This is a genomic window from Larkinella ripae (assembly GCF_054780775.1).
In genome coordinates this window covers 1,036,770-1,094,440 of record NZ_BAAGVR010000022.1, presented here as the reverse complement: position 1 = coordinate 1,094,440, position 57,671 = coordinate 1,036,770, and the positions used below count along the sequence as shown (strand labels likewise).

Annotated in this window: 35 protein-coding genes, 1 tRNA gene and 1 pseudogene (2 of these 37 cut by a window edge); 17 read left to right on the top strand and 20 right to left on the bottom strand. The window is 50.2% G+C overall.

Features of this window, described 5'->3' with window-relative positions; genetic code table 11:
• From ACYVHX_RS17450 to ACYVHX_RS17440, 3 genes are all read left to right on the top strand, one after another.
• Positions 1-1,591, top strand: the 3' portion of a protein-coding gene (locus ACYVHX_RS17450) for a hypothetical protein (RefSeq protein ID WP_460672943.1). 1,115 nt of this gene lie to the left of the window's left edge; the window shows 1,591 of its 2,706 coding nt (coding positions 1,116-2,706); its start codon lies beyond the left edge, outside the window; its stop codon occupies positions 1,589-1,591.
• 12 nt (positions 1,592-1,603) lie between these two features.
• Entirely contained in the window at positions 1,604-3,277 is a 1,674-nt protein-coding gene (locus ACYVHX_RS17445; protein ID WP_460672942.1) for a metallophosphoesterase family protein, read from the top strand.
• 216 nt (positions 3,278-3,493) lie between these two features.
• The gene (locus ACYVHX_RS17440) at positions 3,494-3,922 is read left to right on the top strand and encodes a hypothetical protein (protein WP_460672941.1); all 429 of its coding nucleotides are present in this window, start codon (positions 3,494-3,496) and stop codon (positions 3,920-3,922) included.
• A 934-nt stretch (positions 3,923-4,856) separates the two neighbouring features.
• Here the strand turns inward: ACYVHX_RS17440 and ACYVHX_RS17435 are convergent.
• From ACYVHX_RS17435 to ACYVHX_RS17415, 5 genes are all read right to left on the bottom strand, one after another.
• Positions 4,857-6,182: a tyrosine-type recombinase/integrase gene (locus ACYVHX_RS17435; protein WP_460672940.1), complete on the bottom strand. Its 1,326-nt coding sequence runs from the start codon at positions 6,180-6,182 to the stop codon at positions 4,857-4,859.
• A 327-nt stretch (positions 6,183-6,509) separates the two neighbouring features.
• Entirely contained in the window at positions 6,510-7,514 is a 1,005-nt protein-coding gene (locus tag ACYVHX_RS17430) for a c-type cytochrome (protein ID WP_460672939.1), read from the bottom strand.
• 190 nt (positions 7,515-7,704) lie between these two features.
• Entirely contained in the window at positions 7,705-11,709 is a 4,005-nt protein-coding gene (locus ACYVHX_RS17425) for an ATP-binding protein (RefSeq protein ID WP_460672938.1), read from the bottom strand.
• Positions 11,710-12,006: 297 nt separating this feature from the next.
• Positions 12,007-12,258, bottom strand: coding sequence for a hypothetical protein (locus ACYVHX_RS17420; RefSeq protein WP_460672937.1), 252 nt, complete (start codon positions 12,256-12,258; stop codon positions 12,007-12,009).
• A gap of 997 nt (positions 12,259-13,255) precedes the next feature.
• A complete protein-coding gene (locus tag ACYVHX_RS17415) occupies positions 13,256-15,958 on the bottom strand; it encodes a glucosidase family protein (RefSeq protein ID WP_460672936.1) in 2,703 nt (900 codons plus the stop codon).
• A gap of 547 nt (positions 15,959-16,505) precedes the next feature.
• On the opposite strand from ACYVHX_RS17415, the gene ACYVHX_RS17410 reads away from it, so the two are divergent.
• From ACYVHX_RS17410 to ACYVHX_RS17385, 6 genes are read left to right on the top strand one after another with little or no spacing between them, the layout of a single operon-like run.
• A complete protein-coding gene (locus ACYVHX_RS17410; protein WP_460672935.1) occupies positions 16,506-19,790 on the top strand; it encodes a family 78 glycoside hydrolase catalytic domain in 3,285 nt (1,094 codons plus the stop codon).
• Positions 19,787-22,516, top strand: coding sequence for a family 78 glycoside hydrolase catalytic domain (locus ACYVHX_RS17405; RefSeq protein ID WP_460672934.1), 2,730 nt, complete (start codon positions 19,787-19,789; stop codon positions 22,514-22,516). Before ACYVHX_RS17410 ends, ACYVHX_RS17405 begins: the two co-directional genes overlap by 4 nt.
• A 30-nt stretch (positions 22,517-22,546) precedes the next feature.
• On the top strand, positions 22,547-23,293 hold the full coding sequence (locus tag ACYVHX_RS17400; protein ID WP_460672933.1) for an SDR family NAD(P)-dependent oxidoreductase: 747 nt from the start codon (positions 22,547-22,549) through the stop codon (positions 23,291-23,293).
• A gap of 3 nt (positions 23,294-23,296) precedes the next feature.
• On the top strand, positions 23,297-23,920 hold the full coding sequence (locus tag ACYVHX_RS17395; protein WP_460672932.1) for a cyclase family protein: 624 nt from the start codon (positions 23,297-23,299) through the stop codon (positions 23,918-23,920).
• A 13-nt stretch (positions 23,921-23,933) separates the two neighbouring features.
• Positions 23,934-24,950: a zinc-dependent alcohol dehydrogenase gene (locus tag ACYVHX_RS17390; RefSeq protein ID WP_460672931.1), complete on the top strand. Its 1,017-nt coding sequence runs from the start codon at positions 23,934-23,936 to the stop codon at positions 24,948-24,950.
• A 53-nt stretch (positions 24,951-25,003) separates the two neighbouring features.
• Positions 25,004-25,966 carry a C-terminal binding protein gene (locus tag ACYVHX_RS17385; RefSeq protein ID WP_460672930.1) on the top strand — a complete coding sequence of 321 codons (963 nt, stop codon included), beginning with the start codon at positions 25,004-25,006 and terminating at the stop codon, positions 25,964-25,966.
• Positions 25,967-25,969: 3 nt separating this feature from the next.
• Here ACYVHX_RS17385 and ACYVHX_RS17380 read toward each other — a convergent pair whose 3' ends face one another.
• From ACYVHX_RS17380 to ACYVHX_RS17360, 5 genes are all read right to left on the bottom strand, one after another.
• Positions 25,970-26,881 carry an AraC family transcriptional regulator gene (locus ACYVHX_RS17380; protein WP_460672929.1) on the bottom strand — a complete coding sequence of 304 codons (912 nt, stop codon included), beginning with the start codon at positions 26,879-26,881 and terminating at the stop codon, positions 25,970-25,972.
• Positions 26,882-27,592: 711 nt separating this feature from the next.
• Positions 27,593-28,165: a nicotinate (nicotinamide) nucleotide adenylyltransferase gene (gene nadD / locus ACYVHX_RS17375; RefSeq protein ID WP_460672928.1), complete on the bottom strand. Its 573-nt coding sequence runs from the start codon at positions 28,163-28,165 to the stop codon at positions 27,593-27,595.
• A gap of 20 nt (positions 28,166-28,185) precedes the next feature.
• A complete protein-coding gene (gene gmk, locus ACYVHX_RS17370; protein WP_460672927.1) occupies positions 28,186-28,785 on the bottom strand; it encodes a guanylate kinase in 600 nt (199 codons plus the stop codon).
• A gap of 6 nt (positions 28,786-28,791) precedes the next feature.
• Positions 28,792-29,028 carry a hypothetical protein gene (locus ACYVHX_RS17365; protein WP_460672926.1) on the bottom strand — a complete coding sequence of 79 codons (237 nt, stop codon included), beginning with the start codon at positions 29,026-29,028 and terminating at the stop codon, positions 28,792-28,794.
• Positions 29,029-29,178: 150 nt separating this feature from the next.
• Positions 29,179-29,793, bottom strand: a complete 615-nt coding sequence (locus ACYVHX_RS17360; protein ID WP_134024909.1) for a sigma-70 family RNA polymerase sigma factor — start codon at positions 29,791-29,793, stop codon at positions 29,179-29,181.
• Positions 29,794-30,194: 401 nt separating this feature from the next.
• On the opposite strand from ACYVHX_RS17360, the gene ACYVHX_RS17355 reads away from it, so the two are divergent.
• Positions 30,195-31,454, top strand: a complete 1,260-nt coding sequence (locus ACYVHX_RS17355) for a putative DNA modification/repair radical SAM protein (protein ID WP_460672960.1) — start codon at positions 30,195-30,197, stop codon at positions 31,452-31,454.
• Between the two features lie 4 nt (positions 31,455-31,458).
• Positions 31,459-32,232, top strand: a complete 774-nt coding sequence (locus ACYVHX_RS17350) for a TIGR03915 family putative DNA repair protein (protein WP_460672925.1) — start codon at positions 31,459-31,461, stop codon at positions 32,230-32,232.
• Positions 32,233-32,294: 62 nt separating this feature from the next.
• Here ACYVHX_RS17350 and ACYVHX_RS17345 read toward each other — a convergent pair whose 3' ends face one another.
• Complete coding sequence (locus ACYVHX_RS17345; RefSeq protein ID WP_460672924.1) at positions 32,295-33,344, bottom strand: dihydrodipicolinate synthase family protein; 1,050 nt, start codon at positions 33,342-33,344, stop codon at positions 32,295-32,297.
• Positions 33,345-33,691: 347 nt separating this feature from the next.
• Here ACYVHX_RS17345 and ACYVHX_RS17340 point away from each other — a divergent pair, with 347 nt between their 5' ends.
• From ACYVHX_RS17340 to ACYVHX_RS17330, 3 genes are all read left to right on the top strand, one after another.
• Positions 33,692-36,868 carry a SusC/RagA family TonB-linked outer membrane protein gene (locus tag ACYVHX_RS17340; protein WP_460672923.1) on the top strand — a complete coding sequence of 1,059 codons (3,177 nt, stop codon included), beginning with the start codon at positions 33,692-33,694 and terminating at the stop codon, positions 36,866-36,868.
• Positions 36,869-36,889: 21 nt separating this feature from the next.
• Positions 36,890-38,467 carry a SusD/RagB family nutrient-binding outer membrane lipoprotein gene (locus ACYVHX_RS17335; RefSeq protein ID WP_460672922.1) on the top strand — a complete coding sequence of 526 codons (1,578 nt, stop codon included), beginning with the start codon at positions 36,890-36,892 and terminating at the stop codon, positions 38,465-38,467.
• A 146-nt stretch (positions 38,468-38,613) separates the two neighbouring features.
• Entirely contained in the window at positions 38,614-40,263 is a 1,650-nt protein-coding gene (locus ACYVHX_RS17330; RefSeq protein ID WP_460672921.1) for a hypothetical protein, read from the top strand.
• A 61-nt stretch (positions 40,264-40,324) separates the two neighbouring features.
• On the opposite strand, the gene ACYVHX_RS17325 is transcribed toward ACYVHX_RS17330, so the two are convergent.
• The 4 genes from ACYVHX_RS17325 to ACYVHX_RS17310 form a co-directional block, all read right to left on the bottom strand.
• The gene (locus ACYVHX_RS17325) at positions 40,325-41,230 is read right to left on the bottom strand and encodes a PIG-L deacetylase family protein (protein WP_460672920.1); all 906 of its coding nucleotides are present in this window, start codon (positions 41,228-41,230) and stop codon (positions 40,325-40,327) included.
• 239 nt (positions 41,231-41,469) lie between these two features.
• Positions 41,470-41,877 (bottom strand): nucleoside deaminase, encoded by a 408-nt coding sequence (locus ACYVHX_RS17320; protein WP_460672919.1) that lies wholly within the window; start codon positions 41,875-41,877, stop codon positions 41,470-41,472.
• Between the two features lie 22 nt (positions 41,878-41,899).
• Positions 41,900-43,378, bottom strand: a complete 1,479-nt coding sequence (locus ACYVHX_RS17315) for a serine hydrolase domain-containing protein (RefSeq protein ID WP_460672918.1) — start codon at positions 43,376-43,378, stop codon at positions 41,900-41,902.
• An 85-nt stretch (positions 43,379-43,463) separates the two neighbouring features.
• On the bottom strand, positions 43,464-44,027 hold the full coding sequence (locus tag ACYVHX_RS17310; RefSeq protein WP_460672917.1) for a Crp/Fnr family transcriptional regulator: 564 nt from the start codon (positions 44,025-44,027) through the stop codon (positions 43,464-43,466).
• A gap of 152 nt (positions 44,028-44,179) precedes the next feature.
• Between ACYVHX_RS17310 and ACYVHX_RS17305 the strand changes: the two genes are divergently transcribed.
• Both ACYVHX_RS17305 and ACYVHX_RS17300 read left to right on the top strand, forming a co-directional pair.
• Positions 44,180-44,491: a hypothetical protein gene (locus ACYVHX_RS17305; protein ID WP_460672916.1), complete on the top strand. Its 312-nt coding sequence runs from the start codon at positions 44,180-44,182 to the stop codon at positions 44,489-44,491.
• A gap of 1,232 nt (positions 44,492-45,723) precedes the next feature.
• The gene (locus ACYVHX_RS17300) at positions 45,724-49,014 is read left to right on the top strand and encodes a S41 family peptidase (RefSeq protein WP_460672915.1); all 3,291 of its coding nucleotides are present in this window, start codon (positions 45,724-45,726) and stop codon (positions 49,012-49,014) included.
• Positions 49,015-49,602: 588 nt separating this feature from the next.
• Here ACYVHX_RS17300 and ACYVHX_RS17295 read toward each other — a convergent pair.
• Together ACYVHX_RS17295 and ACYVHX_RS17290 are read right to left on the bottom strand one after the other, a co-directional pair.
• Positions 49,603-50,845: pseudogene (locus ACYVHX_RS17295) on the bottom strand (IS3 family transposase).
• A 159-nt stretch (positions 50,846-51,004) separates the two neighbouring features.
• A tRNA-Gly gene (locus tag ACYVHX_RS17290) sits at positions 51,005-51,077 on the bottom strand.
• Positions 51,078-51,257: 180 nt separating this feature from the next.
• On the opposite strand from ACYVHX_RS17290, the gene ACYVHX_RS17285 reads away from it, so the two are divergent.
• A complete protein-coding gene (locus ACYVHX_RS17285; protein ID WP_460672914.1) occupies positions 51,258-53,285 on the top strand; it encodes an OPT family oligopeptide transporter in 2,028 nt (675 codons plus the stop codon).
• Positions 53,286-53,354: 69 nt separating this feature from the next.
• On the opposite strand, the gene ACYVHX_RS17280 is transcribed toward ACYVHX_RS17285, so the two are convergent.
• From ACYVHX_RS17280 to ACYVHX_RS17270, 3 genes are all read right to left on the bottom strand, one after another.
• Positions 53,355-55,196 carry a M61 family metallopeptidase gene (locus ACYVHX_RS17280; RefSeq protein ID WP_460672913.1) on the bottom strand — a complete coding sequence of 614 codons (1,842 nt, stop codon included), beginning with the start codon at positions 55,194-55,196 and terminating at the stop codon, positions 53,355-53,357.
• Between the two features lie 65 nt (positions 55,197-55,261).
• On the bottom strand, positions 55,262-55,846 hold the full coding sequence (locus tag ACYVHX_RS17275) for a YdeI/OmpD-associated family protein (RefSeq protein WP_460672912.1): 585 nt from the start codon (positions 55,844-55,846) through the stop codon (positions 55,262-55,264).
• A 5-nt stretch (positions 55,847-55,851) separates the two neighbouring features.
• On the bottom strand, positions 55,852-57,671 hold the 3' portion of the coding sequence (locus ACYVHX_RS17270) for a heavy metal translocating P-type ATPase (RefSeq protein WP_460672911.1). The gene runs 175 nt beyond the window's last position; only the last 1,820 of its 1,995 coding nucleotides appear in the window; the start codon falls outside the window, past its right edge; the stop codon is at positions 55,852-55,854.

The following is a 57,671-nucleotide window of genomic DNA, read 5'->3' as shown; positions in this document are numbered from 1 at the left end:
AGGTATTTTACAATTGAATCCTGATGTTTGGAGCAAAAAAGTTATTATAAATACTGAAAAAATTGGTGAGATAAGAAAAAAGTTAAAAGCACTTAAAGTATCTCGCCAAATGAGAGAGCAAGTGCTGAAAGTGTTTCATAATTTTAATACTGGAATTCAAGATCCAGTTTTGTTTATATATTTTATAGATTTTTGTGTGTTCATTTCTCAGTTAGAAGACCAGATAAATAATAAATATAATGAGGTCCTCGATAATGATAAATTATACCCTGTTGGTGACTTCGAAAAAGTTTTACGTAAGTATGTTCATGTATTTGAGGAAGGCTATCAAATTAGGAGCTTAAATACGTATCAGTTTGAAGAAATAAATGATTTCGATGTTGATTTTAATAGCTCTATTCAACAGATTCTAACAACTTATAATACATTAATATATGAAATTACACAAATATTTTATGAGACGAATCAACTTGGGCCGGTTGTCCAATTGAATCTCCAGAATACCGTCGGTAATCTAATTGCTATTAATTATAACGTATATCATTTAACATCACCTGAATTTGTTTTCTCAACTTTAGTTAAGGAAATTTTTAACATTATACCTTATTTTGATAAGCCGGGGAAAAACGTATATCTTGATATTAAAGACAAATTTTATAAAGAAATCATTAATAATAATTACTTATCAGAATTATATAGAGATGGGAAAATTGATTTTGATTACATATATATAGATGTAATTAGACTAATTTATACGTTTAATATGGATATCCAATTGTTTGAATATTGGTTTTGGTCATATAATTTTCAAAATTCATCATTATATAATCAAAATGGTTCATTTAGTGTTCATCATTTTGTCAAGGAATTGTTTAGAGTGTTATTTGTGATAAAATTGTTTGACCCTGAATATGCTATACAAATAAAGTGTCCCTTAAGCGAACTTGAATCTTATTGGAATACATATTTTAAAAGAATAGGTGAGGAAATTGATAATATACTTTCCAACTCAAATAATCAGCTTAAAAAGATATTTATTAATGATGCGAACATTTGGATGAAGTTAATATATACAGAAGAGTTTGAAGAGACAGATGAGTATCCACTTTCAAATTTCAATAAAGAAGTAGTGCAGATTTTGCCTAAATTGTGTCCCATTACAACTGATTACAATCATCATTTCAATGTTATGAAGCGATTAAGTTTCATTTTAAACAATTATGAAGAAAATAAACGTCAGTTTGAAATAGATAAAACTTTTCACAAATTAAAATTTCCAGTGTCCAGCAAAAGTTATATCAGTGGATTGATGTATTCTTATTTGAGAATACTATATGAAAAAAATGGTAAAAAAATATATTTACTGAAACGAAATTGGGAGACGGGTAGCCCTTTCAAAAGGTTTTATAAGAATCAACCTATTCAACCTTTATTTAGTATTGACTCATTTGGAGGTATATTTTTCACAAGTAGAATAAACCAAAGGGTTTATTTTTCACTACGTAATACTGTACTGCAGTCATTATTACATTATTCACAAGTAATGAAGCGGCAACAAATTAACTCTATTATTAATAATCCTATTCCTTAATTCAGTCATTTTATGAGTATATACACAAATATATTATGGCTTAGTGATATCCATTTCCGGGTAAAATACTCTGAAATAGACAACTTAAAGGAGTATTTTGAATCATTTATTGATACAGTTGAGGAATACCATAAAATTAAACCGATTCATTGGATCATTGTTTCAGGGGATCTCGCATATTCTGGAAGCGTCGAGGAATACGAAGCTCTATTTAATATGCTCCTCCAGCCTTTATTAGTTAGGTTATCTTTTGATTTAAGTAGTCCTAATTTAATAACTATACCTGGTAACCATGATGTAAGGTGGGATGACATTAATCTTGACTTTTATTTATCGAAAGAAACTGATTTTTTTGAACGTTTCACAAAGAAAAATAACCAGCTAAGTTCTAGTAACGTTAATGCTAAAAAATTTAAAAATATTTTTAGAGATTATTCTAATTTTTTTAGAAAATTTAGTTTTGGTAGTGATTTTATTTTGTCATCTGATTACTCTTTAGAAAGGCTTTATGGTTATTTAATAGATAAATCGAGTAAGATTATATTTGTGTTAGTGAACTCTGCCTGGTTTTCATTTGGTTCAAAAGCAGAAGATATTTTAGAGGCAAATATTGTTGATAAAAGTGATGATTGGGTCAAAAAAGCAAGAGCTGTTTTGACTGAATTTGGAGGTCAAATTGTAGGAAGAAACATTTTTCCACAACAGGATCTATTTCGTTTTATAAATGAGAATCCAGATTACCTAGTCATCACCGTGATGCATCATCCTCTACATTGGCTAGAATGGGGTGAAATGTATAATTATAGTGGTTCGGGGGCTAGCAGCTTGTTTTTGCCACATTTATTGTCTGAAACAGATATATTTTTAACTGGACATGAGCATGTTCCTGATTATATTAAAGCTAATTTATTGAATGAGGGAAATACAACTCACTTTCAGGCCGGCATGTTTTTAGAAGACAATGTAAATCAAAAAGATGCAGATAGCCAATTTCCTCATAACCGATTCTCAATCTTACAAATCAGCAACAATGACTGTTGCGTTTCTGAGTATCGTTATAAGTATAACCATTCAGAGAAGTGGAAATGTAAGCCACCGGTTAAACACACTTTATCTTCAGAGTTGAACTCATATAAGAGAAAGTCCTCTCTTAATGAAGAAATAAAATTTGCTAAACTGCATATCTCAGATATTTATATCGTTACTAACTACCTAAATAGATTTCAATTTGCAGTTGGGGCTGCTAATGCCAATGAGCATTTTACAAATAGGGATGGTTATCAAATAATAATTCAATTTCCAGTAAATGAAAGCATGATAATTGGTATTATCATGAAAAGTTATGACCAATTTAGCCAATTTCTTAGCTCTACAAATTTTATTGACAATATTTGGAAAACTTGTAAGGGTCATTATGCAGAAGGGAACTTGAGTTTTAATATCATTTGCTTAGATTTGTATGCTAGTTCTAATTCTGAAGCACTTTACTTAGATGAAAGATTGGAAAGGGGTGAAATTTTAAATTCAATTGTAGAAGATGTTGATCTTAAGTTTAATAAGTTCAAGCATCTATTTTTTTCTAGGTATGATAGTGATGATGAAGATCCTAATTGGATCAAGTTTGATTTTGTCAAGGATGCAGCTCTGAATATGACTATAATTCCATACTGGACTTTAAGGTCATAAATTTATATATGTTCAATATTTCATGCATTTCATAATTCATTTCGACCGTTTAATAAATATTTCATCCAAATTTTTGGAAAATATGTTATCTTCGTATGTTTAAAGGAAATTAATGTATTCCAATGCATACCTTTCTAAACAATTTGATTTAATTCTGGATTATTACTTTTAAGTGGTAGCCATTTGTCAGCTGCCTTACTTATAAGGTTTTTAGCTATGGAACAAGAACTTGGATTTCTCGAAGGAAGGATTGTCCTAAAGAAAGGCGAATTGAATGATCTTTTTTGCACTTTCTGTGATGTGATAGAGGAGGTAGATGGCAAAACAGTGGATGAGATAGATAGTCTTTTTCATAGTAGAAACGTAAATCTAAGTCGAATAGCTAAGCATTCCATTGATAACGAGGACTTTAGATCTTTAGAATGCCATGGTATAAGAAAGGAAAATCTTCCTTCTTATTGGTTTAGATTTATCTCTTTTTTAGCTAAATATCAACGAAATTCTTTAAATTTTAAGGAATCACATAAGCCATTTAAGTTAAGAAGCTTTGGTGTATTTCCTTTGGAAGCATACAAGTTTAAAGGTCACAATAAGCTAGATGATGTAAATTCTAAAGTTAGATATTCTTCAATTTTTGAAAAATAAATATATATTTTACAAAAGGGAAGGCCCACCTTTAATCAAAGGTGGGCCTTCCCTTTTGTATAGTACTATAACATGCCATTAATAAGTTTGGTGTTATAACAGAACAGGGACTAAACTATAAATTAATTATTAAAACCTCCTGCCAATTCAATGTGGCTTTATTCTAGGCTATCGCAAACTCTTAAAGACATCATAAAGGTAGTAAGTAGGCAAAATCGTGTAGTAAAACTTGTAAAAATGTGAATGATCTATTTAGAGTGACAATACATGTTGAGTTGAAGTAAACCCATAGAAAAGATGAATATGGCATTGGCTGTAATCTTTATTTACGTGATTTGGAGTAAGTATGTCCCTTTAACACTTCAACGGATAAAGCCAAGATGTATCTCTGTGGCTGCACCATTTTATAGAGTTGTTAAAGTACTTTGGACATATCCTATATTTTGACAGATGGAGCAGAAATTGAAAATTGATTTATTGATATTGATAAAGGCAGATTTAGAAAAGCCAAAATTGAAGCATTGTAAGCATTTGCCTATTTCCCAATTATGAAAGATTGGCAACTGATATGTTAAATCGTACATTGCCTAGAGTCATATATATTATATGGATTGTAGCTATTACTCAGATTGAAGGGGTAGAATCAGAAATTTGTTAAGTAACTTCTTCTTGAGGAGTCTGGCAGGCACATATAATGACTCTGAAACTTTCAAACCTATAGTGAAAAGGTTAGGCAGTATTTTTTTATAAAATATAACTTGAGTTTGCTGAGTCGATTAAATGTTGTCACTAAATAGTGACACAGTCAGTCAGCGTTTTATGCGTCCTTGGAAAGGGTGTTTCTTATATGATACGTGATAAAACTGGTTAAAGAAACACTAGTTATATTTTTTGGTAAGTTTTTAAGGGTTGGATAGCTTTACCTATCCAAGGTTCAATTAAGATTTTGCCGCAAGTATAACCTCATTAATATATCTGTCTCCTCTGCTTCAATCTTGATATACTTTAAAAATTCTGATTCTTTTTTGTGCCCTGTTAACTTCATTATTAGAAGAGTCGGCATTCCTCTTTTGAACATATTTGTAGCAAAAGAACGTCGAGCTGTATGAGAAGTAACTAACTGCCATTTTTCTACTCCAGGAGAGATTGTTCCCCAACCATTTGAAGTTTTGACTACTTGTTTCCCTCCTTTGGTGACATGCTTTAAAATTTTTTCATTAATCTCAGCCAACTGGCAAATTTCCTTTAAATAGTCATTTGTTTTCTGATTTGAGATACCGCTAGGGAGATGGTTATTGTATTTCGTCAGCAATTGAGTTACCGCTTCGTTCTCTATAGGAATTCGTACTTTTCCAGCCGTTTTTCGCTGTTTAATATCAAGATACATATTACCTGCTTCGTTAGATTTGATATGTTCTGGCTGTAATGTAGAGAAATCCGAAAATCGTAAACCTGTCCAAGCAGCGAAAATAAATAAATCTCTCACTTTCTCAAGCCTCGTCATTTTCGTCAGGTCAAGATTATATATACGCTGTAATTCAGCTTCAGTCAAATAAATATTCTCTGCCTCTTCTCTCAAATTTGCAAATTTGCGAAATGCAAGGTTGGTTGTAAAGCCCTCGTCTACTGCAGCACTCATAAACCCCTTCAAGTTCTCAATGTATTTGCTGACATTGTTTGTGGCATAATTGCGAGCGGTGAGCCATTCTGTAAAAGCTTTATAGAAATGACTGTCAATATTATCAAAGTCTAATGGTCGGACATATTTGGAAGCGAAGGCTTCAAGGCCATTCAAAGTCGTTTTGTAACGTCGGATTGTGCTTGGGGAAATGACACGTCCAGCTCTATTTCCTTTACTACGTACCAAACGCGTAGGACAAGTATCAATATACCATCGAACGAATTCTAGCAACGTCTTAGGCTTGTTTTTAACGGGAATAGGATTCAAGTACTCATTGATTCGAGTTTTCAATAATTCTTTCGTAATAGAAAGCCTTTGAGTTTTTAAGTCTGTAACTATACTTCCTATTTTTTCTTCTAGTTCAGTTAAAAAGTCGTTGATTTTGTCTTTGTCAGTAGCACCAACCACATTCTTGACACGGTGTTTGGCATCATTCCAATTTTTAGGATGCACTTTGAAGCCAGTTGCCACTTTTAATCGGTCATTATTGAATCGAACAATTCCAATAAGCGGAGTAGCAACTTTTGAATTAGGGCTGCGTAGGACATAAGTTATGGGAGAATCTGCTTTTCTTGCCATAGGAGTGAGAGGTTGGAATACTATGCAAATATAGAAAATAAATATTGGGGACGGATTGGGGGACGGAATTGTTTAATTCGCTTTAAATTCCTTTATACGGCTTTAATCATTAGAGCTTTTTAAAGATGTCAAAATAATCAATTTTAACATCTTTTATTCATTATTTTAGATTTTTGATGGATAGTTAAATTAAATATGTTCGAGTCTCGCCTTCGGCACAGCATTAAACCCGTAATCATTGATTACGGGTTTTTTGTTTTGGTGGTATACGGAATGGTGTGGACAGGCACTATTTGGGCGTAAATCCACGTTTTCAGGGAATGCGGTTTAGCGGGCTGCTACTTCTTTTCCTTTGGGGATAAATTTTACAACCGCATTCTTCACGGGGCTGACGGTTTTCAAATACGTATAAATTGCTCCCAGGTCCTGTTCATTCATACCGGCGTACATAATCCAGGGCATGATGGTGTTGAATTCCGGATGTTCGAGGGTCAACGGATGCTTAAAATTCGGTTGGGCAGCTGCCTGAAACCGGGCAATAAAAGCCTGTTTTGTCCAGGAACCAATCCCGGATTCGGCATCCGGAGTAAGATTTGCCGCGCGCACGGTCCCGGCCGGCATCGGAAACGACCGTCCACCGGCAAAATCCATTCCCGGTACTTTCTGTCCCTTATCATCAACGGGTGTATGGCAGTCTCCGCAACTGGCCAGTGTGACCAGGTATTTTCCATACGCGAGCGAATCGGAGGGATCGGGTCGTTTGCCGCCTTCACCTTTCGTGGGAATGGTGTTAATGATCAGATTCATTGGAAAGTCAGATTCCGGTTCCGGAATCGAGTTGTTCTCAATGGGCTTGAGCGAGCGGACGTAGGCGATAATGGATTTGATGTCTTCCGGATCGGCCTGTCCGAAATTGCCGTACGGCATGACCGGAAACAAGGCGCGCCCATCTTTGGAAACCCCGGCCGTAATAGCGCGGTAAATTTCGCCGTCGGTCCAGTCCTGCAAATGAGCGGGCGTGATGTTCCGGGCGAAGTAGAGCCCCGGAAAACCCATTTCGCGGGTAAACGCTTCTCCGCCCCGGCCTTCCGTGCCGACTACAACCGGGCCGCTGGAAATTTTCCAATCCCGCTCGGAATGGCAATCAATGCAGACGGCAACGTGGTTGGCCAGGTATTTCCCCCGGGCCAGTTGGGCGGAGTCGCCCTGGATGGTTAATTCAGGAGCCGGGCCTACATTGGGCAGCGCAAATTTGACGTAACTTATGCCACCAATTACCAGGAGAACAAGGACTCCGACGACGATGGCCAGGATGCGTACTACTTTTTTCATGCTAGAGTGATGCGTAAAGCGTAGGAAATGGGTAGCGGCCATGCTGTCCATGCGATTGATACGGGACAGAAAACCGTGTTCACAAACCTAGGGGAAGAAACCCCGATCGTCGATAAGGTCTGTTCCAAATACGATCACCAGTGTTCCACATTCACCAAACTGCCAAAAAGCAGGCGAAAAAGAGAGTGAATCAGGACTGGGCCGCAAACTCGCGGGGGGTGAGCTGGTAAAGCTCCCGGAAGCACTTACTGAAATAAGCCGGACTGGTGAAACCCACCTGATAGGCGGTTTGGTTGACACTCTGGCCCGTCCGCAGCAGTTGGGCAGCTTGCTTAAGCCGGTAGTTTCGCAGCAGATCGTTGGCGGACAGATCGGTTAACGCCTTTACTTTCCGAAACAGATTGGTGCGGCTCATGCCCAACTCCACCATCATTTGCTCCACCCCAAACTGAGAATCCCCCAGATTAGCTTCCAGCAAGGCATACAGCCGGGTCAGAAAAGGGTCGGTGGGCTCGGGGGCCGGTTGCGGTGAAGCCGGTTCGGGATTGCTCAAACTGGCCCGCACCCACTCGCGCTGCCGTTGTTTGCTGATCAGTTGGTTGCGGACCCGGAGCTGGAGTTCGGACACCTGAAAGGGTTTGGTCAGGTAATCATCCGCCCCCAGCGAAAGCCCCGCCAGCCGGTTTTCAACGGAGGATTTGGCCGTCAGCAAAATAACGGGAATGTGGCTGGTGCGCAGGTCGGTTTTCAACTGGCCGCACATTGTAAAACCGTCCATTTCGGGCATCATCACGTCCGAAATAATCAGGTCCGGCAGGTAGGCCAGAGTCTGTTCCAGGCCATCGCGCCCATTGATAGCCCGCCGAATGCGGTAATGCTCCGGCAGGCTGTCGACAATAAACTGGGCCAGCTCATGATGATCTTCCACGATCAGTACGCGGGGTTCGGCGGTTTCGTCGGCTGTGTTCCAGGCACCGGCGTCGGTAGTTCGGTGTGCTGGCGTAATCTGGTCCGGGGTAGCGTCTGGCAAATCAGCCGGTCGGTAGGGCAACAGAACCACAAACGTTGTCCCCTGGCTGGGCTGGCTTTCGACGGAAACCTGTCCGCCCTGCAACTGCACCAGTTCCTGCACCAGCGCCAGGCCAATCCCCGTACCCGGTGTTGCGGCCGATTCACTGACCTGATAAAAACGGTCAAAAATATTGGGCAGATTCGCAGCCGGAATGCCAATTCCGGTATCCGCCACGGCCAGTCTGATCTGACCCGAAAAGGTTTCCAGCGTGACCAGAACCGTGCCGGTTTTGGTGAATTTCAGGGCGTTGGACGTCAGGTTATACACAATCCGTTCCAGTTTTTCGGCATCGAACCAGTAGTCGCCGGCGATTTGGGAGTGAAACGTCAGGCCGATTCCCTGCGCCGTGGCCTGCTCGCTAAAAGGTTGCAGCCAGCGCCGGATGGATGCGGTGAGGTCGCCCCGCGACTCGTGGATGGGCATGACGCTGGCTTCCAGCTTGGACAGATCCATCAACTGATTGATGAGCCGCAGCAGGTGTTGCGCCTGTTGCTCCACGACCGAAGCCCGTCGCTGATTATCGACGTCGAGCTGGCTTTGCAGCATCTGCTCGGTAGGCCCCAGAATCAGCGTCAAGGGCGTCCGGAATTCGTGGGTAATGTTGGTGAAGAAATTGGTTTTGATCCGGTCGACGGCCCGAAGCTGGTCGGTTTCCTTCTGCCGGAGCTGAATGTCCTGGTTTAACCGGAGCCGGTTCAGGTACAGCTGGAGCAGCCCCCAGGCAATGCCTAATCCCACCAGAACATAGAGAACAAAGGCCCACCAGGTCGCCCAGAACGGGGGCTGGATTGTAATCGCCAGTTTGCGCACGTGGTAACTCCAGTGACCGGAGGTATTGGACGCATTCAACAGCAATTCGTACGTACCCGAAGGGAGATTGGTGTAAATGGCCTCGGGCCGGTCAGACTGCTTCCAGTTGGTTTCCAATCCTGCCAGGCGGTACCGATATTGATTTTTGGTCGGCTGATTGAATTGCAGGGCCGTGAATCGAATGGTCAGGTAATTCTGATCATGCGCCAGGGTAAGCTGGTTGGTCGCCTGAATGGGTACCTGACCCAGGATGGACCGGTTTTTGGCCGGGATGGTATCGGAATCTCCGGCCGTTGGAAAATCCTGCTGAATGACCCGGTTGTTGATTTGCAGTTCGGTTAACTCAACGGGCGGAGCAAATGTATCCTGGCCGATCTGCTGGGGATAAAAAGCCGTAAATCCTTCCAGCCCGCCCATGAGCAGCCGGCCATCGGGAAACTGAAGGCAGTGGTAGCTGTTGAACTCATCGGCCATGATGCCGTCATCCCGCGTAAAGGTCTGGGTCGTAAACGACCGGCGATTCATCCGGCAGAGTCCTTTGTTGGTCCCCATCCATAAATACCCGTACCGGTCCGGTTTTACCGAGTACACCACATTGTTGGGCAGGCCGTCGGCTTTGGTAAACCGGCGGACCTGACCGGTTTTCTTGTCGAAGCGGCAAACTCCACTGCCGAAGGTCCCGATCCACAGAAGATTGGCGTCGGCCGGATCGGCCGACAGGCTGTAGAGCGAGTTACTGCTCAGGGAGCTCCGATCGCCCTTACGGTTGACATGGTGCTGTCGCCGGCCACTCCGGCGGTCGATTCGCCAGAGCCCCCCCGCCCGGCTGGCCAACCAAAGGAATTGATCATCCACGACCAGTTCCGTAACCGGGTTGGTAATTTGGCTCGGAATCCGATGCGGGAACGAATGCCAGCGGCTCGCTTGCTTATCGAACCAGAAGGCCGCTGAGTCATAAACCGCCCAGATGCCTCCCTGCGGGTCGGTCGTCATCGGGCAGGGAATGTAGCCGGGGGCGGTCCAGCGAAAGGAAACAGGCAGCGGAAACCGCTCCGTTTGTCCGGTTTTCCGATCCAGGCGGTAGAGATCCGACGTGCCCACGTTGAACCACAAACGACCCGTAGCGTCGAAGGTTGAGCGAAAATTATAGCTGCTCAAACCGCTCAGCTTAGCCTGGACGGTTGGCCAGATGGGGGGCAAACCGAGCGAGTCGACCGTTAGCAGGTCCTGGTAAAAGCTGCGCCTATACCGACGGGTCTGGAAAGGGTTTGGTTGCAGATCATAGGTCCGGATGCCGGCACCATCCGTGCCCACCCATAACACATTCGTGCGATCGATCCATAAACTGCTGCACCCGTCGTTATGCTCGTTCCAGCGCGTCATGATCCGGATGCCTTCCCGATCCGTGAACCGAAACAAGATGTTATTCTGAGAAAAATAAACGGCTCCCTCCCGATCAATGGCCACCCGCGGAAACGTCCATTCGTTCCCCAGGGCGGGCAGCCGATAGGAACGTAACTGGCCCGTTCGGGGCTGGAGCAGCGTCAGGTAGCGTCGGGAAAAGAGCATGAGCTCGCCCGTTGAACGATGACAGATCCGGTGCAAGGTATCTTCAGGCAGTGACTCAGGATTGTGCGGCTGGCGTTGTAGGTGAGAAAAGCTACGCGTAGCTTCGTCCAACCGATCCACTCCCTTGGCCGTTGTCAGCCACATACTGCCGTCGGGTCCTTCCGTTACATCCGTCACGTAATTACTACTGAGCGATCCGGGCTGACCCGGCTGGTGCCGGAACCATTGTCCCTTGTTTTTCGTAAGATCCCAGCAGATGATGCCTCGGCCCATTGGGATCAGCCACAGCCGATTCTTCCGCGCGGCTGTGAGCCGATACGGCACTTTTATTTTTGTAAACTGACGAAAAGCCGGTTGACGGGACAGGTTGACAAATGTTTCGGTGCGGGGGTCAAATCGCTCAATATCGCCCTGGTCGGAAACGATCCAGATTCGGCCGTCGGGGTCCAGTTCGATTTGATTCAGTCCGGCAAAGGAGAGCGACGGTCTTCCGTCGGGGTCCGGTTGAAACACTTTAAACCGGTGTCCATCGTAGCGACAGAGTCCATCGCGGGTTGCCGCCCAGATAAACCCCTGTTTATCCTGAAGAATAGCGGGAACAAACGCCTGCGGTAATCCCTGGCGATCGGTGATGTGGACCGGTTTGGGGAAGCGAAAAGGCTGCGCCCGGAGCCAGCCTGCGAGCGGCAGCAGGCTGAGCAAAAAGCTTACGATTCGAAAGGTTGACAGAAAAGGATTACGCAAAACGGATAATGGACTCTGGCTTGCATCGTAAAGCCTAAACATCCGTTTGTATACTGATTTGACACGGATAAAGTCCGTTCTGCACCCAGTTTGATCTTTTTTGAAACAATTCGCTGGTCATTTAAAAAACCGGCCTGATCAGCGTGGACGTATGGGGAGTTAACAAACACCGGGCGATTCGCCGGGATGGCCGGATTGCCATGTGTGGTTAAACTGACTGAATCCCTGAAGCGCCAGAACCGAGGATTCGTTTCAATTTAACAGACACGCCCTTTACGTCCAAGACACCCAGCGGTTTTATGCACTAAGTAATTGCTGGTATTCGCTGGTTAAAATTTTTACACAATTGGCTACTGGTAAACCATCAAAAGCTTCTACCGGCAAGTCGATGCGGAAGCCATCATCATCAATTACGTAAGCGGATAAAAGAACATTACCAAGCGCCACAAAGCTACTCAGTACTTCCATTTGTATTTCAAATTCCGCGCAACAAACGCAGGGGCCAGTTAGTGAGCCATCTGAAGCCGAAAGGGAAAAATACAGAAACATAGCGTTGAAAGGTTAGGGAAGACGATTCGTACAAACCTACCGGATGAGATCCGAACGGACGATAACGTCTGTTCCAAATACCAAAACGCCTGTTCCAAATACCCTGCAAAGTCAATAAAAAGCCGCTGGACTGTTGCTCACGGCGAATTTATTTCAGCGATTTGTAGACAGTTCTAAAAACAAAACCCGGCTTGTGCCGGGCCTGTAACGTTCTATACTCAAATAATTCCTGTCCTAATTCCCGCATTTTGGATGCCACAAGCACTAAAAAGTTAGTATGCGGATGTCAGGACGGTGAAAGGGAGTTGGAAAGGGAAGAACAAAATCAGTGAACCTCTGACATTTACAATATGAAAAAACTTACTGTCAATGACGGATTATAAAAATTCGGATAATTTTTAATTAAATTCTAATATAAAGTTAATGTCACCGGCAAGAAAATTACTTAATATTATGGTAAAATATGATTAAAGTTTTTAGTGAGTAATTAATACTAATGATAAAGGCCTCTCTAGCATGAAATCGTTTGTCCTCTTCTTGTTGTCAACCTTGATTTACGTGGCTTTAGCTATTGTTATTCTGGTTATCATGGCCATGTATTACGGCCTGACGACACTCTGGATTCTGCTATCTACAGGCCTTACCAGAACCTTCCTCTTTTCAACTTCAGCCAAAACACCCCAGTTAGTGCAGGCGGGTGCGGAGTCATAAGGTCTGGAGTGTCCGCAATTATTTATTTCAAAGTCAACGCTGACCATCGCCGAAAAACGAAACGGTTGCGGATTGATTGCCATTTGACGCATCGCATCATTGTCATCACCAATTGATTAAAACCGGTTGCTGCGAAAATTTCTCGGTACGAATAAAACTTCGTTTTCTCCTGCATCACTATTCCGTACGATTCGTCGAAGGTGCGGAAGGCCGCTTTGCCCGGCTGGAATTCCAGCCGGGCTTTGTTGGTAATATGTCTAGCGACAAAGCCCAACTGCCGCAGTGATCAGTAGTCGAGCCGGATTTCGGCCTGGCCCGAAAAGGATTTTATCGAGACGGTTTCCGTCTGATCATTATAGGTACCGCCGGTTACGTTCACGGGTTTTTTACCGGCGGGGTGCGGTATTCGGATCAACACTTCGCCCGGTTTCCGATTATCTGTGCAGCTCACGCTGGCCGTGATGTACCCTTTGTCTACTTCTGAAATCACGTTCGCCGTAATCGGACCGAAATAGCTCCTGACATTACTCAGTGCTATCTTCTTGCCCTGCTCCAGCCATTGGCGCGGTATCGTGTTGAACAATCGGAGGCTGGGTCCATCTTCGAGGTACAGCATCCAGCGAGTTTCCATCAAAAACCAGGCTTCCTCATGCGTCTTGTGCGGACTGACTTTAAACAAATGTTCCCAGAAGGTATAGGTTTCCCGGTCGGCGTGGGCCGCAAATGTATGGTAGTAGGTACTTAAAAAAGGTTTGGTCATACCCAACTTCGCCTGCATCCAATTATGGCGACTGTAATACGGTTGACTAAACGCGGAATTTTCCTGGTAGAAAAGCTCGCTGTGGTAGTTCAGAAGCGTTTTGGCCGCGGGCTCACGGGGGTCCAGTACTTCGCAAAAAACCAGGTACAGGGGACCAAGCATCGCATCCGGTGCCGTAAAGGTACCGTGCGACCAGAAGGTTTCGCGTTTCTGGTACAGACTTCTCAAACCGGCGCCTTCCGTCCAGGGCGGGGCCGTTGGACACCAGGTGCCATCGCCCAGCGGAACAACCGGCGACAAAGCCACCGCGTTAAAAAACGACTGGCGGATATCGTCTTTCCAGGCGTCGGCTTCCTTTCTGATTCGTTCGGATTGGGAAGGGTCAATACTGGCCAGCATTTCGGCGCTGCGGCTCATCCCGAGGTAGGCGTAGCCGTTGAGCATGAACTGATGAAAATGATCTTCGGGGTCCGCTACTTTTCCTTCGATCATCCCGTACCCCCGTCCGCGCAGTTCCGCCTTCTTGTTCCGGTTGCGCCAGCCGATCAGGTAATCACAGGATTTAAGGAGTTTTGCTTTATTTTTTTCGAGCCATTCCCGGTCGTTCGTATACCGGAAGTATTCGCCCATGCTCCATAAGGCGGCCCCGGTTTCCACCATATAGCCATTGAAATTCTGGATAAAACCGTCTTCGTGCTGCTTGTCAAGAAAGAAATCCAGCGACCTTTTTGCAGTATCACTCCAGCCCATGGAGGCATAAAACTGAATGATTGGCGAACTTTCCGTTCCGATGGGGGAGTAGACGCCAATGGTAGGGGCAAGCGTGGCGTTGGGTTCATTGCCGTACGTAATCAGGTCGAGGTGTAACAATCCGGCCCGGATCATTTCGTCGATCCGCTTCTCGGGGACCTGTATTTGCGCGGCTTTCCCTAATTTGGCGAGCCAGAAATCCTTGCTTTCGGCGTACCGCTGATCAAAGGTTTGCATCGCCAGTTGCGCAGCCCGTTCCTGGGAAACCGGACTGTGGGGAATAAAAAAATCAAACAGCGCTTTTTCACCGGGTTGCAGCAAAACAGAAATTTCTTCACCCGGCAGCGGTTTTCCGTTCAGTTTGGAAACACAAAAAACCCGGTTTTCCGAATAGGCTGAAAACCCGGTTTTTGCGTCGAAACGATACGGAAATTTCTGCCACCACATCGTGCCCGGACGCGGGGTCTTGAACCAGGCGTAGCGGGGCACGGAGCCGGTATTGACGACCTCCGATCTGAAAAATAAAACGGTTTCCTCGTCCGGATTTAGGGCTTTTTCCGATTTGGTTTTCACCTGTTCCTGCTGCTCTTTGGTGAACATGTGGCCGCCACTGAAACTGTCGGCCACCAGAAAATCCGTGCCTTTCTGCTCCGTCAGGGGTGATTTTTCCAGGGATACAAAGGTGGTGGACTGATAAACGACCTCATCGTCGGTCAGCGTTGAGTGTAAAATCGGTAACGTGCCCTGTTCCAACCGGCGCGTGACATTCTCCTGTACGCCAACGCCCCGGCCGTACGTGTACAGATAATGGGCCGGTTCATTTTTTGTCTCGGCCAGTCGCAACGCGGTCGACGACCGTTTGGGGGAAATAATGGAAGCTTCTCCCTGGGATGCGTCCGAGAGGTTTTCGACAATCTCGAAAATCCTAAAATCCCGGCTGGTTCCCAGCCAGGTGGGAACCGTCATGTTTCGGACCTTCTTCTCAACCGAGGAAAAAGAAACTTCCCGCTCGGTTTCAATGCGTTGCAGCTTGGTCATCGTTTTCCGCGAACGTACGGTGGTCTCCACCTCCTGGTACGACCGTTTATCCGTCGCATTCAACACCACGGCGCCATAATCCGGCAGATAGATGGGGGAAGTGGACGTAACATCCCGAAGGAAAAATGAAAAAGGATGTTTGGCCGTTTTGATGGACACGACGGTGGCCCCGGTTCCGTATTCGGTCCGGGCGCTGTCAATCGTTATCAGGATGCCGGGACGACTGCTTACCCCCAGCTGAAAGGCGTTGGCTTTTACCTTGCCTTTTCCCGCCGATCCTTCGATTTTACGCAAAAAACCGTGCTGCACCTGAACCGTACCGGATGGCGTCGTGCCTTCTTTCCATTCGACCCTGACCTGTATTACGTTCTGAGAAAAGGCCGTTGAACCCAAAACCGCCAGCAAAAAAATGAAGGTATTAGAAATCCATTTGTAATCCATAACTGAATGCATTGGCGACAATTTCTTGGTAAAAGAATCAAAAGCCGGGGGTATAAATCAACGGCGCGAAAAACAACACCGGGTAATCGCTGGCCTGGACACTCAGGCTGGCCCAGAGCGAACATAAGGCGGTTTTTAAGTAGATCATGGACTAGGAAGAAGGGTTAAGGCGGCAAACGTCAATTAGCAAAAGTACCCATAGAGCCCCATCAGCACTTCCAGAATTGGCTACTACATTTCATGCTGGGACAATCCATTCGAAGCGGTGGGTTGACAAGCACTACTTCGGGTGGGGCATTGCCTATAAAACTACTTGTCATTAGCTTAAATTGGTAATAAAGACCGAAAAAATGGCACAAAAGCATCGTTTTTTGCTAATAAACTGGAATTCTTGAGTTCTTCAAAGCGGTAAGTTTACAGTGCGGAATCTATAAGTTTTTATAGAAAAAATAATACATAGTAAATAGACAAGATACGCTGATTAGAAACATTGCGTTTTTCGGTTTATAACAATACCTGGCTATTCACCACTTTTCAACCTTTACCAATGAAGCTTGTCTGGTTTAACCTCCTGGCTCTGTTATCGACCTTTTTAGCTCACGGAGGCAATCAAACTACTGATTTGAAAATCAGTAATCTGCGAACAGAATATCTAGTGAATCCTATTGGAATTGACGTCAAGCAACCCCGCCTGAGCTGGGAATTGGTTTCTGATAAGAAAGCGCAGTCTCAATCGGCTTACCAGATCCTGATTGGTACGGATTCCCTGGCCCTGGCAAACGATGTCGCTAACGTATGGGATTCAAAGAGGGTGGAATCCGACCGAACCAGTCAGGTGAGGTATACCGGCGGCAAACTGGCTTCCAGAACCCACTATTTCTGGAAAGTCCGCGTCTGGGATGCCAGCAAGACCGTTAGTTCGTGGAGTCCCATAGCCAGCTGGTCGATGGGGCTGCTACAGAAAGAGGACTGGCAGGCACGCTGGATTGGAGCGCCGGCAGAAAATGTACCGGACAGCGCAAAATTCAACATCTGGCCTGGCTTTCAGTCGGGTTCTAGCGCTACGGAGAATGCAGTTAATCAATGGGCCGATGTTGATTTAGGCTCGGCGCAGGAAATTCGCCAAATCAAGTTGTACCCGGTCGATTATAAACTTCACGCCAACGGCTACTTATTTCCCCGGCGTTTCAAAATCTTGGTATCGGCTACCGCCGATTTTAAAAAGTCAACCGTAGTCGCGGACGAAAGCGCCCGGGATTACATTCAGAAAGGGCTGGAACCGTACAGCAAACCGATTACGCCCGTTACCGGCCGGTACATCCGGGTAGTCGTCAACAAACTCGGAAAAACGGACGAGGGGAAGTACGCCTACGCCATCGCCGAGCTGGAAGCCATCAATACCCGTTCCGAAAATGTTGCCTTGAAAAAACCGGTTGTCGCATCCGTTCCGTACGCGACGTTTCCTGCCTTTTCAGCGGAAAACTGGACCCCGGCCAAACTGACGGATGGGGCGCACACCGGCAGCTCGGCTAATCGGAAGCCGTTCAAAACGTCCATACCCGCATCGCCTTTGTTGCGGAAAACCTTCACGGTAACGAAAACCGTGAAACGGGCCACGCTCTACGCGAGCGCTTTGGGCCTGTATGAGATGACCCTAAACGGAAAAAAAACCGGGAATCAGGTTTTGGCACCCGAGTGGACCGATTACCACGAACGCGTTCAGTACCAAACCTATGACGTCACGAAATCCCTGAAAAAGGGCGTCAATGTGCTTGGTGCCATGCTGGCCGATGGTTGGTATGCCGGTGGCCTTTTTTCCCATCCGGACCGGGGGGCCTATGGATTCGACCGGCGGTTGATCGGGCAATTGGAGCTGCTGTTTGACGACGGTACCCGAACCCAGATTATAACCGATGCCAGCTGGAAGCTATTGGAAAACGGCCCCATCCAGACGGCATCCCTCTTCGACGGCGAAAATTTTAATGCGAAATTATTACCCGCGAACTGGCTAAACCCTGATTTTGACGATTCTGCGTGGAAACCGGCCATCGTTGACAAAACCGTCTCAAAAACGCTCAACGCCCAGCTCAACGAACCGATCAAAGTGATCCAGGAGATTACGCCGGTGAAGGTGGTCAAGGTGAAGGACGGTACGTACATCTTTGACCTGGGGCAAAACATTGCGGGCTGGGTGAACCTTAAAATTCCGTATAACCCAGCGCAACCCATTACGTTCAGGCATGGTGAAGTGCTGGACGAACAGGGACAGCTTTACGTCAGCAACCTGCGAGCCGCCAAGCAAATAGACGTATATACGCCCGGGTTAGAAAAAACCGTCGATTATGAACCTCGTTTTACGTATCATGGCTTCCGATACGTTGAGATTTCCGGCCTTACCCAGGAACCCAAACTGACCCACGTAACGGGGAAAGTGGTCGCGTCGGCTGCGCCTATGGCCGGTCAGTTTGAGAGTTCATCGCCCGATCTTAATAAATTGTGGACCAATATTGTATGGACCCAGCGGGGAAACATGCATTCGGTACCGACCGACTGTCCGCAACGGGATGAGCGGGCGGGCTGGATGGGCGATGCCCAGGTGTTTGCCCAGACGTCTATTTTCAATCTGGACATGAGTGCCTTTTTTACCAAGTGGGTGCGGGATATTGCCGATTGTCAACGGGCCGATGGACGCTACCCCGATTATACCCCGCAGGTCGATAAGTGGAATCGCTATTGCAATGCCCCCGGCTGGAGCGACGCGGGTGTGCTGGTCCCCTGGCGAATGTATGAAAACTACGGCGATACGGCCATTCTGGCCCGGCAGTATACGTCGATGAAAGCCTACATTCGGCACATTCTCCAAACCAATCCGGATTTGTTGTGGAAAAATGAGCGGGGGAACATGTACGGCGATTGGCTGAATGGCAATACCATCATTGCGGACGACTACCCAAAAGAGGGTGGTAAAGTGGATAACGACATCTATTCGACGGCCTTTTTTGGCCATTCAACCCGAACCGTCGCCAACGTGGCCAGGCTGCTTGGTCATCAGCGGGATTATGTGTTTTATGACTCGCTGGCAACGGCGATAAAGGCCCGGTTTATCAAAGAATACATTTCCGAAGACGGTACCATTGCCGGCAATACGCAGGCGGCTTACGCCCTCGCATTAGAGTTTGACCTGGTGCCCGAAAAGCTGCGAAAACAGGCCGCAGCTCACATGGTCGAGGCCATTAAAGCGTACGATTACCGGATCTCAACCGGCATTCAATCGACGATTCGGCTGATGAATCAGTTGTCCGAATACGGGTACGCCGATGTGGCTTACAAATTACTGGAAAGCCGCCGGTTTCCTTCCTGGATCTACTCGATTGACCAGGGAGCCACCACCATCTGGGAACGCTGGGACGGCTACGTCAAGGGCCGTGGTTTTCAGAACGTCGGCATGAATTCATTCAACCATTACGCCATCGGCGCCGTGGGCGAATGGATGTACCGGAGCATCCTGGGCATCAATGCCGATTCGGCCGGTTACAAGCATTTTACCATTAAACCGCGTTTAGGCGGCAGCCTGACCTGGGCCAAAGGGTCTTATCATTCCATTGCCGGCAAAATTGCCGTAGACTGGAAAGTCGCAAACGGCACCTTCCAGTTAGCCGTTCAGATTCCGGCGAATACAACGGCTACCGTGTTCCTGCCGACCGGGAAAAACATCAGCGAAAACGGGCAACGGATCGCTGGATCAAACGCTATCCGAATCGTTGAAACCACGGAGGCTGGTACGGCCTTACTCGTGCCCTCCGGTAGTTATACGTTCAGCGTAGCCTTATGAAGTATAGAAACATAACGGTGCTGGTCGTCTTATTGTTAAACGTAGGGATTCCTGTAAACGCGCAAATCCGGGTGGTTGCCGCCTTGTGCGACAATCGGGCTAATCCAGTCGGTATCAACCCCCGCGATCTGTTTTTCTCCTGGGAAATGCAATCCCCAAAACAGGCCGTTAGGCAGTCGGCGTATCAAGTGGTTATTGCCTCGTCGAAAGCGAAGCTGACGGCTGGCCAATTTGATGTAGCCAATACCGATGTGGTGAAAAGTGATCAGAGCATTCAGGTCCGGTATTCGGGGAAAGCACTTCAGTCGGCGCAGACGTATTTCTGGAAAGTTCGGGTGTGGGACACGGATAAAAAACCGTCTGCCTGGAGTGTCCCGCAACAGTTCACAACGGGACTGTTTACCCCGGCGGATTGGAAAAACGCCCGCTGGATCGGCTACGAAGAGATGCCCGACTCGGGGCGGATTGTGCCCTTCGTTCACCTGAAAATGAAGCCGGGTGATCCCCGGATTTTTAAAAACGCCCGGTCTCCGTTACTTCGCAAAGAATTTACAACGGCCAAGAGAGTAGCGAAAGCGCTCTTGTTTATCAGTGGTTTAGGTCACTATGAAGCCAGTATCAATGGCCGACGGATCGGAAACGCTTTTCTGTCGCCCGGCTGGACCAGTTACGATAAAACCATTCTGTACAATACCTACGACATTACCGGGCAACTACGTCCCGGAAGCAATGCGCTTGGGGTTATACTCGGCAACGGGTTCTATTCCATTTCGCAGGAGCGGTACGTGAAAGGAACGGGCACCTTTGGGAACCCCAAACTGATTGCCTTGCTGAAGATTACGTACACTGATGGCCGCACGGACTACGTGATTTCTGACCAAAGCTGGAAAGCAACACCGTCGCCCATTACGTTCAACACCATCTACGGCGGGGAGGATTATGACGCCCGTCTGGAGCAAACAGGATGGAACACAACCGCTTTTTCGGACAAGACCTGGAACGATGCGGTTTTAGTGACTACGCCAACCGGTAAACTTTTGCCCGAAATTGATTACCCCGTCCGGTTTCTGGATTCATTAACCGCCAAGAAAACGACGGTGGTCGGACCCAATAGCGTTGTGTATGATTTTGGCCAGAACTGTTCGGGAGTTCCCAGCATAAGCGTGCGAGGGAAAGCCGGTCAGACGCTGAAAATTACGCCGGCTGAGTTGCTTCATGCGGACGGTACCGTCAATCAGGCGGATGGCGTTACACCCCATTCGTATTCGTACACATTAAAAGGTGATGGCGAAGAAACCTGGCAACCCCGGTTTTCTTATTTTGCCGTACGATACGTTCAGGTCGAAGGGGTTCGGGCCAAAGGCGAAGGTGCCGATCTGCCGGTCGTTACGGAATTGGAAGTGCTTCACAACCGCAATGCCGCTCCGCAGAATGGTCTGTTCGCGTGTTCGAATGCGTTGTTTAACCGGATCTATACCCTGACGGATTGGGCGATCAAAAGCAATCTGCAAAGCTACATTACCGACAACCCCCAGCGGGAAAAGCTAAGCTGGCAGGGCGAGCAGAATTTCATGCGTACGGCGATCAATTATACATTCAACGTCTACAATCTGTACCGCAGCCTAATCCAGAACATGACCGACGCACAGCACGAAAGTGGCCTGGTCCCCGACATTGCCCCGGAGTATATACAATTCGACGGCCCGTTTGTCGATTCGCCCGAATGGGGCACCACAGCCATCCTGGATTCGTGGTTTCTGTACCGGTTTTACGGCGATACGTCGGTGGTCCGCAAAACCTACCCAATGATGACCCGGTACGCGGATTTTCTGGAAAGCCGCGCGGTTGACGACCTGCTGCTCTATGGCTTGGGCGACTGGCTGGATATTGGGAAAGTGACTCCGATTGGCATCACCGCTACGGCTTATTATTACCATTCCATCACCGCCTTAAGCACCATGGCGGAGCTGATCGGGAAACCGGACGATGCCGCGCGTTACCGGATGCTGGCGGCCCGCATCAAAACGGCGTTCAACAAGAAGTTTTTCAACCCGGACACGAAACTGTATGCAACCGGTAGCCAAACCGCGATGGCGATGCCGCTCAGCATGGGGTTGGTGGAGGAAACGTACCGAAACGACGTACTGAACAAACTGGTAACGAATATTCAGTCGATCGACGCCCACCGACTGACCGCGGGCGACGTTGGGAACCGGTATCTGATCAAAGCGCTCTCTGAAAATGGGCACCCGGAAACGCTGTTTACCATGACCAATCGCGACGACGTGCCGGGCTACGGGTACCTGCTGAAAAAAGGAGCAACGGCGCTGGTCGAAACCTGGGACGGAAACCAGTCCCAGAATCAACTGGCGATGGGCCATATTCTGGAGTGGTTCTACGAGGGCATTGCCGGTATTGCTCAGAAGGAAAATTCCGTCGCGTTTAAGCACCTGAAACTTCGCCCCCAGCCGGTCGGTGATCTGACCTGGGCCAAAGGTAGTTTTCACTCGCCATACGGCTGGATAAAAACCAGCTGGACCCAAACCGACAGCCGGTTTAGCTATCAGGTAGAAATTCCCGTAAACACCCGGGCAACGGTTTATCTGCCTGCGAAGGCCCGTTCAAAAATCCATAAAAATGGGAAACTCGTCCGGGCTTATAAAACCGAGGGCGATACGGTTTTGCTGGAACTGGGTTCGGGTACCTATGCGCTAACCGTCGAGTGATCAACAGAACAGACTGAATTTGACGAAACGATGAGAGGATTAAAAAACAAAATTATCGTTATTACCGGCGGCCTTGGCGATCTGGGATATGCCACCGCCGTCCGGATGGCCGAGGAGGGTTGTGTGGTTGTTCTGGTTGATCTTCAGCCCGATACAGATAACAAAGCGTCAGTCCTGGGGGCCCATTTCTGGCAACTGGATATCAGCGATGAAGCTGCGGTGGCGGAAACCTGCGCGGCCATTGAAAGCGAGATCGGCCCTGCTCACGTACTGATCAATACCGCAGCCCGGTTTATCTTCAAAGGGGTCGACGCGACGGCCGAGGAGTGGCAGCAGATCAATGCGGTCAATATTGGCGGTACGTCGCTGATGGCTAAATACATCGTTCCACAGATGAAAGAGAACGGCGGGGGCAGTATCATCAATTTTTCATCGGTGAGCGGTTTTGTCGGACAGGCCAATTTTGCTACGTACAACGCCACCAAATTCGCCATCCGGGGGCTGACCAAATGCTGGGCGCAGGATCTGGCGGTTTTTGGTATCCGGGTGAACACCCTTTGTCCCGGCTACATCTACACCAGCGCCTTTATTAATTCATGCGAAAAATTAGGCCTGAACATCGACGAAGAAGATCGTCGGGCGTCGGCGATGCACTTACTGAACCGGCAGGGACGTCCCGAAGAAGTAGCCGCAGCAGCCGCCTTTCTGGCCAGTGACGATTCTTCCTTCATGACCGGCAGCGACTTATTGGTTGATGGCGGCTACTTAGCGAAATAAACGATGAAACTTGTCGATCTTTCCCACCCCCTGGTCCACGGACAGCAAACGTTTCCGTCTGACCCCAAGCTGAGCATCGTTCCGCACGGAACGACCCGAACGCTGAAATACAACATTACGCAGATCGTCATGGGGTCGCATCAGGGAACGCACCTGGACGCCATGTACCACTTTCTGGACGATGGCAAAACACTGGACCAGATGCCTTTGGAGTGGTTTTACGGGAATGTGCACGTACTCCGTATCCCCAAAGAGGCCCGGCAGGAAATTACCGTTGCTGATTTTTTACCGTATGAACAGCTGCTGGTGCCCGAGGCTAAGATCATCTACGACACGGGCTGGTACAAACACTTCGGGGAGGATGATTTCTTTGAAAATTTCCCGTCGCTGACGCAGGAAGCCAGTGCGTATCTGGCCGACCGGAATATCCGGATGCTGGGTATGGACACCCCAACGCCCAGCCGCGACTGGTACGAAGTGCATCACATCCTGCTGAAAAAGGAGATCGTCATTGTGGAAAGCCTGACGAATCTGGATCAGGTTCCGGATGAATTTACCTTCATGGGGTTTCCGCTCAACCTGCAGGGCCGCGACGGCTCCCCAATCCGAGCCGTGGCCCAATTCTGAACGTCAACTTCCTATGAAAGCACTGTTTTACCCGGAGTTTAAAAAACTTACGATTGCCGAACGGCCACTGCCTGCTTTTTCCGAAGATGAGGTTTTGCTGAAAGTACTGGCTTGTGGCATTTGCGGGAGTGAGCTGGAAACCTTTAAAAACCAAAGTCCGCGCCGGATTCCGCCCTTAATTATGGGCCATGAGTTTTGCGGAGTTATCGAGGAAATCGGTTCCGACGTAACGGGCTATATGAAAGGCGATCAGGTAGCCAGCAACAGCGTCGTGTCCTGCGGAACGTGCGATCCCTGCCAACGGGGGTTGACGAACTTATGCAAAAACCGGCAGATTTTCGGGATGCATCGGGGGGGCGCCTTTGGAGAGTACGTGAACGTGCCGGCCCATTGCCTGGTGCCGATGCCGGCGAATAGTACGCCACAAGCCGCCTGCATGACCGAACCGCTGGCCAATGGTATTCATATGGTTAATCTTACCCGACACTTGAAGCCTAAAAAAGTTTTGGTGATCGGGGCCGGACCCATCGGACTGGTTACGCAGCAGGCCTTTCAGTCCCTACTTGGCGTATCGGTGTACGTAGCCGATCTGCGGAACGAACGACTTTCCATTGCGCGGAAATTAGGCGCTGCGGCTACCATCAATTCCTTGGAGGAAGACCTGGTTTCCGCTATTGATCAGTTGACGGACCGCGAAGGTATTGATCTGGTCGTCGATGCTGTGGGTAATTCTCAAACGAACCAGCAGGCCTTAAAAGCCGTTCGGCCGGGCGGGGCGGTTGTGCTCATCGGTCTCTATGAAAACTCCCAACCGTTTTTTACCTACGACATTATTTTGTCTGAGAAGCAAATCATTGGTACCTACGCGGCCACGCAGCAGGAAATCAGCGAATCACTGGCTTTAATCGCTTCCGGACAAGTAGACGTGACATCGTGGGTTCACTATTACCCGCTGGATGACGGGGTGGCGGCCTTTACCGATATGCTGATGGCCAAGGCGGATCACGTCAAATCGGTTATCCTTTTTTAACTCTCTTTTTCGCCAGGTCTTTCCTATTCCCTACCATTTGGCTTTGACTTTTTATGGGTACCAGCACGAAGAAAATTGTCATTACGGATCACGGTTTTTCCAACATCAACCCGGAACGAGCGGTGTTGGAACAATCGGGTTACGAGCTTATCGACGCTCAATGTAAAAACGAAGCCGATTTATTGGCGGCCACCAAAGATGCGTTTGCCCTGATCGTCCAGTGGGCACCCATCACGGAAACCGTCATCCGAAACCTGGATCATTGTCAGCTCATTGTCCGCTACGGTATTGGTATTGATAACCTCGATCTGGCGGCCGCCCGGGAACGGCAAATACCGGTTTGTAACGTGCCGGATTACTGCATCGATGAAGTGTCGGATCACTCGATGGCCCTGGCGCTGGCGCTGCACCGGCAACTACTCTCGACGGATCAGCGGGTTCGGGAGGGCGTCTGGAAAATCATTCCGCCCGGTACGGTTCCGGCCTGTCAAGATGCTTTATTTACGACGCTGGGATTCGGACGGATCGCGCGGGTGGTCCACCAGAAAGCCGCTGCGTTCAACTTCAAACTGGCCGCCTTCGATCCCTTTGTGAGCGAAGAAGCCATGCAGGCGCTGGGGGTTCAAAAAATAACCTTTGAGGAGGCCCTGGCGAATTCGGATATTCTCTCCCTGCATTTGCCGCTCAACGACAAAACCCATCACCTCATGAACCGGGAGTCGTTATCGAAAATGAAGTCGAATGCGGTTTTAATCAATACGTCCCGGGGCAGCTTAATCAATACCGTTGACTTAGCGCAGGCCTTGACCGAAAACAAAATCGGTGGCGCCGGTATTGATGTCTTTGAGCAGGAACCGCTTCCGGATGATCACCCGATTCGCCAGACCCCCAATACGATAATTACCTCGCATACGGCCTGGTATAGCCAGCGGAGCATTCCGATTCTTCAGCAGTTTGCTGCCGAAGAAGTGTTGAGAATGATAAACGGGGAGCCCCTGAAAAACCGGGTGGTTTAGTAATTATTCAGCCGGATTGTTTACCTGAAGCTGATAGAGTGACGCCTGAAGGTACAGAGACCGATGCTTTAGCTGGAATTGTTTGGGGGACAGTTTGGTGTAGCTTTTAAACTGTTTGTTGAAGTTTGATACATTTTGAAATCCGCATTCAAAACAAATCTGCTGGATACTAAACTTGTGCAACATCAGCAGCTTGCAGGCATAGCCCACTTTCAGTTCATTAACAAATTGTGAGAATGGCTTTTGCATGCGTTGTTTAAAATACCGCGAGAAAGCCGTTGGACTCATATTGGCAATATCGGCGGCATCGGTCAATCGAATGGATGATTTAAAATTATTCATGATGTAGGCATGAACTTTGTTTAATCGATCATTCGTGTTTTCATTGATATATTGGTTGTACCCCTCGCTGGACAATAGAATTAACTCCTCAGAATGGGCCAGTAAGCTAAGAATCTGCAATAATTTGATCAATTTATGAACACCGCTTAACCCCTGGATCTGGTACATGTGATCGATGATCGCGGCCTGGGTTTTTCCCATTATTTTGATTCCTAGCCGGGAGAGTTGCAGAAAATTTTCTACCGCGTACAGTTCGGGCGTTGTAAAAAATGGTTGACCCAAAAAATCTTCTTTGAAATGGATGACGAGCGCTTCCGCTGACTGATTTTTATCTCTCGTAGGATCGGTTTTCCAGGTGTGTGCTAAATTCTTTCCAATAAAAATTAGATCGTTTTCGGTATATCGATCGATATGATCACCGACAAACCGGGTTCCGGAGCTCTTAACGATTAGCGTTAATTCGTATTCGGAATGGTAATGCCACAAGCCCGGAAAGGAACCGCTATACGTAAAGTAATTGACACTGAACGAATCAGTTTCTGTTTTTTTTACCTTTAAAAGGAGAGGATCCATAGGTTGTATTTCGAACAGCTACTCATTTTGCGGCAAAGTAAACCTTTTTCAAATACTGGATCGCTCACCGATTGGGGCGTATCCGGCCAGGCATCGGTTTAGCAGCAGGTGGGGAGTGCTCAAACTCTTTACCCGGTAGCGCATCAAATCCATGCATAATTGAACTCCTGACGTTGATGACAAGCCCGTCATCGTCCGTTCTTGAATCAGGCTCCGCCCGAAATCGGTAAACGACTAATGTCCCGGTTGATATTGAGGGACCAATCGACTCAGGCGGCTTTTTTATGTCGGTGGTGCAGATCGCTACTTTTTTCGCCGGGCTGCGGTACGGTTACCCTCTTTTCGCAACCCGCTGCCCGCCGAAAACCCTCTTTGGTATCCAGCCATTGCTCCTGAGCCGAAATCCGGACCCATCTGACCAGCCTGATCGTAAAAAGCGCACTAATGCTTTAAGTTACTTTACGTGGGTTGCTTAACCAAGTTTTTTGCCTGACTTGAGACTACGCTTCAATGATCTATTTGTTAGTCTGAAGGGGCAAGGAGCCCCAACTTTGCTACTGAGCAGACTCGTTTGGACGTGCTGGGTAAAGTGGTCCGGCAGGACCAGGCAGCCGAAGCGGTTTGAGGATTTCCCATAGTTTGGGGCAGGAACGTCAATTTTCTTCGAGATACCGGTCAGGCTACCGACAAGGATGGATCTGGTAACTGGCGTCAGCTATAAAACTTCTTCCGCTCAATAATTTCTTCGACTACATCGGGGACCAGGTAACGGATCGAACGGTTTTGCCGGAGGCAATCCCGAATGAAGGTGGCCGAAATATCCAGCAAAGGCGCTTGGATGAACTGAACGTTCGGATGCTGTTCCAACGGGCTGGGACCGCTGTTCGGCCGTGGGTAAACGTAAAGCCCGTAGAACTCCAGGATTTTTTCGTAGTTTTTCCAGTTGGGAAACTGCGCCAGATTGTCACCACCAATAATCAGCTTGAACTGGTGCTGGGGGTATTTTTCCTGCAACCGGGCGATGGTGTCGATCGTAAAACTGGGGCGCGGCATTGAAAACTCAATGTCCGTCGCCTTCAGTTTTGCATTATCGGCAATAGCCCGCTCCACCAGATCGATGCGGTCGAACTCGTGCAGCAGGCTCTTGTTTTTTTTGAATGGATTCTGGGGCGAAACCACAAACCAGACCTGTTCGAGGTCGGTTGCCGTAGCCATGGTATTGGCAATAATCAGGTGACCCAGATGAACCGGGTTGAAAGAACCGAAAAACAGGCCGATTTTCATAAGCGGATTGAAGCCCGGTTTTAGATGACGGTGCCCTGCTGCGGAATACGGTTTCCGTTCAGAAAGTCATCCGTCAGTTGCTGGGCTTTTTGCAACGCTTCTTCCAGGTCGTCGTTCACCAGAATGACATCGAACTGATCCTGAAAACTCATCTCGAAGTGTACTTTGAACAGGCGTTTCGAGAGGCTGTCTTCGGTTTCGGTACCGCGGGCCAGCAAGCGTTTTTTGAGCGTTTCCTCATCCGGAACTTTCACAAAAATGGCCAGTGCCTTGTCACCGTAGTATTTCTTGAGCTTCAAACCGCCCTGCACATCCACATCGAACAAGACGTGTTTGCCACTCGCCCAGACGCGCTCAATTTCTGATTTTAACGTTCCGTAGAAGGCTCCGACATATACTTCTTCCCACTCGACGAATTCGTCGTTGTCAATTTTTTCCTTGAAATCTTCGGGAGTCAGAAAGTAATAGTCTTTGCCGTTTTGCTCGGAGCGGCCCCGGCGGTCGCGGGTACAGGCGGAGATTGAAAAACCCAGATTTGAATTAGCGGCCAGCAGATGCCGGACAATGGTGGTTTTTCCTGAACCGGAGGGAGCCGAAAAAATAATTAATTTGCCTTCCAAAGCTGCTTATTTAGTGATTTCGGCCTGAATAGCGGCTGCAATCTTCTCGGGACAGCACTTTTTTTCGACTTTGCCCTGCAAGGCTTCCTTGATACACTTTTCAAGGTTATACATATCGATGCAGGGTTGACAGACTTCGATGTGATCCTTGAAATACTGTTTTTCTTCATCGGTTGCTCCCCCGTCTAGAATCGACTGAATTCGTTTCAGGCATTTAGCCTGTTGCTCGCAGCTTTCTTTCACAGGGGTAGTCGCTTCCCTACCCGCCATACCAACCGTAGTCGATGAATGCAATGTGCCTGACATTGGAAAAATTTAATTTATTCCAGAAATTGTTATACAATAATTTGTAGCTTGCCCTGATAACCAACTATCTATTCCAAAAAGTTTCAATTATTCATCATTTTTATTGTAACCCATTGAAGCTGCGTATTCTTTCAGCTTATCTTTCAATAGATTCCGGGCGCGGTGCAGACGAGAACGAACTGTTCCAATCGGGATATCCAGGATTTTGGCCATTTCCTCATACGTAAATCCTTCGATATCACAGAGAATAATAACCGTCCGGAAATCGACCGGCAGCGAGTTCAGCGCAGAAGCCACCTCATCGCCAATCATATCCTGCACTGTCTCGAACCGCAGATCCGTGGTGTGTTCGGTTTCTGACGCTTCATCCGAGTTGTAGGTTGTCTCTACATCCTGGTAATCGACTTTCGCAGGTTCTTTACTTTTCTTGCGATAATCGTTGATGAAGCTGTTCTTCAGAATGCGGAACAACCACGCTTTTGCGTTAGTTCCCTGTTCGAATGAGGAGATAAAGCGGAAGGCTTTTAAATAGGTATCCTGCACCAGATCGTTCGCGTCATCTTCGTCCATCGTCAGGCGGAAGGCAAAGTTGTACATGGAGTCGATGTGGGGCATGAACTCCTTGTTGAAGACCTGGTACTTCTGTTCGTCTGTATACCCTTGGAGCTGCGTATCTGACATAATTTCGGGCATCGTCGTCATAAAATTACAAATGAAAATGAAAAGGCGTCTATTTTTTTCCGGGATTCATTACATACGGTTGCGGGGCTACTAGCGATGTTTCATAGAATCAGGGGCTTAGTCGATCGGGAAGACGCTATTTACGGATAATAAAAAAGTCAACGTCAATGTTTTAGATTACTACAAAAATCAATCCTACCCGATCCGCCCGCTCGTATTGGCAAGGAACAGGACAAATTGGCAGGATCCAAGTTGAGGGTGATGGATGGTCGGTTAAGGCGGATGGATGGCCGGAAAAAGCGAGTGAAAACCGGCCGGGCAGCCGAGCAAAGAAAGGCCCGAAAGTGCCCGCTGCCGGTAAAAAATCCTTTGGATAACCGGTGAAAAAGTGTATTTTTAAAGTCCATAAACTAGTTGAGGAGATGGTGAATGAGCGAGTAATGGAGAAACTGGAAATTCTATCCGATGCAGCCAAATACGATGTGTCCTGTGCCTCCGGTCAAAGTAAACGGGCGAATAAAAACAAAGGGTTGGGCGACTCCAAAGGGTATGGCATTTGTCATGCCTTCACCGAGGATGGGCGGTGCGTATCCCTGCTTAAAATCCTGCTGACCAACCACTGTATTTTTGACTGTGCCTATTGTGTAAGCCGGAAAAGCAACGATGTTAAACGGGCCGCCTTTACCGTTGAGGAGGTCGTAGACCTGACCATCAATTTCTACCGCCGAAACTACATTGAAGGCCTGTTTCTAAGTTCGGGGATCTTCCACAGTCCCGACTACACGATGGAGCGCCTGGTGCGAATTGCCAAAACGCTGCGCACGGAGCAAAACTTTAACGGCTACATCCACCTGAAAGCCATTCCGGGCGCCAGTGAGGAACTGATGAAAGAAGCCGGTTTATACGCCGACCGCCTGAGTGTCAATGTGGAAATGCCGACGGAGCAAAGCCTGAAATTGCTGGCGCCCGACAAAAACCACCAGGATGTGATCCGGCCCATGACCTACCTGAAAACCGAGATTGCGGGTCATAAGGAAGAAAAAAAACGCAATACTAAAGCCCCGGTTTTTGCGCCAGCCGGTCAAAGTACCCAAATGGTGATCGGGGCTACGGCCGAAAGTGATCTGGATATCCTGGGTATGGCCAACCAGTTCTACAGTCAAATGAACCTGAAGCGGGTTTATTACTCGGGGTACGTGCCCATCAGCGATGACCAGCGACTCCCCTCCATCGGGACGCCCGTTCCGATCATTCGCGAAAACCGGCTCTACCAGGCCGACTGGCTGCTTCGCTATTACGGCTTTGGGTTCAATGAACTGGTCGGGATCGGGCAGCCCAACCTGGAGCTGGATGTGGACCCCAAACTAAGCTGGGCGCTGCGGAATCTGGACCAGTTTCCGGTAGACATCAATGGGGCCGATATCGAACTGATCAAACGCATACCGGGAATTGGATTTCAAAGCGCCCAGAAAATCGTAGCCGCGCGTCGCTACAGAAGGCTGCAACCGGAACATCTGAAAACGATGGGCATCGCCTACAACCGGGCCCAGTACTTCCTGGCGTTCAGTCGTCCGTTCGTACGGCAGCACGACTATGACTCCCGGCAACTCAGACAGCTGATTCTGACGGCGCAGAAAAGCAAGTACAAGTCCAGTTTTTCGACCCAGCTAAGTTTATTTTAACCGGATGACCACCCTGCTGTATGATGGAACGTACGAAGGTTGGCTCACGGCGATCTTTGATATTTATGACTGCAAACTGGAGGACGTAATTTTTGCCAAACAGGAAGCCTCCTCCGGTTTTTTGTTTGGAGCCACGCATTCCGTCACGACCGATGACACTAAGGCTAAGCGGGTTTTATTGGGTCTGCAAAAGCGCCTGTCCGCCGAAGGGCTGCGACGATTGTACAAAACGTACCTTTCCAACCTCGACAGACCCGAGGAGGTCATGTGGCGTTTTGTCCGTCATGTTTTTGACAGCCCCCACAATGTGGAAGAGGACTACAGCCATCCGGGGGTGTGGGAGGTAAAAAAAGCGGCTAAGCGCGTGGACCGGGAAACGCATCGCATGGAAGCGTTTGTTCGTTTCAAGCTCACCAAAGACCATTTATATTACGCCATCATTGAACCGGAATGCGATGTATTATCCCTGATCTCCGCCCATTTTGAAAGCCGGTATGCCGACCAACGCTGGCTGATTTATGACGCCCGGCGCCGGTACGGCATCTACTATGACCTGGAAAACGTCATGACGGTTACGATTGATTTTCATCAGGGACCGGCAACGTCCCGGCTCATTGCGGAAATCAGCGATGAGCGTGAAGCATTTTACCAGGAGCTGTGGCGTTGCTATTTCAAAAGCGCAACGATTGAAAACCGTGCGAACAAGCGGCTTCATCTGCAACACATGCCGAAGCGCTACTGGAAGCATTTGACCGAAAAAATGCCTAAGAACGGCTAGAGTGCATACAAAACCGGAAAAATGGAGACGGAAGAATGCCCAAAACCGTCTCCAGCTTTGCCTTAGTTCGGGTAGGTGACCGGTTTTATGCTCAGGCGGTCGCACCAACCGAGAAAATCAGCGTAGACTTTGTCCAAAACCGCCTGTTGATCCTGGGAGAGTGTACCGGTTTTCGACCGGCACATCAGCTCCAGCGGTAGCCCGCGTTTTTTCAGAAAGTACTTGGAACTGATGGGGTAAGACTTTGAAATAAGCGGTTCGGTCCGGGTAATTTCGGCCTGTATCCATTGAAGGTCAGCCGATTTGGCCGGATCATTCGCGTATTGGCATAACCAGCTGTGAATTTCCGGGTAAAAATTTCCGGAAATGGGCGACACCCCGCTGCCGCCTTTTTGCAGCGATTGAACCGCGGTGGCGGTGTGGGCGTTGTAAAACTCCAGTTGGGTCCCCCGGGCGATGGCCAGTTTTGCTTCAATGTTTTGAATGTCTTCCGAGGTATCCTTATGATAAATCAGGCGCTTATCGGCCACGAGCGATTTAAACACATCCGGTGCCAGCAGCCGTTTGTAGGGATTCGGACATTCGTACGTGCCTAATTTGATGGTGCCCGTCAGCGAGAGAAACTGATCGAAGTTTCGCATCAACACGCTATTGTCTTCACTGGCCTGAGCAAAGTGACTGGAAATCAGAATAACGCCATTCGCGCCGGTATCGGCAATTTTTTTAGCAAACTCGGCTTTGCTTTTCAACGAATCGCCGAAGGAGCCGGTCGATACCACGCTGGCTCTACCGCCGACCTGCTTGACCACATGCCGGGTCAGATCAAGGCGTTCCTGCTCATTCAGAAAGTACATTTCGCTGCTGAGGCAATTCGCAAAAAAACCTTTGGCGCCCGCGCTGGCGTAAAAATCAATGAGTCTCGAAAGGTTGCTGTAATCAATCTTTAAATTGGAATCGAAGGGCGTGATCATCACCGGGACAAACTTTTTCTCGCCGGTTTTTAACGATTCCGCTTTTTTCGGCTGCCAGCGGGAAAGGGAGTTGTTTGCCAGTGCGGCCGGGGATTGGAGGGCTTCAAGCCCACTGAGGAGGCCCAGCGTTGCCAGGCTCATGCGCTCCAAAGAAGCACGGCGAGAAATTTTTGAGTTCGGTTCCATGCGGTTTAGGGAATAGAAATAAATATTCTATATAATTACTCCCGAATCTCCTATTCATACGCTTCACGGACTAAATTTTTAAAAAGTTACGTACCGATCATCTCTATTAAAATTGCTCCCGTCAGCTTTATAAGTACAAAGCTTACCTTTTGGAAGGTTCTTATTTCATCTATTTTGTAAAATGTAGCAAATTAGTAGAAGAATTTATAGTACGACGGGCGCTATTTGACGTATGAATAGTGGCCCGTTGATGTGCGTAGTGACGTCAATTGCTTTTAACAATTATTCCAACCTTTACCTTCATGAAAGAGAAAACTCTACCCGCCGGGGGGCGGCTTGTCGCCCCTTTGTGCAAGTGGCCCACCCTGCTTGCCGCCATTGCCGTTTTATCGGTCACTTCCCAATCGGTAGTGGCCGGACTTCCGGAGCGAAAAACCGAAAAACCGGGTGTCAAACAGCCCCTTGCGTTTGAAATCGTCAAAGGAAAAATAACCGATGAAAAAGGCGACGCCCTGCCCGGCGTCAGCATTGTCATCAAAGGAACCCAGCAGGGCACCACCTCCGACGCTGCCGGAAACTTTTCCATCAATGTCCCGTCCACCGACGCGGTGCTCGTTTTTTCGTTTGTGGGCTACACCGCTCAGGAAGTACAGGTTGGCAATAACACCGCCCTGACCGTCAGGTTGCTGGCCGAAAGCAAAGCCCTCGATGAAGTGGTCGTTACCGCCCTGGGTATTCGCCGGGAAACCAAATCGCTGGGGTATTCGGTGACAAAGATTGACGGAGACAATTTTACCAAAACCCGGGAAACCAACTTTGCCAATTCCCTCAACGGTAAAGTCGCCGGCGTCAACATCAGTCCGGCGGCCACGGGTCCGGCCGGTTCCAGCCGGGTGACCATCCGCGGTAACACGTCCATTTCCGGGAATAACCAGCCGCTGTACATCATCAACGGCCTTCCGATGGACAACACCCAGTTTGGCGGACCGAAAAACGATAACCCCGATTACGGCGACAACATTTCCAGTATCAACCCGGATGATATTGAAGACATCACCGTGCTGAAAGGGGCAACGGCCGCGGCCCTCTACGGGTCCCGGGCCAAAAACGGCGCCATCGTCATTACCACCAAATCCGGAAAAGGTAACAAGGGCCTGGGCGTTGAATTTAATACCAACAACACCTTTGAAGTGCCCTTCTTCCTCTGGCAACTGCAAAAAGAGTATGGCCAGGGATACGGCGGGGTCAAACCGGCCAGCCAGCAGGATGCCGCCAACCACGGGCAGAATCACTGGGGCTCGCTGTACGACGGTTCGGAAACGGTGCAGTTAGACGGAATCAAACGGCCGTATTCGTACGTAAAAGATCAGGTACTGGACGATTTTTACGGCGTTGGGCACACCAACACCAACAGTCTCTCCTTCTCGGGCGGGGGCGATAAAGGCAGTTTCCGGCTCGGTATTACGGACCTGCGGAATAGAGGCATCATTCCGAATTCCACCATGCGCCGGAACAACATCAGCCTGGGCCTGAACCAGAACATCACCAAAAAACTGAACCTGTCGGCCAACGTGGATTACATCAACGAGCGCGTCGATAACCGGTATGTGTTCACGGGGAACTCCGGAAACAGCGCGGGCACCATTCTGTACGTCAACAGCAACATGCCGACCAGCGCGCTCTCTCCCGGTTATGACGATAACCTCAAGGAGAAGGTGTTGGGAACGGATTTGAACGCAACCAACCCCTACTACACCCTCAACCGGATTAAAAACCGCACGGACAAGGACCGGTTTATTACCACCCTGAACCTGCGCTACAACATCTTCGACTGGCTGTTTATCCAGGGGAAAGTCGGGCAGGACTACTACGGTTTTATGGCCAACAAGATTGTTCCCGAAGGAACCGGCTACCGCCCGGCGGGCCAGATTGACCAGGCGCAGCAAAGTTTCTGGGAGCGAAATTTTGAAGGGATGATCGGTTTGAACAAAAGCCTGAATCCGGATTTTGATCTGGCCGTTAACTTGGGCGGAAACCTGATGGCGCAGCACCGGTATACGACCACCATCGTCGGTTCCGGTTTTGTGGTGCCCCAGCTGCACGTCATTAACAACACCGCCAACCGCAACACCACCACGGCGACCTACGACAAGAAGATCAATTCGGTCTTTGCAACGGCTGAGCTCAGCTTTCGGAATTATTTGTACCTGAACCTGACCGGCAGAAACGACTGGTTCTCCACGCTGAACCCCAAATCCAACAACTTCTTCTATCCGTCGGCCGGGGTGAGTTTCGTGTTCTCACAGGCGCTGAACATGCCCAAGGCGATCAGTTTTGGTAAACTTCGGGTGGCCTACGCGGCCGTGGGTGGCGATACCGATCCGTACCTGCTGAACCTGACCTACGGTTTGTTGCCGTACAACTACGGCGGCATTTCGCTCGGAACCATCAATCAGTCTACGGTTCCCAACAGCAGCCTGCGCCCGCTGAGCGTGAACGAGTTTGAAGCCGGTCTGGATCTGCGGTTATTTAACAACCGGCTGGGCTTCGACATCGCGGCTTATAATAAGCTGACCACCAACGATATTGCGGTTGAAAGCATTTCGTCCACCACGGGTTACTCGGGCGTTTCGGTGAACGTCGGCGAAATCCGCAACCGGGGGATTGAATTCCTGGCCACGGTGAAACCGATTACAAATTCGAATTTCACCTGGGATTTGTCGCTGAACGTTGCCTACAACAAAAGCAAAGTCCTGAAAATCTCGAATACGTCCAAAGAACTGATTCTGGCGACTTCCACCAAGGCGTTTATCAAGCACGTCGAAGGTGAAGAATATTCGCAGATTGTCGGGCGGACGATCAAACGCAACGAGCAGGGGCAGGATATCATCGATGCCACCGGGCTGCCCATCGTTCCGACCAACGTGGTTGCCTTCGGTTCCGGGATTCATCGCTACACAACCGGCCTGATCAACAGCTTCTCCTACAAGGGGTTGACCCTGTCGGCGCAGGTGGACGGAAAATTTGGCGGTAAGATTTATTCGGAAACCAATTACAGCCTCGATCACCGCGGGATGTCACCCGGTTCGTTGCTGGGCCGGGCCGCCGGCGCCGTGCTGCCCGGTGTTACCGAGAGTGGCGAAGTCAACAAGGTGCTCGTAACCGCCGACCGGGTCAACAACCGGGCGATTGTGGTCCGGAGACGGGATGCGCTGGACGACTACATTTACGACGCCAGTTTTATCAAGCTGCGGTACGTGTCGCTGACCTACAGTTTACCGCGACCGGTTTTCGAAAAACTGGGCTTCGTGAAAGGCGCCAGCGTTTCGCTGGTCGGCCGGAACCTGGCGATTCTGATGAAGCACACGCCGGGTCTGGACCCCGAAACGAATTTGTCGGCGGGCAACGACCAGGGCATTGAATCCACTCCGCTGCCTCCGACCCGAAGCTACGGATTCAATGTGAATTTGAAATTTTAATCAGGCAAAAGGCCAATTCCCATGAAGACGAAAACGATAGTTTCTACAGTTCTGACCGGCAGCGTACTTCTTTTTTCTGCCTGCGACAGCGGTTTTGAAGAGCTGAACAAAGATCCCAATGCCGTAACCGCCGAGCGGTTTAATCCTACGTATCTGTTCACGACCGGCCAGTACAACACGGCCAAGGGCGACGAGAGCAACAGCCTGAATTATGCCGAACCGTTTGTTCAGCACATGGCCTCCCTGAGCAACGTGGGAATCTTTGATTTCCAGGGGGATAAATACGTTTATCACAAAGGAAACAACGAGAACTTGTGGAAGGCGACCTACAACGCCATTGCCGGTTCTTCCAAATTAATGGAAGATGCCATCACCCTGTCGAAAGACAAACCGCAGTATTATAATCTCCACCACATGGCCCGGATCTGGAAAACGGTGATCTACCACCGGCTGACGGATATGTACGGGGATGTGCCGTACTCGGAAGCCAACCAGGGCTATTACCAGCAGATTTACAAGCCTAAATACGACGCCCAGAAGGATATTTATGCCAATATGCTGGCCGAACTGGAAGATGCCACGGCCAAACTGGACGCCAGCAAGGCGCTGGTCGGTACGGCGGATATCATCTACGCGGGTGACATCCTCAAATGGAAGCGGTTTGGATATTCGATGATGCTCCGGCTCGGCATGCGGCTGTCCAAAGTCGATCCGGCAGCGGCTGAGTCCTGGGTTAAAAAGGCGTTTGCGGGGGGCGTTTTTACGTCCATTGCCGATAACGTGTACATCAAGGGCGTCGATAAAGCCGGTACGCAGGAAGTGCTGACCAACGGGCAGAGCTGGATCTTGAGCGTTTCAGGCCGAAGCCCCGGAAAAATCGCCAAGACGTTTTTTGATTACATGAAGAGCCACAACGACCCCCGGCTTAAATATACCGTGGCGGTGTATACCGACCCGACCAATGTGGCCACCAAAAACACGGACCCGGCCATTCAGAAGGGGATGCCCAACGGGCTGGACCGGATTACGCTCCCCGCCAGCCCCAGCTATGATCCCAAGGCGCCGGGTCAGGAACACCAGTTTTCGGGTGTAAACCGGGATGTTTTTGCAAAGCTGGACGGACCGCGCATGCTCATGACCTATGCCGAAGTGCAGCTACTGCTGGCCGAAGCCGCCGTTCGCGGCTGGGTGACCGGCAATGCGGCCCAGTTCTACCAGAATGGTGTAACCGGCGCCATGAAGATGCTGGTGCAGTATGATGCCTCGGCCGCCATTACGGACGCTGAAGTTTCGGCGTACCTAGCCGCCAATCCGTTTGCGGGAGCGGCCAACCGGGAAAAAGCGCTGGAGCAGATCAACTCCGAATACTGGGTTGCTACGTTTCTGAACGGCTATGAAGCCTACGCCAACGTCCGCCGGTCGGGGTATCCTAAATTAACGCCCATTAACTATCCGGACAATGAAACCGGCGGCACGTACCCCCGTCGTTTGCGCTATCCGGACGACGAGCCGGTTTTAAACACGGATAATTACAATTCGGCCGTGGCCCGTCAGGGCACCGACAATTATAAAACCAGGGTGTGGTGGGATAAGGAATAAGCCCTTTTCGGCTCAGGTGCTTTACTAAAAAGAACACTTATTTTTGATGTATTCCCGCCTTTGCAGGGAGTAGGTCGTAAAATAAGTGTTCTTTATTTCTCCGTCGCTGCTTGCTGAGATTTACGACCGCTAAACAAAACCGCCTGATGAAGTATTCACTCCTGACGTTCCTTCTTTTTAGCTGTGCTTTTGTCACAAAGGGCCAGACGAACGAGCCGATTGAACCCGTAATCATCACAACCCAGCAGGCCAAAACCCGCGTATTTACGGAAAACGGCGCATTGCACGTAAATGTAGCCCCGAAGGATGTCCGCAGCTTTAAAACCGCCGGCCTGGTGCGTTACCAGGACTTCGGCGCCAGGGGCAATGGCAAAACCGATGATGGGGATGCGATCGCTGCGACCCATGCCTTTGCCAATCAGCACCGCCTTTTGGTGAAAGCCGACGAGGGAGCTACGTACTACATTGGCGGAAAAGAGCGCCCGGCGGTTATTCAAACGGACACGGATTTTGGCACGGCCAATTTCATCATCGACGATACCGACGTGGAAAACCGCAATGCTTCCGTTTTTGTGGTTAATTCGGGTCTAAAACCGTTTAAGCTGGAAACGATAGCCTCCCTGAAGAGAAACCAGGAAAAAATCGACGGTTCTTTGCCCGGCCCCTGCCTGATCACCGTCACGAATGCGAACGTCAAGCAGTACATCCGGTTTGGGCTCAACCAGAACAATGGCTCGTCGCAGACCGATATCTTCGTTGTCGACAGGAACGGCAACGTTGACCGGAACGCGCCGATCATCTGGAATTTCGACCAGATCACCGACATCACCGCGCTGCCCATCGACGAAACTCCGCTTAAACTTACCGGCGGGCGTTTCACCACCATCGCCAACAAAGCCGAATCCAAGTATACCTATTACAACCGCAACATCGCCGTCCGGCGCTCCAACGTGCTGGTGGAGGGGCTGGAACACCGCATAAAAGGCGAGGAAGACCACGGTGCGCCCTATGGCGGTTTTATCAACATCGGCGACTGCGCCTATGTAACGGTAAAAAATACCGTGCTCACCGGCCACCAAACCTACAGCACCATTGGCGCGGCCGGGAAACCCGTCTCAATGGGCACCTACGACCTTCTGGCCAACCGCGCGCTGAACGTATCCTTCGTGAACTGTACGCAGACCAACGACATCAACGACAACCGGTACTGGGGAATTCTGGGCTCAAACTTCTGCAAGAACATCCTGTATGATCACTGCATTCTCTCCCGGTTTGACGCCCACCAGGGCGTGGCCAATGCCACCATTCGCAACTCCACCCTCGGACACATGGGGATCAATGCAATTGGCAGTGGTGTGTTGCTTGTGGAAAATTCGACCATTCGTGGCCGGAGCATCGTCAACCTGCGCTCCGACTACGGCAGTACGTGGCAGGGCGAGCTCGTGATCCGGAACTGTCTGTTTGTGCCCTCGGGCGGTAAACCCGTCAGTGCCGACCTGATCAGCGGATTCTATTCCGGTCAGCACGATTTCGGCTACACCTGCTACATGCCGGAGCGAATCACGATTGAAAACCTCCGAATTGACGACTCCCAGCATCCTGCAACGTACCAGGGACCAGCTATTTTTGCCAATTTTAATCCCGACATGACGGACAGTTCCTACCGGGAAAAATTCCCTTACGTCAAAACCAGGGAAGTTATTCTCCGGAATGTAACCACGGTCAGCGGAAAGGCGCTCAGAATCAGCGATAATCCGTTCATGTTCAAGGACGTTAAGGTTAGCACGGGGCCGTGACGTCTGCCGCTTCTGAAATCCCGGGATGGGCAGGGGCAAATCGTCAGTTACTTTGGCATCATCAGCGCGGCAGCATCGGAAAAAGGCGCTTGATTTCTTCCGGGTTGGGTTGCCGGCCGTACTCGCAAATTTCAAAGACTTCCACCGATTTGATCCGGGCCGCCTTTTCCGGGCCATACCATTTTTCGACGGAAGCCTTTATTTCCGGGGTTAGTGCAGAACGCCGTTCTATTGCGGTCAGCAGCCATTTTTTTCGTTCTGCCGGGTCTTTGGGTACCTTATCGAACTCCTGTCTTGTCCAGGGCAGCCATTCGTAGAACTGGGAAGTGTGCGCATCCAGACCCTCTACTTTCTTAGCCAGTGTTTCGGTGATGTCGATGGCAATATCGGGGCGGAACGGATTAGGTCGCTGAAAACCGTCGCGGAAATACAGAAAAACCGGGTTTTTGGTGAGGGGCGGCACACTGCTCAGAATGTTGGGGACGATGACCAGGTAGGCCGCATCCTGCACAACGACGCCCGTGTTCCGGTGATCCGGGTGATAATCATTGGTTCTGGGTGCGATCACCAGATCCGCCTTCCACTCCCGGATTTTGCGAATGACCGCCAGGCGGTTTTCCAGGGTAGGCATCAGCTCACCGTCGTGATTGTCCAGCACGTCGTAGGTAATACCCAGCCGTTTTGCCACTTCCTGGGTTTCCTGGTACCTTCTTTTGGCCAGCTCACCCCCGCCAATGTCCTGGTGCCCGGCATCACCGTTGGTCATCGAGACAAATTTTACCTTGTGCCCCAGTGAGGAATACAGAAGAGCCACCCCGCCCGCGCCCAGGTCGCAATCGTCGGGATGGGCGCCAAAAACGATGATGCGCAGGGGCGTGTTCGGCGTTTGGGCAAACGTAAACGTAACGCCCGGCAAGAGGGAAAGCAGCAAAATAAACCGCAGCTTCAGGATCATCCGATTGTGCATAGTAGAAACAGGTTAAGGCACCAGCCCGGTATTTTATTTCTGTTTAAATAAAGCCTTTTTTCAACACGGAGTTGCCGGAAATTCCGACGGGTTTAAAGACGGTATTTTACCCGAATTATAAAAGCGATTTACCTAAATAACCGTTGGGGGAACAGAAAAATCTTCGTCGGCCAAACCAGGTTGCTGCGAAACAGAAAGCGTTTGCCAACGGCAAAGGAGAGCAGACAGGGAAGGTGAAACTACGTAAGCACCAACACGATGGGGGGCGGCCCCCAGACTGAAACATCGGTGGCGGTGAGAATGGGCCACGGGGAGCTAAAACCGCCTACCGCTGGCACGGCGACCCCGAAGCCAACCCAGCCGATTTGGTAGTGCCGAATGGCGTAGGAGCAAAGGATACAGGGTTCGTGGGTGGTATACAACTGGCAACCCGTAAGCTTGGGCGAACCCAGTTGGCGAAGCGCATCCCGGATGGCTTCCACTTCGGCGTGTCGGGTCACATCCTGGTCTGGCCGTGTGGCCTCCCGGCCTTCGCCGATAATGACTCCATCCCGAACGATGACCGAACCCACCGGTGTGTTTCCGGTCAGGGACGCTTCCTGGGCCAGTTCGCGGCAACGTTCCATAAATTTCAGGTGCTCGTTCATCGTATTAGCGATCTTACGTAAGTTATGATTTCATTAAAGAGGTGTGTTTGCGACCGTAAAGCCAGCCGACGCGGGTAACAACCAGGGCCAGATTCACCAGCGCGACCAGTCCCAAACCCAGCACACCATCCGGCATCATCAGGAAAATACGCTCCCAGTTTAAGACCCGGCCGCTGATCGCCGTGAGCAGCGACGGGATGAGCAGGAACAAGGCCAAAGGCAGTAATCGGACCAGTAAAAGCAGCCACGACCGCCAGACGGACCGCTGCCGATGCCTTTCAAACCAGTGGGGAAGCCGGAAAAACCGCCGGATAGCCAGGCCGATGCCTACCAGAAAAACAAGCCCGACACTACATGGCAGAACCCAGTCCGGCAGGGCGGGCATTTCCGGCTCCTGACCGGCCAGAATCCCGGCCACGCCCCGGAGAAACGAATTGTAATCGACGTACGGATTGAGACCGCCGTTGAAAAGCAGCACCACGCCATACCCCTCTTTGGTCAGTAAAAGCTGTTCGGCGCTGTAGGTCCACAGAATGCCGCTGTGGTAGAGACTTGAATCACCCCGCACAAGCCAGCCCATGCCGTAGTGGAGCGACGGGTTGGCCGGAGAAGTGTGCATCAGCGTCATGGAGTGTTGACTCACTAATGGCGTTTTGCCAACACGTCCGTGCGCCAGTTGCAGACGGAGCCAGTGCGCCATATCATTGGCCGTCGAACGCATGCCGGCGGCTCCCTCAACAAACCAGTCCGGCTCCCGAATGGCGATGGGTTGGCCCAGAACGAAAATATGCCCCTCATCGATTCGGTCAGCGCCCGTATAAAATGCCTTCGTGGCCGGCACGTCGCGGGTCTGCGTCATCTGCAGAGGATTGAAAATGTGGGTCTGCAAATAATCGGCAAACGGCTCACGGCTGACAGACTCCACAACCGTTGCCAGCAGGCGGTAGTTGGGGTTGTGGTAATGAAACTGCTGACCCGGCTTGCTGACCAGTCGGGCGGTTTTGAGCTGGGCAGTCGCTTCATCCAGCGAAGCAGGTTGTCCGCGAAACGCTAGTTCTGGAAAAACCGGGTCGGCCAGTCCGCTGGTCTGGTGCAACAGCTGGCGGACGGTTATCGCCCTTCCCCGCTTGTCGGCCGTGGTAAACGACGGAACGTACTGAGCAACCGGTGCATCGAGTGAAATCCGGCCGGCCTCCACCAACTGCAGCACCGCCATTGCCGTAAAGGCTTTGCTGAGTGAGGCAATGGCAAACGGAGTCGTCGCCGTAACGGGTGTGGCAGCGCCGGTACTACCGTAACCTTTTGAGAGCAGTAGAGTATCGTGATGAACAACGGCGATGGCCAGTCCCGGAACGCTGCTTTTCGCCAGACGGGCCTGTAGGTACTGATCGATTTTGTCGGCCACCGATTGCGCACACGTAGCCCGAACGGCCAGCGAAAAGCTAAGCAGCAGCGTCGAGGCTGACTGGATTGACAGAAATTTCGGTATGAAACGGCGCATCGGGTGGTTTAGCGGTTCAAGGAGGCAAAATTCCCGCGGAAAAGCCAGGTATCCATTTACATAGGTAAAGAAATCAGACTTGTGGCTATTTTTTCCGGATTCGGCTCAGTTGGGTGGGTGTAATGCCCAGATACGATGCAATGTGATATTGCGGGATAAGCTGTTCCAGGCCCGGGTAGCTTTCCTGAAAAAGCCGGTACCGGCTTTCCGCATCCAGCAGCACAATTTCGATTTCTTTCCGCTCCTTCTCGACGAAATACCGCTCGGCAAACCGTCGGCCCACCCGTTCTAAATCAGGATGCGTATCATAAAGCGCGGTGAACGTCTGATAGTTTGCCTGGAGAAGTTCGCAGTCGGTTAGCGCCTGTTGAATAATCTGATTCGGTCTGCCGGTTATCAACGACGTATAGCCACCCGCAATGGAGGGTGCTACAAAGAAATGCTTGTTGTATTCGGTGCCCTGCTGATCCCGATAAAAACCGCGAATCACCCCCGATTGTACATAGGCAAACTGCGTGGCAAACTGGCCTTCTGCTATAAAGTAATCGCCTTTTTTCAGCTGAGTTTCAGCAAACAGGCGCTTCACGCGTTGCCAGGTTCGCTCGCTGATGGGGGAGAGCGTGTCGAGAAATTGCTTTAAGGTCGCCAAAGTTGTGCCGGGCCAGAAGTACGGAAACGAACATACCCAAGAGCGGCCTGAGAAACAACTAAACGACGACTAGGGGCCTTCGGTGCACTGGTCACTACGGTTTTAGGGATAGCCTATAAAGCTTGAAATTGACCGGTTCCTCCCGGGCGCTGTTGAAAAATCTGGAAAAATTATTTTTAATTCGAAATGCCCTGCTTTGCTCTGAGCGCATCCGTAACAAAACCATTCAGGAAGATCATCTGAACGAAATTCGGGCTACGGTTTTAACATCTACCTCCTGCACCGAACCGGAAGTGGTTTATACGAACCGGACTGAGCGATTCTGGAACTGGTGGACTACTTTCCCCGTAATGCCGGCGCGTGTTTTCAACGCGGGACCAGGAACGTACCAACAGGAAGGTTGCGGCTTTTCCCGGATCTCTGAAACCAGTCCGGAACCGGTGGAAAGTTTAATACTAGATTAGGGCCTTCTGCACTAGAAATTCTCAATTTCTACCATTGGTGTTGGTAATCATTTATAGGACATCAAAACCTCTCAGTTGTATAAGTGCTTTTATGTTAGTCTGTTCTGCTTTCGAGCAATTATCTCACCAATTGTCTCCTTCAACCAATCCGAATCGTCCCGGTTAATCAATAGGATGTTTTCCATACCAATCTTGGTGTTGCAGGCAAGTGCGTAACGGACTTCTTCATCCGGATCATTCGCCAGAATTGCAATGATCGACGGACTGATCTTCCGTTTTCTGGCTAACGCACTTCTAACATTTGGATTCGGATCAGAGGCTAATTCTTCGAGAATCGCCAGCGGTACGGTCTTATGTCAATCACCCACGTCTTGTAATCGGGGTAAAGTTCGATCACTTCTTTCCAAGTTTGCAACGATGCCTCTTCATAAGCAGCCCTGGTATATTCTTCGATAAGCTCACTGCTTCCAAGACGAACAAACGCTCTGGCAGAATCAATCATTTTGCTGTTGAATAATCGGCTATAGGTTAACCTGACTTTCTATGAAGCCTCTTTGGAACGGTCAATCGAAGCTTAATTTGGAAAATAAACGGTTATATTTTCTAAATCTGTGAAAATAGGTCAATCCGTTAAACAATTCCTTGGTTAGCTAGTTCTCCTGTTATATTTCGCTCGAAGTAGTCCTAGATGCACTTAAAACGCAGCCCTAGACCTACACACAGAGTGAAAAGAAAGCTAGGTGACTTCGTGTTGTCTGGCTTTTATTTTTTCTCCTTACGGGGTTTTACAAGCAGGTGATAGGCCGGTTCTATGGACTGTTCCTTAATAAATACTCTTTTACACAACAATAATGTACTGGGAAAGGGGAAAAAAAGAAGCAGCGATCAGCATTTCATACCTTTTTGCCCCTTTCATTTATCATTGGGAAGAAGCTATTTTGAGGTCAACCTGTTTGTTTAAAAATGGGAATTTTACCGAAATTAGCCACCTGTTCGAGTAACTATTTCAGTGTAATACCACTATTCGTGTTTAAATACCTGTAATTTACATTGAGTTTTGATGGGTAGGGTATAGTATTCCTGGCTCCCATCGTGGCGTGGCTCTAACGTTCCGGTACTAAGGTATGTGGCATCGATAGGAAAGAGAAAATGATCGAAATCAGTTGGAACCCTCATTCGCTTTTCATTAAACTGGTGTTCGTATTTGACTCTTTTTTCTAAAGCTCTGATCAATGACAACGGTACCCAAAATCGCCTGGCTTTTCTTCGTTCTATTTCTGACAACTCCATTTACCCAAACGATTGCCCAAGCAACCCGCTTGTTGAGGCAACCCGCCCTGAGTGCTACTCAAATAACGTTCGTTTATGGCGGTGATATCTGGGTAAGCTCAAAGAGTGGGGGGGAGGCCCGGCGCATTACCAGTACGGCAGCTACTGAAGGCAATCCGCATTTTTCACCCGATGGTCGATGGATCGCCTTTAGTTCAGACCGCTCCGGCATTGCCCAGGTTTACATTGTACCGGCTCAGGGGGGCAGTCCCACCCGGCTTTGCTGGTATCCGGCCCCATCCTATCCCCGTGGCTGGTCACCCGATGGCAAACAGGTGCTCTATGCATCCAACCGCGAAAGCGCTCCGACGGGCTATAACCGGTTATGGACCGTGTCGGCTCAGGGTGGCCCTTCGACCCTACTACCCGCTCCCTGGGGCTTTGATGGCCACTACTCACCGGAGGGCAGCAAACTCATCGTTGACCGGGTGAGCCGGTGGGATGTTGAATGGCGGCATTACCGGGGCGGCCAAAACACGCCCTTGCAGGTATTGGACCTCAAAACATTGACCGAGCAGGCCATTCCCTCCGAGGGCAGCATGGATATTCATCCCGTTTGGCTCAATGAGGAAATCTATTTTCTTTCCGACCGCGACTTTATTATGAACGTATGGGCGTTTAATCCCACCACCTCGGCACTTCGCCAAGTCACCCATTTAAAATCCGGCGATATAAAATGGTTGGAAGGAAATGGTAGAGAACTGGTGTATGAACAAAATGGCTACCTGCACCTGCTGGAGCCCGCAACGGGCAAAAGCACTCAATTGACTATTACCGTAACCGGCGATTTCCCCTGGGCTGAAACGCATTCCGAGTCAGTCGCCAAAGCCATCACCCATGCCTCCTTGTCGCCCACCGGCAAACGGATCATCCTGGAGGCCCGGGGTGAAATATTTACGGTACCGGTTGAAAATGGTGATCCCAGAAACCTGACCCGTAGTTCGGGCGCGGCCGATCGCCGGCCGATCTGGTCACCGGATGGAAAAGAAATTGCCTGGTTTTCGGATAAAGACGGGCAGGGCTATGCGCTCTATCTAACGGATCAGGAAGGCCTGAAACCGTCAAGGAAAATCGCCCTAGGCGAGAGTAAATTAGGCTGGAACCCCAGCTGGTCGCCCAATGGCAAGTTCATAGCTTTTACGGATAATGCGGTGAAAGTTAAGGTGGTTGAACTGTCAACCGGCGCGATGACCACCATCGATACGGGCGGCACCAACCTGGACCGTGAAAATATGGGCTTAACCTGGTCGCCCGATAGTCGCTGGCTGGCCTACACCAAAACCGCTCCCAATAATTTCCGAAGCATTAGGGTCTGGTCGACAGCCAGCAAAAAAACCAGGCCGCTGAGCGACCCCATGGCCGATGCCATGTCGCCGGCCTGGGACCTGAACGGACGCTACCTCTATTTTTTAGCCAGCACCAATGCGGCATTGGGCTCGGGCTGGGCCAACACCAGTTCGCAGCAGGCCAAACCAACCTTTGGGGCCTACATGACCATTTTGCGAAAAGACGATCCCAACCCCTTCCCGCTTAAAACCGATGAAGAGCCGGATAGCACGGGGATGACCAATCCAATACCGGGCCGTAGTCCCGTGGTGGCCCGTAAGTCCGCCCCGGTAGCCAAACCAACTGCCAGCAAACCCGCTACACAAGATACGACCACATCCAAAGCGGTTCGCATCGACTGGGAGTTGCTGGATCGTCGAATCATTGCGATGCCGATTCCAGTCGGAAGTTACGAGGGGATTCTGGCGGGTCCCAAAGGAACTATGCTCCTTTCCAGCGGAAGAGCGCTCAGTAAGTATACCATTGCCGATAAGAAACTGGATGAACTGGTCAAATCGGGGTCTGATTTTGCGGTATCGGCAAACGGCGAAAAGCTGTTGTTTAAAGCCGGTTCGGGCTGGCGGGTGGTCTCAACTGCCAAACCGGCCGGGGCAACGGAAGGAGCCGTTGCTATGAACCTGCGCATGGAGTTAAACCGGCTCGAGGAATGGAAGCAGATCTTTGCGGAGGCCTGGCGGTATCAGCAGGATTATTTTTATGATCGGAACATGCACGGGCGTGACTGGCAGATGGTATGGAACGAGTATTCTCCCTTAGCCCCGTATATCCGGCATCGCTCTGATCTGACCTATCTGCTCGACCAGTTGGGCGGAGAAACTTCGGTGGGTCATAGTTTTGTGTTTGGCGGTGATTTTCCGGAACTGGATACATCGAGAGTGGGCGTATTGGGGGCCGATCTGATCGTGGCGGAAAACCGCTGGAAGATCAAACGGATTTATACGACCGAGAGCTGGAACCCTGGTCTGGTGGCTCCGCTGGCTCAGCCCAACCTGAAAATAAGCGAAGGGAATTACATTCTGGCGATCAATGGCCAGCCTTTGTCGGCCGATCAGGACCCGTACGAATTATTGAATGGCACGGCCAAATTACAAACCCTTTTATCGGTAAATTCGAAACCCACCCCGGACGGAGCCTGGACCGTGCGGGTGCAACCCCTTGAACGGGAAAACCCGTTGAGACAGCTGGCCTGGATCGAAGACAACCGCCGGAAAGTGGATGAGTTGTCAAAAGGGAAGTTAGGCTATGTGTGGGTACCAAATACGTCTGGGGCAGGTTTTAACACGTTTAACCGCTACTATTTTGCCCAACAGGATAAACAAGGCGCCGTGATCGATGAACGGTTTAATGGGGGGGGGCTGCTGGATGATTACATGGTTGACCTGATGGTTCGGCGCCTGCGGGCTTCGATTACCAATGAAGTACCGGGTGGCAAAGCGATGCGGCTGCCCGCCGGTATACTCGGCCCAAAAGTGTTATTGATTAATGAATTGGCCGGTTCTGGGGGTGATTTCTTTCCCTGGATTTTCCGCCAGCAAAAAGTAGGTCCGCTGATTGGGACCCGCACCTGGGGTGGACTGGTAAAGTCATCGGTACACTATCCCTTTATTGATGGGGGAGCCATGACGGCTCCTGACAACGCCATATTTGATCCGGTCCAAACGAAGTGGGTTGGGGAGAATATGGGCATTGCCCCCGATATTGAACAAAAGATTTCGGCTATTGCGGTTTCCAGAGGAAACGATTTGCAACTCGAAAAAGCCGTTGAAGAAACCCTAAAACTGTTAACGAAAGAACCCTGGCCTTCGGTCAATTATCCGCCCTATTCGACCCCGGCAAAAAAACCGTAAATAACGGCACTGTAGATCCCTGAAATAGCTTGACAATTTTAGGGATCTACAAGGTGTTTGATGGGTCACATCCTTTTCACTATTCGGGTAAATGCTATGCTCTATCCATTTTACCCAAATATCACACAGCCCATATCCCACGATCAAAAGCTGGGAGTGATCAGGAATTGATAGCTTTTTAAGCCTATCTTTTCTTGGCGTGAATCTAAGATTCATTTGGGGTCAATACGTGGGTTCAGGTCATACATTCCCGATTTGCCAAGTACGACTGTCCAGGATTTGAGACAAGGTCACCTTACCAAATTGGGGATTAAAATCAATTTGAATTGCTCACAAGCGGCTTAGGGGCCGATTAGACCTAACACCAAGAGGATGCGTTTTATAAAATAAGTGAGTATTTGTTGTGATTAACTGCGGGCAAAAGCAGCGCATTTTTGAGGGGGCAGTTGTTCAGCATGTAAAGTGCCGACGAAAGCAGCGAATGGAATGATCAAATGAAGCTATACGGGGCTGATGGAGTGACCCGTAAAGTATTTTTTAGGCAAAATACTTCCAATTGTAAGTGACCTTAGCCCAAATCTTGGACAGTCAAAGCTGGAGAATCGGGCTGGTATTTTCTTTCTTTTTCACCCGCATTCCGACTTCATTTGGGGTCAGATCTCCGAGTGAACTGTGAGGCCGGAAGCCATTATATTCTTGCCGCCAAGCTTCGATCTTTTCTCGAGCATCCTCCAAGGATAAAAACCAATGGGCGTTCAAACACTCATCACGGAAACTCCCATTGAAGGACTGCGCGGGCAGCCCCGTCAATAAACGGGTTATCAGTTGGTTTTCCCGGTCTGGAATAGTCCAGCGTTACCTTGTTATCATACGCCCATTTATCCAGAGCTTTTGAAATAAATTCGCTTCCATTGTCTACTTGTATGCGATTTGGAACTACTAAATTTACCGATTTTAATTGATTCATTACAGATACTACGTCTTCTCCTTTCAGCGATTGACCTACCTGAATTGCCAGGCACTGTCGGCTAAAGTTATCGACCGCACGGGCGGACCCGTATAGTTAATGCTCGGATTTTGCGTCCATCGAAGAGCTGATCCGCCACGAAATCCATACTCCAACTTTGCCGGGTGGCCGGTGCCATGAATAGTGGAGAGTTCAGGTCTATCGAGCCGGTGAGAAGCCGCTCGATTTCGCCTTGGTCGTTTGCTACGGAGGTTCAAACCCTCTTCACAATACACTCGATGGACTCTTTTGTGCCGGGGTGCCGGTGCACTTATCTCGCCAGCCTTCCCGTCTGAGCAATACATGAATCCGTTTATAACCATAGCGGATTCTGACTTGGGCAATTTCCCTAATCCTACGACGGACAGCCGTGTCATCGCGCCGGTGCGGTTTGTAGTACGGCACCGGCCGCCCGGCAACAAGATCTCTGAAGTTGCACAACCGAACAGGCAGTGGGTACCCGATAATCGGTCATTAAACTAGCGGCCAGCGTCCGTTTCTGGGCTGGCCTTAGAGCTTTTTTTTGAGCACGTCCTGAAGCATTTGCTTATCCAGTCGGACCGCCGCCGCGGCTCAGATCGGCGACAAGCTCTTTTAATTGTTGATTTTCCTCCGCTCCGGCGGCCCGGCTCCAATTGACGAAGCCTGCGAAGTTCTGGCCCACCCAGGCCAGCGTACTTCTTCCGCGCGGGCGGCCCCGTTCCAGTTGTAATAGGTGGCCTTACTGACTCCCATCTTCCGGCACACCTCTGCCACAGGTACACCAGTGTTAGCCTGACGAAACGCAAAAACGATCTGTGCTTCCGTGAACTTTGTCTTTTTCATAAGCGATTTTTTACAGTTTTAAACTACTTAAAATCGCCCGAATTCTCTACCTGCTCACTGTCCAGTTTTTAGGGCTAAGGTCAGTACCTAATTTAAACTTCTACAAAAAAAGCACCCAGTCTTTAAGCTAAATGCCTCATTTACAATAGTAAATAAAAGAGCGGGAGACGAGTCTCGAACTCGCGGCCTGCAGCTTGGGAAGCTGCCGCTCTACCAACTGAGCTACTCCCGCTGGGAGAATGCAATGTTTCAAGAAAGAACGGAAAAGTCAAGGGGCGTAAGGGGAAGATGATGGCCGGTTTCGGGTAAGCGGTGTGGGAAATAAAATTTATCCGTGTAAATTGGCTCCTGGGTGTCTGCTGCGCCTGTGTGTTTTATACTGACCCAATAGACACCTTCCAACCCTGTATCTATGGAAACCAAACCGTCTACCGAGTTTCGACCTTATGTTGCCGATAACGAGCCGACCGCCGAATTCACGCTCAAAGCCGTCATCACCGGGGCCTTGTTTGGGGCCGCTACGGTTTATTTATCGCTAAAGGCCGGGTTATCGGTTTCGGCCTCTATTCCGATTGCGGTGTTGGCCATTTCGCTCGGACGGAAATTTCTGAAAACCACCATCCTCGAAAATAATATTATCCAAACCACCGGCTCGGCGGGCGAATCCATCGCGTCGGGCGTGGTGTTTACCTTACCCGGTTTTTTATTTCTGACCGACGGGGTTGGCGACGATTTTTTCAACTACTGGACCATCCTGACCCTGGCCATTCTGGGCGGGTTGCTGGGCACGCTCATGATGATTCCGCTGCGCCGGGCGCTTATCGTGGAGGAACACGGTAAACTACCCTATCCCGAAGGCACGGCCTGCGGCTCGGTCCTGATTGCGGGTGAACGGGGCGGTGATTTTGCCAAAATGGCCTACCGGGGTCTGGGCGTGGCCCTGTTATACGCGATTCTTCAGAAAGTGTTGCACGTCATTGCCGAAGCGCCCACCTGGGCAACGCAGCAGGTTAACCGGTATTTTCCGTCGGCGCAGGTGTCGGGCGAAATCACTCCGGAGTACCTGGGCGTGGGTTACATCATCGGTTTTCGGATTTCGGCGGTACTGGTTGGGGGCGGTATTCTGGCGTGGCTGGCCCTGATTCCGCTGCTCGCAACGCTGGTACCCGGCGATACCATTGCGTTGCAACTGATCAAGCTCGGCTATTTAACCAATCTGCAAACGGCGGGTGGCCCAGGGGGCTGGAACCCCACCGCGCACACGTTTAATGACACAGCGGCCGCTATCTACCGGGCCTACATCCGGCAAATCGGCGCGGGGGCCGTTACGGCGGGCGGTTTTATGACGCTTCTCAAAACCATCCCCACCATCGTTTCGTCGTTTCGCGACAGCTTCAAAAAAGTGGACGTGGCCACGGAAGGCACGCAGGTTCGGCGGACGGAGCAGGATTTGTCGGTGCGTGTTGTCATTTTTGGTAGCATCGCCCTGGCGGCTTTGATGGTCATTCTGCCGCAAATTCCCGGCGATTCGATTCTGACGAAATTGTTGATTGCCGTTCTGGTCGTGGTGTTCGGCTTTTTCTTCGTGACCGTGGCCAGCCGGATCGTGGGCTTAATTGGCTCCAGTTCATCACCGGTTTCGGGCATGACCATCGCAACCATCATGGGAACGGCCCTGGTGTTCATCGGAGTGGGCCTGACGGGGCGAATCTACGAACCGGCGGTGCTGGTCGTTGGCGGGATGATTTGCATCGCTGCGGCCAACGCGGGCGGCACCTCCCAGGATTTGAAAACCGGTTTTCTGGTCGGGGCAACTCCCAAATACCAGCAAATGGCCCTGTTCATCGGGGTAATTGTTTCGTCGCTGGCGGTGGGTGCCACGGTTAAAATTCTGGATACCCCCACGCCCGACCTCGTCGCGCAGGGAATCACCCACGCCATCGGCAGCGATCGCTTTCCGGCTCCGCAGGGAACGCTCATGGCCACGCTCATCAAAGGCTTGCTGTCCTTTAACCTCGACTGGCAGTTTGTACTGGTGGGAGCCTTCATGTCGTTTGTCGTCGAAATCTGCGGCATCAGCGCCCTGGCCTTTGCCGTCGGTTTGTACCTGCCACTTTCAACGACCCTTCCGATTTTTGCCGGTGGCTGCGTGAAAGCCCTCGTCGACTGGAATTTCAAGCGGAAGGGCATCGTCGAAGAAGACGCTGACCTGGGCCGGGGCAGCCTGTTTTCCACCGGTTTGGTGGCCGGTGGGGCGCTGGCGGGCGTATTTGTGGCCTTGCTTTCCGTCAACGAATCGGTTTATAACTTTCTGGCGGGTTTGACCCTCGAACCTGCTCTGGAGGGCGCACTCGGTGCGGACGGTTACCAGCTTCTGGGCGCGCTGGCGTTTTTGGGCCTAGCCGTTATCCTGTACCGGGTTGCTATGAAACGCGTTTGACGGATCCTTGCCCCGGACTGTGTCCGGGGCTATCGAGTGTCAACCCCTGTTGGGGTTGCGGTTTGGGTTTTACAGCCAGCTTTTTAGGATGGCAGCCTGGAGCGGAGTGGGGTTGGGGAGCCGGGTAATTTGGAAACGCCGTTCGGTATTTTTGCGTAACGTTGCCGTCATTTCCTTTTGCTGGCCGTTTTGCAGGACCAGCAGCCTGACCAACTCACCCGGTTTTTTGGTTCTGCTCATAGCGCCCAGCGTCTCAACGGTTGCTTTTTGACCGTCGAGGGCCAGAATCACGGCGCCGTTCCGGAGGCCGGCGTTCCAGGCGGGTGATTGCCATTCGGCTTCCGTAACCAGCAAACTGTCGCCTTTTTCGCGGAACGAGATGCCCAGCCAAACGCCCGGTACTGCTTTGGACGTGGTGTCAATCGCCAAACCGGCGTAGGCAAAGTACTTCGGGTAGTCAATCTCCTTCGTGGTGGCCGCGTAGTCGATGAGTTCAGGAAGGTTGGTTCCGGCGGCTTTTTCGCATTCGGTCCAGAATTCCTTTTCGGTAAAACCGCGTTGCTGTTTCTGGTAATAGGTCTGATACAGCGCCCGCATCACGTCGTCCAGCGATTTCCGGTTTTTGCTTTCGTGCCGGATTTTAAAATCCAGCATCGCGCCCAAAACCGGCCCTTTGCTGTAGTAGGAAATGGTTTTGTAAGCATCATCGCCGGTGCGCCCAAACGGGCCGTCTTCCCAGGTCTCAAAACTGGCCTGTGTGGCGGCCTGAAACAGGCGACCCGGTTTGTTTTCGTAAGCGACGATATTGCTTTGTAAACCGCTGAATACTTCTTCTTCGGTCAATAAACCGGCTTTTTTCAGAATCAGGTACGGGTAATAAACCGTAAAGCCCTCCGACACCCAGAGCATCCGGGTGCGGTTTTCCTGGTCGTAATTGAACGGCCCCAGCTCGACGGGGCGAATGCGCTTGACGTTATAATGGTGGAAATATTCGTGCGCCAGAAAGTTGTACATCCGGTTGCGGCCCGCGCGGCTGCTCAACTGCTCCCCGCTGAAACTGATGGACGTGGAATTCAGGTGCTCAATACCGCCCCCGCCCGGACCGATGGCAATAAACGTGTAGTGCCTGTACGGAATGTCACCGATTACGGCCACCGAGCCTTCGACAATTTTTTTCAGATTCGCCATGAACTGGGTCCGGTCGAAGTTGCCCAGATTGTATCCGATAAAATAATGCGGAATGCCTTTGACCTCAAACGACGGCAGTTGCTCCAGCTTGCCCAGCAGCATCGGGCTGTCGTACAGGATGTCGTAATCGGGTGCGAAAAACGTCTGCGGCTGTCCGGCCACCGAGTCCAGTCCCGTCGCGATAAACTGGGGCCATTTCGAATACGGTTTTAAGGTAACACTTACCGGCTGTTTCAGGTGGCCTTCGGGATGCAGAAATACGCCCGCCGGGGAAATGTAACCGTGGTTTTCGTCCAGAAAATTTCCGGCCACAAAATTCCGGGTGGCCCGGATGTCGTACGTCAGGGTCACGGTTTGGGCCCGATTGGGGTGCACTGTCCAGCGGCTGTTGGCGGTTTTCTCCCACTTCAGCGGTTTGCCGGAACCGTCGGTGGCCCGGAAGTTTTCCACCGACCTGGCGTAATTCATCAACTGGTAATAACCCGGCGTCCAGACCGGCATTTTAAAATTCAGCGTTTCGCCGTTCAGGCCCTCGCACCGAAACGTAACGTGGTAAAGCTGCGAAGCGGGCTCCTCCATCGTCACCGTAAAGGCCAGCTTACCGGCGTTTTTCTGTCCGGATGCCGGCGGTATTGCGAAAAGAAAAATCGCGGCAAAGGTTAGTCTTTGCAAGTGCCGGATAAAGAGTTTCGTTTGAGAGGGCAGAAGTACAAGAGTTTCCATGAATACAACCATTTGACCGCGGATTTGATCACGGACCATCTATGTTAGCCAAACTGGGGGTTAATTCAAAGATTCGGTTTCCCATTCCACCGAAACGCCCCGACTTTCCGGCCGTTCTCCGAATCTTCAACCAGGAGCGCCAGGCGTTTCTGACGGGTTGCTTCCTGTTTGGCGCTCCTGATCCAGTTGCGAATGGTTTTCTGGTAGGAAGGAGCCTGTTTCTGAAAGAATTGCCAGGCTTTTTCGTTCGCTTTCAACTGCGCCTGAAAAGCCTCATCGAGGGGATGATCTTCTTTTTCGTGCGTATATATTCCCGCCTTTTTCAAATCCCGAGCCTGAAAAACCGTCAATCCGGCGGGATAAACCAGCCCTTGTTCAATAAGCTCACCGATGCGCCGGATGTTGACGGCACTCCAGATGCTGCTGGTTTTTCGGGGCGTAAACCGGATTTGGTAGGCGGTTTCGTCGATGGACTTCCGAATACCGTCGATCCAGCCGAAACACAGGGCTTCGTCCACCGACTGCGGCCAGGTGATGCTCGGCTTGCCGGAACCGACTTTATAAAAACCGACGACCAGTTCTTTCTCGGTAGTGTGATTTTCTTCCAGCCAATGCCGAAACTCGGCGGGTGTTGCAAAAAACGTTGCCATAGTTGCTAAAACTTAAGATTCTGAACCCGAACGGCATTCAAAATGGCCAGTAAGGCCACGCCCACGTCGGCAAAAACCGCTTCCCACATGGTGGCGATCCCGCCCGCGCCCAGCAACAGCACGATGGCCTTGACAACCAGCGAAAGCGTGATGTTCTGCCAGACGATCTGCCGCGTGGCTTTCCCGATTCTGATCGCCGTGGCAATCTTTGAGGGCTGGTCGGTCTGGATCACCACGTCGGCGGTTTCAATCGTTGCGTCGGAGCCGAGGCCGCCCATCGCAAGGCCCACATCGGCCAGCGCCACCACCGGCGCGTCGTTAACGCCGTCGCCGACAAACGCCAGTTTTTGGTTCGGGTCCGCCGAAAGCGCCTGTTTCAGTCGCTCCACTTCCCGGACTTTGTCTTCCGGCAGCAGATCGCCAACGGCTTCGTCGACCCCCACTTTCCGGGCCACCGCCTGCACGACGACGGATTTGTCGCCCGACAGCATGACGGTTTTCAGGCCCATCCGGCGCAGTTGCTGGACGGTTTCGGCGGCATCCGGTTTTTCCTGATCGGCAATGGTGAAATACCCGGCAAACTGTCCGTCAACGGCCACCATCACCACCGTAAACGGAATGGCGGTCAGGCTGTCGTCGAACGAAATGTTGAATTTACGGAGCAGTTTGGCGTTTCCGGCCAGGACGGTTTTTCCGCCGACCGTTCCTTTCAGGCCGTGACCGGGGATTTCCTCCACGTTTTCCACCGGCGGCAGTGCGTCGCCGGATTGGGCGTACGCGAGAATGGCCGTTGCCACCGGGTGCGTGGACTTACTTTCCAGAGCCGCCGTCAGCCGGGTTAATTCCTGCTCCGCAATCCCATTCGCCTTGACTTCCTGCACCTTGAAAACGCCCTGCGTCAGCGTACCGGTTTTGTCCATTACTACGGTTTTGACCTGCGTAATCAAATCCAGAAAAACCGACCCCTTGAACAGAATGCCCTGCCGCGACCCCGCGCCGATTCCGCCAAAATAGCCCAACGGAATGGAAATAACCAGGGCGCACGGACAGCCGATGACCAGAAAAACCAGCCCGCGATACAGCCAGTCCTGAAAGCGGTAATCCGCCACCAAAAAGTACGGCACAACCGTAATCAAAACCGCCAGCGCGCAAATAATCGGGGTATAAATTTGGGCGAAACGGGCGATGAATTCCTGCGTTTTGGCCTTGCGGCCGGTGGCTTCCTGCACCAGTTTCAGAATGCGCGACAGCTTGGAGTCCTGGTAGAGCGTGGTCACGTCCATTTCGGCCAGCGTTTGCCGGTTGATCATTCCGGCCAGCACGTCTTCGCCCTTGCTGATGGTGCGCGGCACGCTCTCGCCGGTCAGGGCCGCCGTATCGAACGAGCCGGTTTCGGAACGCATTTTGCCGTCCAGCCCCACTTTTTCACCCGGTTTGATCTGAATCACTTCGCCAATTTTCACCTGGGCCGCTTTGGTCGATACGGTTTTTCCGTCGCGCAGGACCGTAACGGTATCGGGCCGCACGTCGAGCAGGGCTTTGATGGAACGGCGCGCCCGCATAACCGCAGCATCCTGAAACAACTCGCCGACGGTATAAAACAGCATCACAGCCACGCCCTCGGGGTATTCGCGAATCGCAAACGCGCCGATGGTGGCGACGCCCATCAGGAAAAACTCGGTGAACACATCGCCTTTGGCAATCTGGCGTCCGGCCCGGCGCAAAACCGGCCAGCCGACGGGCCCGTAAGCGGCCAGATACCAGACAAACCGCCACGGATCGCGGAACCAGTCGGCGTAGTTGTCCAGCAAAATGCCGCCCAGCA

Coding starts and splice junctions, on each gene's coding strand:
- ACYVHX_RS17380 (WP_460672929.1), bottom strand. CDS start 26,881: ATGGATCCTCTCCTTTTAAAGGTAAAAAAAACAGAAACTGATTCGTTC.
- ACYVHX_RS17400 (WP_460672933.1), top strand. CDS start 22,547: ATGAGAGGATTAAAAAACAAAATTATCGTTATTACCGGCGGCCTTGGC.
- ACYVHX_RS17415 (WP_460672936.1), bottom strand. CDS start 15,958: ATGGATTACAAATGGATTTCTAATACCTTCATTTTTTTGCTGGCGGTT.
- ACYVHX_RS17275 (WP_460672912.1), bottom strand. CDS start 55,846: ATGGCAACGTTTTTTGCAACACCCGCCGAGTTTCGGCATTGGCTGGAA.
- ACYVHX_RS17420 (WP_460672937.1), bottom strand. CDS start 12,258: ATGTTTCTGTATTTTTCCCTTTCGGCTTCAGATGGCTCACTAACTGGC.
- ACYVHX_RS17445 (WP_460672942.1), top strand. CDS start 1,604: ATGAGTATATACACAAATATATTATGGCTTAGTGATATCCATTTCCGG.
- ACYVHX_RS17355 (WP_460672960.1), top strand. CDS start 30,195: ATGGTGAATGAGCGAGTAATGGAGAAACTGGAAATTCTATCCGATGCA.
- ACYVHX_RS17435 (WP_460672940.1), bottom strand. CDS start 6,182: ATGGCAAGAAAAGCAGATTCTCCCATAACTTATGTCCTACGCAGCCCT.
- ACYVHX_RS17335 (WP_460672922.1), top strand. CDS start 36,890: ATGAAGACGAAAACGATAGTTTCTACAGTTCTGACCGGCAGCGTACTT.
- ACYVHX_RS17405 (WP_460672934.1), top strand. CDS start 19,787: ATGAAGTATAGAAACATAACGGTGCTGGTCGTCTTATTGTTAAACGTA.
- ACYVHX_RS17285 (WP_460672914.1), top strand. CDS start 51,258: ATGGAAACCAAACCGTCTACCGAGTTTCGACCTTATGTTGCCGATAAC.
- ACYVHX_RS17315 (WP_460672918.1), bottom strand. CDS start 43,378: ATGCGCCGTTTCATACCGAAATTTCTGTCAATCCAGTCAGCCTCGACG.
- ACYVHX_RS17410 (WP_460672935.1), top strand. CDS start 16,506: ATGAAGCTTGTCTGGTTTAACCTCCTGGCTCTGTTATCGACCTTTTTA.
- ACYVHX_RS17390 (WP_460672931.1), top strand. CDS start 23,934: ATGAAAGCACTGTTTTACCCGGAGTTTAAAAAACTTACGATTGCCGAA.
- ACYVHX_RS17395 (WP_460672932.1), top strand. CDS start 23,297: ATGAAACTTGTCGATCTTTCCCACCCCCTGGTCCACGGACAGCAAACG.
- ACYVHX_RS17360 (WP_134024909.1), bottom strand. CDS start 29,793: ATGACGACGATGCCCGAAATTATGTCAGATACGCAGCTCCAAGGGTAT.
- ACYVHX_RS17340 (WP_460672923.1), top strand. CDS start 33,692: ATGAAAGAGAAAACTCTACCCGCCGGGGGGCGGCTTGTCGCCCCTTTG.
- ACYVHX_RS17330 (WP_460672921.1), top strand. CDS start 38,614: ATGAAGTATTCACTCCTGACGTTCCTTCTTTTTAGCTGTGCTTTTGTC.
- ACYVHX_RS17280 (WP_460672913.1), bottom strand. CDS start 55,196: ATGGAAACTCTTGTACTTCTGCCCTCTCAAACGAAACTCTTTATCCGG.
- ACYVHX_RS17300 (WP_460672915.1), top strand. CDS start 45,724: ATGACAACGGTACCCAAAATCGCCTGGCTTTTCTTCGTTCTATTTCTG.
- ACYVHX_RS17385 (WP_460672930.1), top strand. CDS start 25,004: ATGGGTACCAGCACGAAGAAAATTGTCATTACGGATCACGGTTTTTCC.
- ACYVHX_RS17345 (WP_460672924.1), bottom strand. CDS start 33,344: ATGAGCCTGGCAACGCTGGGCCTCCTCAGTGGGCTTGAAGCCCTCCAA.
- ACYVHX_RS17325 (WP_460672920.1), bottom strand. CDS start 41,230: ATGCACAATCGGATGATCCTGAAGCTGCGGTTTATTTTGCTGCTTTCC.
- ACYVHX_RS17430 (WP_460672939.1), bottom strand. CDS start 7,514: ATGAAAAAAGTAGTACGCATCCTGGCCATCGTCGTCGGAGTCCTTGTT.
- nadD (WP_460672928.1), bottom strand. CDS start 28,165: ATGAAAATCGGCCTGTTTTTCGGTTCTTTCAACCCGGTTCATCTGGGT.
- ACYVHX_RS17440 (WP_460672941.1), top strand. CDS start 3,494: ATGGAACAAGAACTTGGATTTCTCGAAGGAAGGATTGTCCTAAAGAAA.
- ACYVHX_RS17350 (WP_460672925.1), top strand. CDS start 31,459: ATGACCACCCTGCTGTATGATGGAACGTACGAAGGTTGGCTCACGGCG.
- ACYVHX_RS17320 (WP_460672919.1), bottom strand. CDS start 41,877: ATGAACGAGCACCTGAAATTTATGGAACGTTGCCGCGAACTGGCCCAG.